The organism is Pseudomonadota bacterium (assembly GCA_022572885.1).
Classification (GTDB): Bacteria; Pseudomonadota; Gammaproteobacteria; order Steroidobacterales; family MnTg04; genus MnTg04.
Genome location: JACZVC010000003.1, coordinates 56070 through 113740 on the forward strand (window position 1 = coordinate 56070; position 57671 = coordinate 113740).

The window sequence follows — 57671 nt, forward strand, 5'->3', positions numbered from 1 at the left end:
AAAAACATTGTGACCAGAACCGCGCTCCCCATCGTCAACAGCAAACTCGGATCCCAGTCACCGGCGATATCCAGGAAGGCTTGAACCTTCACTGGATTGACCATCTGCGAGACGGCCAGCCCGGCGCCAAAGATAGCGCCGGCAACAAGACCCGCGAGTTTTCTTTTTGCCGGAAGTGTCATCAGATCGCGCCTGGCACATGCAGAAGATGGCGCATGACAAAGACCGTCAGCAAGCCGAAGCTAAAAAATATCAATGTCGCAATCAGTGAACGAGGCGATAGCTGACCAATACCACAGACGCCATGCCCACTGGTGCAACCACTCCCCATCCGGGTCCCCACGCCAACCAGAAACCCTGCAGGCAACACCAGCCACGGATTGCCCGATCGCACGCTAAAACCGGCGTCGACCAGCGAAAACCAACCGGCCGTGCCTGCCAGCAACCCCAGCAAAAAAAACCAGCGCCAGGTTCTCTCTGTGGCCGCCGGCCCGACTGCGCCGGCGACGATTCCGCTGATACCGGCAATTCTTCCGTTGGTCCACAAGAGCAGACTCGCCGAAAGGCCGATCAATACTCCACCAAGCGTCGCTGAAAGAGGGGTGAATTCAGACATGAGCGATCTTAAAACCGGTCCAGTGGAAGTTTGAGATAGCGGGTTCCGTTGTCTTCAGGTTCTGGCAGTGCGCCCGCGCGGATGTTGACCTGGATCGATGGAAGAATCAGCGCCGGCATATCGAGCTGGGCATCCCTGGCGATACGCATCTTGACAAACTTATCGACGTTGCTGGACTCGTTCACATGAATATTGTGCTTTTTCCCATTGCCAACCGTGGTCACGCAACTCTTTTCACGGCCAGTCGGTGGATAATCGTGGCAAAGAAACAAGCGTGTATCGTCGGCCAATTCATAAATCCTCTTGATGGACCGGTAGAGGAGGCGCGCATCGCCCCCGGGGAAATCGCAGCGCGCGGTGCCGAAGTCCGGCATGAACATCGTGTCGCCAACAAAAGCGGCATCGCCAAACACATAGGTTACGCTGTCGCTGGTATGTCCGGGGGTGTGCATGACCCGGCCACAGATACTCCCGATCCGAATCTCCTCGTTGTCACCGAACAGATGGTCGAACTGGCTCCCGTCTGGCCGGAAATCCTCGTCTGCAAGATTAAAAACTTTCGCAAAGGTCTCCTGTACCGCGGTGATTCCCTCGCCGATTCCTGTCTTCGCACCGAGTTTTCCGCGCAGGTACATCGCGGCGCTCAGGTGATCGGCGTGCACGTGGGTCTCTAGGATCCAGTGCGCCTGGTACCCGTTTTCGCCCAGCCAGGCGATTAACCGATCAGCAGACTCGGTGCTGGTGCGCCCGGACTTGCAATCAAAATCGAGTACCGAGTCGATAATCGCGGCCTGGCGAGAAACTGGGTCAGCCGCCACATGGCTGAATGTCGATGTCGCCTCGTGGAAAAAGCTCTCTACTTGAATCTGCATTTTGCCGCCTTTGCGTCAGTGCCCGCTGCTCAGGCAACGGCTGTCTGCCTGTATCCGTTATTGCCTGGCATATCGTAAGCGTTATTATCGGCCAGAGTATCATTGGCGTTTTTAACCGTAAATTGGAGAATGCCTGCCTGCGGCTAGAAAAACCAAAAAAATATTTCGCGGTCTTTCTGATTTCGATGGCGATTTACTTTATCCGCCGGACTCTCCCTAGCCTGGCCCGGTAATCTGTCGGACTTTGGCCGCCACGCCAACAAAAAAGCCTCCCGCAACGCGGGAGGCTTTTAATGTCGATCGCTGGTTCTGAAAGTCAGTAGGCGGTGGCACCATCGCGAAGAATCTTCGGCGTAATAAATATCAGCAACTCCGACTTGTTGGATTCATTTATCGTTGACTTGAACAGGCGACCGATGATCGGGATATCTCCAAGTATCGGCACCTGGATGATGACTTCGCGGTTTTCGGTTTCGTAAATACCGCCAAGAACCACGGTCTCGCCATCGTTTACCAGGACCTGCGTTATCACCTCGCGGGTATCGATACTCGGCACAAATCCGCCGGTAGCGCTGGCGACGCTTTCACCCACGCTGTCCTGGTTAACCTGGAGATCCATGATAATCCGGTCATCCGGCGTAATCTGCGGTGTCACCAGCAGTCTGAGTACAGCTTTCTTGAATTGGGTCGTCGTGGCGCCGCTGGACGATGATTCCTGATACGGGATCTCGACACCCTGTTCGATGCTGGCTTGTTTCTGATTGGCAGTCACCACGCGCGGCGTGGAAATAATTTCGCCGCGTCCTTCCGCCTGTAAAGCGGACAGCTCAAGATCGACAATAAAGTCGTTGTCCAGAATTGCCAGCGCTATCCTGCCAGCCGGGTTGATGACCGGCAGATTGACATTAAAGCGATCGATGATCGACGGCGCTTCGACAGGAAAGGGTTGCCCGGTGGTCTGGATATTATCCAGCGCGGAATTGACAATCGTTCCGCTACCCGAGGCGCTGCCTGTGGTCGTGATCAGACCGCCGCTGCCAAAATCGTCTACATAGGTCACCCCAAAGCGCGCGCCCAGTTCCTTGCTATAGTCGTCATTGACGGTGACGATGCGCGCCTCGATCAGAACCTGGCGAATTGGAATATCGAGTATCGCCACCATTCTGCGAATGTCGGCTAACCGTTCTTCCGTATCCTGCACCAGCAAGGTGTTGGTTCTCACATCTACCGCAACGCTGCCGCGCTCCGAGAGCAGGGAATTCGCGGCGCTGGTCCTCATCAGTTCAGCAAGATCGTTAGCCTTGGCATAGTTGACCTGTACGAATTCTGCACGCAGCGGTTCCAGCTCCTGGCGCTGCGCATAGGTTTCCAGCTCCTGACGTTCGCGCGCGGCGATCTCGTCCGCCGGTGCAATCAGGATCACGTTGCCCTGTTGGCGCATATCCAGGCCCTTGGTGCGCAATACGATATCCAGCGCCTGGTCCCACGGAACATTCTGCAAACGCAGGGTCACGCTCCCCGTCACGGTGTCGCTAACCACCATGTTCAGGCCACTGGTATCGGCGAGCAACTGCAGGACCGCACGAGTTTCGATGTCCTGGAAGTTCAGCGATATGCGTTCGCCGACATATTCTTTCTCAATCTCCGGAACAAAAGCATCATCTTTTTCGGCAGCCTTGCTGATCTCGACGGTAAAGACGTTGCCGGATTGGTAGGCGACTTCTTCGAAATCACCCATAGCGGCAATAATCAGTCTCGTGTCGTTGCCGACTCTGAGCGTATCCACCGAGGTAACCGGTGTCGCGAAATCCATTACGTCCATCCGACGGAGCAGACTGTCGGGCAGGCTGGCGCTCTTAAAATCGACCAGGATCAGGTTGCCTTGCTGGCGCAAATCAATCGATGTGCTGGGGTCGCTCAGGGTCACCATAATGCGACCCGCACCATCCGGGCTCCGCCGAAAATCGATGCTCTCGATACTGGCCGCAGTACTCGGGCGGCTGGCCCGGGTTGAACCACTGGCAAAACTTGCGATCTGGTCCGTGCTTCCCGCAACCCCTAGAAGTATGATAATGCTGTTGCCGGAAACGCGAGTTTCGTACGGCACCAGCGTATCCAGATTCAGGACAACCCGGGTCCGACCGCCAGCTTCAGCGGTTACTACGGAATTGAGCGGTCCAACCCCGACATTGGTGCGCCGGCGGTCCATATTCAGGCTGGTCCCCGGCAGATCCAGTGCGATACGCGCCGGCTCGTTGATCGTAAAGCTAAGCGGCTCGGGCGCCGCGCCGCTCAGTTGCAGCTCGAGCTGCACTTGCTGGCCGGGCAAAGTAACAACCTTGATATCTTCCAGCTGAACGGTGCTTTGTGCCGCTGCAGGCAGAGCCAACAGACAGACCAGCGCGGCAATTATCCATTTGCCAGCGTAGTGTCCCAATCCATCGCCACCGTGCAACACACGTATTGGCAGATTCATGAACTTCATTTCTGTCTCTCCCTGTAGTCTCAATCACTCAGCGCAACGGCGGCCGGCCTTTCGATATAGCCGCCGAGGCCATCTGAAATGATTTCAATCAATTCGATTTCGACATCGGTAATGGATTTGATTTGCCCGTCATTCTGACCAATGTAGGCGCCAACAACCACCCGGTGAACAAGGCCGTTGCTGGTTCGCAAAAGACCATACATCGTTCCGCCCAATTCGAGCGTGCCAACCATATTCATGGTATCCAGCGAATACTGTTCCAAAAATTCTCTGCTGCGGCTCGCATCCGGACCGATCGCAGAGCCGGACGCATTGCGGACCAGTACCACGGGCCTATCCGGCGTAAACGGCGATCGCTCGTTATCCGCCTCGTAAATAAATGTGTCATATGGCTTGATCTGCGGGAGCGGCTTGATCCGGCCGCCTGGCTGGGCCAGGGTTTTTTCAATATAAGCCTCCAGATCCGCCGTGCCCCCGGTGCAACCAGACAGCAATCCAGCGATGGCGATAACCACAAGCATTAACCCTGTATGCAGACCTGTATGCATGGTCATCAGGACTCCTCTTCCAGGTAGCGGTAGGTCTTGGCGGTCACGTCAAGCACCAGATTGTTGCCGCCCATATTTTTTTCAGGCTGAATCAATACGTCGTGCAAGGTGACAATCCGCGGTAAGGCGGCAATACCACTGACAAACTGCGCGAGGTCATGATAGCTGCCCTGCAGGCGGATTTTGATCGGCAATTCCGCGTAAAAATCCTTCTTGATTTCGCTGCTGGGCTGAAAAAGCCTCTCCTCGAGACCAGCAGCCAAGCCGGTCTGGGAAATATCGACGAGCAGGCTGGGGACCTCGGTCCGGCTCGGTAACTGGCGCAGCATTGCGCCAAAAGAAACTTCCATTTCCTTGAGTTGCGTTTTGTAGGCGTCGAGATTTGCCGCGCGGCGCTGCTTGGCCTCGAAGGTGTGCTTTAGCTCGATTTCTCTCGCCTCGGCCTGCTCGAGCACCGTCGCTTTGGTTCGGTATACAAAATAATACGAACCGCCAATACTGACCGCGAAAAAAATAACCGCGATCAATACAGCCCTGAACAATAACGGCCAACGACCTATATCGTTGGTGTCCAGGCTTTGCAGCTGTTCTATGATGTTCATAAGCTACCAGCCTTCATCAGCCCTTCGTCCTCTTCGGCAGTCGAAACCTGCTGTGCCGTCAGCCCGAATTCGGCATTTTTCTTCGGTCCGACTTCGACAGTCTCAATAACCTGCAGACCGGGATTCTCCAGCCATTCCGAAACGTCAATATTTCTCATATAAGCGGAGACCCGGGTCGTTGACTCGGCCACGCCTTTGATTTCCAGGCGCCGGTCGGTCTGCTTCATGGAAGTCAAATAAACGCCATCGGGCAAGGTGCGGACCAATTCGTCAAACAGGTGCACGACTTCCGGTCTGCTTTTTTGCAAGCGCTCGATAATTTCCGTGCGGGCGAGCAGGCGCTCTTTTTGTCTCTCCAGACCCTTGATCTCTTCGATTTTCTCGTCGAGCAGGGAGATTTCCTTGTCCAGGATGCCGTTCCTCTGGTTCTGGTAGCTGATAAAGCGGTCAAAGGTCCAGCTAACCAGCATAATCGTGACTATGCCAATCAGCACGGCGCCGGCTGCCGCAACCAAAAAATTCTGCTGGCGTTCTTTGCGCTGATCTTCGCGCCAGGGAAGGAGATTAATTCTCGGCATCTTAGTCGAAGCTCCTCAACGCCAGCCCGCAAGCAGTAAGCAACGCGGTCGAATCCTTGACCACGCCAAGCGATTTCGCCCGCGAAGACAATTTCATCTGACCGAGCGGATCGCCGATTTCGGCAGGTATGCCCACTCGCGAAGCGATCACGTCAGCTACCCCCGGGATATTGGCGCAACCACCGCAGACCAGTATCGATTCGGGCTGCTCGCGGCCGCTTCCGGAAGCGAGGAAAAACTGCAAGGAACGGCTGACCTGCAATGACATTTCGTCCATGAAAGGATCGAGCACTTCCGGCTGGAAGTTGGATGGCAGACCACCCTCCTTCTTGGCCCTTCCCGCTTCTTCCAGGCTCAGGCCGTAAGTTCTCATGATCTCTTCGGTTAGTTGCTGGCCGCCAAAAGCGAAGTCACGGGTATAAATGACCCGCAGGTCCCGCAAAATACTGAAAGTCGTACTGCTGGCGCCAAAGTCGACGACCGCGATCGTATGATCCATGCCGCCGTCCGCCATTTGGTGAGTCAGCAGCTGACATGAATTTTCCAGCGCGAATGCCTCGACATCGACGACCCTGGCAATGAGGCCTGCGGCTTCGACCGCCGCCTGGCGTTGCTCGACGTTTTCGTTGCGCGTAGCGACCAGCAATACATCCAGCATTTCAGGGTCCTTGGCCGATTCGCCCTGAACCTCGAAATCAAATGAAACCTCTTCCATCGGGAACGGTATGTACTGATCGGCCTGCAGTTCAACCTGGCCTTCCATTTCTGAGTCGTTCAGCGAACGCGGCATCTGGATCAACTTGGTGACTGCCGCGTCGCCTGAAATTGCGATTGCACATTCTTTGTTAGAGGTGCCGGAGCGCTTGACCGCCCGGCGAATGGCTTCGCCGACCGCCTGGGCGTCGACTATCGCCTTTTCGCTGACCGCATTATTGGGCGTGGGCTCGGCAGCATAGGAATCGACCTTGTAGTTGCCGGCGGAACCGGACAATTCGATCAGCTTCACCGAGGACGTAGTGATATCCAGACCCAGTAGGGGCTTGTTTTTTCTGCCAAAAAACACAGCTTTTCCTTTTCAGCTCCGTTACTTGCAGGTCGAAGATAGACCAGCACATTAAGTTATGCAACTGGCGATATCCTAGAGCATCCGCCGCCATCTGAACGTGACTTTGCTCACATTATGACAAAGACCGTATCGCCGCCCATCCGGTCCCGTCCCTGAGGCCGGATGCGGTATACTCCCGCCTCGGCCAAGGCCGGTCACCCACCGAACAAACAGCGGGTTTGTGCAAAACATTACGCTTGGTTACTGGCCGCGAACGAATGAGTCCTGGAAAATGCCGGGCGGCCTGGTAGAAGTCGGAGAAAGCCCACTGATTCCTGACCGGCAACCCCGCTGTCTTAGGCTGATTCCTTTAGACCGGTGGCTTTGCGTCCCCACCTTTCAGTGAGTTTGCCTGCATTATGCGGTCTTAATATGCATAATCAGGTCTTATAAAGCAAGGACTTAAGCCAGTTACTTAGTATGAAGCATTATCAACGAATCCTTTTCCTGGCCGCCAGTTCGGCGATCGTCGGCAGCTTCGTTTTCCTGATGGCCGGAGTCTCCGCTTACCTGTACCTGGCGCCCGGTCTTCCGGACGTCATTTCTCTGCGCGATGTGCGTCTCCAGGTGCCGCTGCGGGTATACAGCCGGGATGGCCGGCTGATATCCCAGCTTGGCGCCCAGCGGCGTATCCCGGTGGCCTTTCAAGACATTCCGCAGGACATGGTCAACGCGTTCCTGGCAGCGGAAGACGACCGTTTTTTCGAGCACCCCGGCGTCGACTACCAGGGCTTGGTGCGCGCAACGATGATGCTGTTGCTGACCGGCGAAAGACGGCAGGGCGGCGGCACGATCACGATGCAACTCGCGCGAAACTTTTTTCTCACCCGTGAAAGAACTTACATCAGGAAGTTGAAAGAGATATTTCTCGCGCTGCGTATCGAACAACAGCTCAACAAACAGGAAATCCTCACTCTCTACCTGAATAAAATTTTTCTCGGGCAACGAGCATACGGTGTCGGTGCCGCGGCAGAGGTGTATTTTGGCAAGACCTTGAAGGAGCTGCAGTTGGCTGAAATAGCGATCATCGCCGGTCTGCCAAAAGCGCCTTCATCCGATAACCCGGTCAGCAACCCGGAGCGCGCCGGCAGCAGGCGCGGCTATGTCTTGCGGCGCATGCTCGAGGTCGGTTACATCGAGCAAGCCGAAGCCGACGCGGCCGCCGCCATACCGATCGAGTCCCGCGTTCACGGTCCAGCCGTCGAAGTGGACGCGCCTTATGTCGCGGAGATGGTGCGCAGCGAATTGCTGGCCCTCAATCTGGCCGATATATATACGGCCGGCTACCAGGTTACCACCAGTATCGACAGCAGACTGCAAAGAGCGGCTGTTATCGCGCTGCGCCAGGCGCTGCTGGAATACGATGCGCGCCATGGTTATCGTGGTCCGGAGGACCGGCTTACTCTTTTCGACGACACCGACATCGAAGACCAGGTCGGGCAGCCCGAAGACGCCGCGCCCGCCAACGTTTCGCTCGGTGAAATCGAGGACAATGGCCGGTTAGCGCTGGAGCCTGATTCTGAGCATCTGGCCTGGGCTGACGCGCTTGAGGCCTATCCCGAATTCGGCAACCTGTCAGTCGCGCTGGTACTGGCTACAGAGGAACGGCAGGCGGAAGTCTATGTCAGGGATCATGGCGTACTGGTCTTGCCGTGGCAGGCTATGTCATGGGCGAGACCCTATATCGATGACGAACAGCGGGGCGAACCCCCCGAAACGGCTGCCGACATCATCGCGCCGGGCGATGTGATTCGCCTGGTCAGGGTTCGTGAAGGTTGGCGGCTGACGGGCATTCCCGTGGTCCAGGGTGCGCTGATCGCGATGGATCCGCAGGACGGCGCGATCGTCGCGCTGTCAGGCGGCTTCGATTTCTTCGCCAGCAAATACAATCGGGCGGTACAGGCGAAACGTCAGCCGGGTTCTTCGTTCAAACCGTTTATTTTTTCCGCGGCCCTGACCAAAGATTACACGCCAGCGACAATCATCAACGATGCACCGGTCGTTTTTAAGGATGTCGCGCTGGAGGGAACCTGGAGGCCAAGAAACTACAGTGGTAGATTCTTTGGGCCGACACGGATGCGTGAAGCACTGGTCAAATCACGCAACCTGGTATCGATTCGCATACTGGCCGACATTGGCATTTCCCACGCAGTGCGATACATGGCCCGTTTTGGCTTTCCGAGCAGCGTATTGTCGCGCGATCTCTCGCTGGCTCTGGGCAGCGCCACGCTGACCCCATTGCAGATGGTAAGCGCCTACTCGGTTTTTGCGAACGGGGGATTTGCAACGCAGTCTTATCTCATCCAGCGCATCGATGATGCGCGCGGGGCGACGATTTACCAGGCGGACCCGCCACTGGCGTGTATCGAGTGCGAACAAAGCTGGAATCGGCAACAGGCAGACCGCGATCGGGCCCGTGAGCGATCCGGTGCGTCTTCAGCACAGGCCGGCGAGCACATTCGCGAAGAAGCGGAGATCGACCTGGATAAGCTGCCACAGGATCCGCTGATCTACCTGGACCCGTCGCTGGCGGCCGCCAGGGTTATAGAAGCACGCAATGCCTACCTGATTGCCGACATGATGAGAGATGTGATCAGTCGCGGAACCGGTCGCCGCGCACTGGCCCTTGGCCGCCAGGACCTGTCCGGTAAAACCGGCACGACCAACGATGGAGTCGACGTCTGGTTCAGCGGTTATAACTCTCGCCTGGTCGCGACCACCTGGGTCGGCTTCGATAACCCACGACCGTTGGGAGCCGGGGAGGAAGGAAGCCGGACAGCCTTGCCGATGTGGATAGACTTTATGCAGGTCGCCCTGCAGGGGATGCCGAACAGCAAGCTACCGGTGCCGGACGGGCTGATTACCGTACGTATTTCTCCGGTCACCGGCTGCCTTGCCGGTGTCGACGACCCGTCTGCGATCTTTGAAATACTGCCTCGCGAAAAAATTCCCGATTGCGAACCCGGCATCAACGAGGACGAGGATAAGGAAAAACCCGACGAAGAGGATCTCTTCTAGGACTTGCGCTGGCCATCATGGACGATTAACAATCAGCGTATACGCGAACCCCGGAGAAGTCCCGATGGCTCGGCGACAAACCCGCAACGATAATCTCCGTCTGGTCCTGGCCCGGGAGTCGGCGCGCATCATGGCGGAGCACGGAATCGATGATTTTTTGCTGGCCAAGCGCAAAGCAGCTGAACGCCTCGGGGTAACCGAACGCGCGGCGTTGCCGGGAAATCAGGAGATAGAAATCGCGTTGAGCGAACACTTGAGACTCTTTGCCGGCCAGACCCATGAGCATCATCTGCAGACCTTGCGCGAGGTCGCGCTGGGCGCAATGTGGAATTTCAATCAGTTTCAGCCAAAGCTCGCCGGCCCCGTCCTCAATGGTACGGCGACTCCGCACTCCGACATTACCCTGCACCTGTTTGCCGATCCGGCCGAGCTGGTTGCCATGCGGTTGATGGCGCTGCATGTTTCCTATGCCATCGGCGAGCGCCAAATCCGTTTCGCCGACCGCATCGAGGAATACCCGGTTTACGGTTTTGAAGAGGACCAGGTCCAGATCGAGATGACAGTATTTCCCGGCATCATGCTGCGCCAGGCGCCAAAATCGCCGGTAGACGGAAAATCGATGCGCCGGGCGGGCATTGCTGAGCTGCAGAACCTGATCGAAGCTTGCCAGGCCTGACGGCCTGACCCTGCCCGGCCTGGCAAGATTCAGATGCGCTTGCTCAGTGGCGCCACGTCCCGTTTTTCCACGCCGACATAAAGCTGTCTTGGCCTGCCGATCTTGCCTTTGGAATCGGCGATCATTTCCTGCCAATGAGTCACCCAGCCAACCGTGCGGGCGATCGCGAACATCACGGTAAACATCGATGTGGGAATGCCGAGCGCCCGGTAGATAATGCCCGAATAGAAGTCTACGTTCGGATATAGCTTCTTCTCGACAAAATATTCGTCTTGCACCGCCACCTCTTCGAGCTTCAGCGCCAGGTCGAAAAACGGCGTGTCGATACCATCCATTCTGCCCAGCACTTTGTGCGCCATTTTCCTGATCAGGGTCGCTCTCGGATCGAAGTTCTTATAGACCCGGTGGCCGAATCCCATCATCCGGAAGGGATCGTCACGATCCTTGGCCTTGGCTATGTATTTAGGGATGTTTTCCACGCTGCCGATTTCCTCGAGCATATTCAGAACCGCCTCGTTGGCGCCGCCATGAGCGGGTCCCCAAAGCGCCGAAATACCCGCGGCAATCGCAGTATACGGGTTGGTACCGGAACTCCCCGCAAGGCGCACTGTTGAGGTACTGCAGTTCTGCTCGTGATCCGCATGCAATATGAACAGCAAATCGAGCGCTTCCGCCATGACCGGGTCAACCCGGTATGTCTCGCAAGGAACCGCAAAAAACATATTGGCCAGGTTAGTGCAATAATCCATATCGTTGCGGGGATAGATGAATGGCTGCCCTAGCGAGTGTTTATAAGCGGCGGCAGCGATAGTCGGAATCTTGGCAATTATCCGGTGGGCGAATATATCCCGGTGCCGGGGATTATCGATATCCATGCTGTCGTGATAAAAAGCGGCCATCGAACCCACGATGCCGGACACCATTGCCATCGGATGTGCGTCATAGTGGAAACCATCGATAAACCGCAGCAGGCTCTCGTGCACCATCGTGTGATGGCCTATGGAATAAACGAAGTCGTCGAGTTGCTGTTGATTGGGCAACTCGGCGTAAAGCAGCAGATAGGCAACCTCCAGGAAACTGCAATTGCCGGCAAGCTGGTCCACCGGGTAACCGCGATACAGCAAAACGCCTTTCTCGCCATCGATGAAGGTAATCTTGCTCTCGCATGAAGCGGTCGCGACAAAACCTGGGTCAAAAGTAAAAATGCCTGCCTTTTTGTAAAGCGGAGCAATACTGATGACATCCGGTCCTATGGTTCCCGTCCTGACTTCCAACTCCAGACCATCCTTGTCGATGCCGGGTCCGGTAAGCCTATAGCCGTTGTCACTCATATGGACTCCTGTTTCAATGTGGGGCTGCCGGTGCCCCCTGTATGCCTTCACAGACCGGACCGGCGAAAAAACCACATCGAAAATGCCGCCAAGACAAAACCTGCAACAGCCGCCGCGTGTGAGCGCAGACCGGCGAGCGTAGCGAGCGAACTGCTTCCACTGACTATGTTTCTATAGCAGCAGCCAGCATTTTATTATAGGGCAGTGCAGCCTGGTCTGACCAGCATGGGCCCGGCCGCGGAAAGATGAAAGCCGGGCGCACAGCCAGCCAAAAAAACGGGCGCCGTAGCGCCCGTCTTGCAACTGTCCAAACCCGAGTTTAGCCCATTCCGTACTTACGGCGGAATTTGTCGACGCGACCGCCAGTATCGATGATCTTCTGTTTGCCCGTGTAAAACGGGTGGCATTTCGAACACACTTCTATGTGCAGTTCACCAGGCATTGTTGAACGGGTCGAAAAGGTATTGCCGCAACTGCAGGTTACGTTCATTTCATTGTATTCGGGATGGATATCGGCCTTCATGGCGAAACCTCTGTCAAACGCCCCAGGTCATACCCTGGCGCCGGGAAAAACGGGCCGTGCAGTGTACTTAGCGCCGACCGCCTTGGCAAGGCTCTCAGCAACGGATTTCCGGAGCCCAATGACCCGATAGACCTTATTCCTCTGTAATTCAGCATCTTATACATTTCGGCAGACAGAAGTCTTTAACTTTTTCACTTTAACCAGCAGTTCTAAAAAGAATTCTGTCTTATCCACAAAATCTGTGCATAACTTTGTGGATGAATTGTTGCTGCAGTCGATTTAAGAGCCAAAAAAAGGCATTCCAATCAAATTGGCGAATTCTTAACCATTTATTTTTTATCTTTTATATTCAATAGCTTACAATTTTGTCTCGCGGATCCGTGTTATCTGATTGGCAACAAGCGGGCGTTGCCGAGATAAATATTCACAAGTGTGCATAAGTTACGCGGTGCAGCATGAAACCCGGTCCATTTTTCGCTCAGCCAGACCCAAAAAAACCTATAAAAAACCGTGGCTTTCACCGTTTCCGGTCCTGGCCCGCCCGCTGTCTTCCCGGCCATCGGGCAGGAAAATGGCGACCAGATTATCGCGAAAATTCAGACCAATCTCACTGGGGCGGCAGTGAGACCCGCTGATCAGCAGCAACCCCTTATCGACGGCTTCGCGCAACGACGGAGCGCAAAATGCGCGATCCAGCCCGGTCCTCTCGCAGAGCAAGTCGGTCGAAAATCCTTGCTCGAGTCGCAGTGCGTTCAGCATGAACTCAAACAGCTTTTCTTGCGCGGTCAATATTCGAGTTCCTTCGATCGGATCGGCAGCAGCCATATAGGCCGCCGGATGACGCAAGCGCCAGTCTCGTCTCACGCCGTTGCCGCCACTGAGCTTGCCGTGAGCACCCGCCCCCAGACCCAGGTAATCGGCGAAGGTCCAGTAGTTGAGGTTGTGACGGCAGCGCCGGCCTGCCTGCGCGAAGGCCGAGACCTCATAATGCTCAAAACCTGCTTCGGCCAGCGTGTTCTGGCACTGTTGCTGCATTTCCCAGCAGCGGTCGTGGCTGGGGAGTTTGGGTGGTTTGGCGGCGAACAATGTGTTTGGCTCAAGCGTTAACTGGTAGTGGGAAATATGGGCCGGCGCCAGGCCGATCGCCTGCGCCACGTCATCCACGGCCTGAGCCGACGACTGGCCCGGCAGACCATACATCAGGTCCAGGTTGAAATTATCGAGTCCCGCCTTTTCCAGTTCGCGTACAGAACTGATGGTCTCGGCCGCACGGTGAATCCGCCCCAGGGCTTGCAGTTTTTCGTCGTCAAAACTCTGCGCCCCCAGCGAAACACGGTTGATTCCAGCTGCCCGGTAGTCTGCAAACGCGCCACGTTCTATCGTTCCCGGGTTCGCCTCCAGCGTTATCTCGATATCCGGCTCCAATGGCAGCAGGCCGGCCACCTTGTCCAGGAACGCCGCAAGCCCGCTTGCCGAAAACAGGCTGGGTGTGCCGCCGCCAAAAAATATACTTTGCAGCGGCCGGCGGCCGAGTTCGCCCACGCTACGTTCCAGATCCCTGGTCAGCGCTGCCAGGTAAGCCTGCTCGGGCAGGCTGCCCTTTAATGCGTGTGAATTGAAGTCACAATATGGGCATTTGCTGATACACCAGGGCAAATGCACATACAGCGATAACGGCGGTACTTTTTCCACGATCTAGCGTTCCATCCATGCGGGAAGCTGCCTGACCAACATCGCCAATGCTCGCCCCCGGTGGCTGATCCGGTTTTTTTCCGCCGCGCTCAGTTCCGCCGACGTGCACCGCATACCGCCTACCAAAAATAACGGATCGTAACCGAAGCCGTTTTCGCCCCTCGGCTGCTCGACTATCCTGCCCTCCCAGCCGGCATGGCTAATCAACGGCACCGGATCGTCCGGGCGCCGCAAAAAAACGATGACGCACTGAAACCTGGCGGTACGTTTTTCAGCAGGAATTCCGGCCAGCCGAGACAATAACAGTCGGTTGTTGGCCTGGTCGTCTCGGTCATCCCCGGCATACCTCGCCGAATAGATGCCTGGCGCACCATGCAACGCGTCGACTTCCAGACCCGAGTCATCGGCCAGGGCAGGCAGGCCACTATGTCTGGCTGCGTTCCTGGCCTTGAGGATCGCGTTTTCGACAAAGCTGAGCCCGGATTCCTCGACCTCAGGCACCGCAAACTCGGACTGCGGAACCACCTTGATACCCAGCGGCACGACAATTTCCATGATCTCGGCGAGTTTGCCCCGATTGCCGGTCGCCAGCACCAGTTTTGACACGGCTCAGTCCGTCTGCCGCAAAGACTTCGTCTGCACTGACAGCACGGACTTGATGCCGTCTGCCGCCAGGTCAAGCAGCCTGTCCAGTTCGCCGCGACGAAAAGCGTGGCCTTCGGCGGTGCCTTGCACCTCGATGAACGCCCCGGCTTCGTTCATCACTATATTCATATCGGTTTCGGCGTCTGAATCTTCTTCATAATCCAGATCCAGTATGGGTTCGCCCCGATAAATACCCACTGAGGTCGCAGCCACCTGGCCATGCACAGGGTTGCATGAAAGATTTTCATTCTTCATCAGCCAGTCAACCGCATCTACCAGCGCCAGGTACGCTCCGGAGATTGCCGTGGTGCGAGTGCCGCCATCGGCCTGCAGCACATCGCAGTCGATCGTGATCGTCCTTTCGCCAATTGCGCCCAGATCCATGACCGCGCGCAATGATCGCCCGATCAACCGTTGAATTTCCAGTGTCCGGCCACTCTGTTTCCCGCGGACGGCTTCTCTGCCATTACGGGTATGCGTTGCCCTGGGCAGCAGACCATACTCAGCGGTCAGCCATCCCTTGCCCGATCCACGCAGCCAGGGCGGAATCCGGTTATCGATGCTGGCCGTGCAAAGAACTTTGGTAGCGCCGCATTCAGCCAGCACCGAACCCTCGGCGTAACATGTAAAGCTGCGGGTAAACCTGAGCTCACGCATTTCATTGTTGGCTCGGCCACTCGGTCGCATGGTTTTCCTCCTAGCCCGGTTTGCTCATGAATCGCCGTCCGGCCCGACTCGCAGGACCGCCACCGTGGTGTTGTCGCTCCACGGAGAACATGCATCGATAGCGGCATAGGACAAAGCTTCCAGGCAGGCCGCGAGGCTGCCTTCGTCGGGCTGGTAAAACGCCGCGATCTCTTCATCGCTGGCCCCGCTCCATAATCCATCCGAACAAGCCAGGATAATGTCGCCGCTTTCCAGCCTGGCTGGAACCGACATACCGAGCTCGGGCAGGGCAGAATCGCCACCCAGGCAACACTCGACAAAATTGCGTAAGGGATGGCTCAGAATCTCTTCCTCCGTTATCACGCCATCCTGCAGCAGCACTTCTACATGACTATGGTCGCGTGTGCGCGCCAACACCCGGTCATCCCGCAGATGATAAACACGGCTGTCGCCTACATGCGCCCACAAGGCGCTGTCTTGCTGGATCAAACAGATCGCACAGGTGGCCCTCGGCCGGTGTTCTGACTGCATGCTTTCGCCCAGATTAACGACGGCATCATGGGCCTTCAATATGCATCGACCCAGAAACTCTCTGCCATCTTCGATGGGAAATGATTCCTGCTCGAACTCACGGACAATGGTATCGACTGCGGTCTGCGCAGCCAGCTCTCCTTGCGCATGCCCACCCATGCCATCCACAACGACCAGCAAGGTAGCCTCGCCCGATTTCGCAATGGCTCCTCTGTCCTGGTTATCGTCCCGGTCTCCGGTCAGGCTTATTTCAACAGTCTCCATGGGCTCCCAACTGGATGTTCTGATCGACCGCCCGTTTGTCTCCGGACAGCCGGCGCCTTTATTCTGCTTCGCCAAGCTGGCGATTTCCTCATCTGATAAACTTGCATCGTTTGCTGCTCCCGTTCCCGATCGGGAGAAAACTGAAAAACGATCAGGCATTGTAAACGGCTGGCCTGACAAAGGTAAGATCGGGAAATACCTGATAAAAGGAAAATCAGGCAATGATACGCAGCATGACCGGCTATGCCCGGCTGGAGCGAACCACAAAATACGGAACACTGAGCTGGGAGTTGCGCTCGGTGAATCATCGTTATCTCGACCTGGGATTTCGCATGCCCGATGAGTTTCGTGGCATGGAACCGGCGTTCAGAACCCAGGTCTCGGCAGTGCTCAGGCGCGGCAAGATAGAATGCGGGCTGAGACTGACCGCCTTGGCCGGAACAACGAGCCCGTTGACCATCAATATGCAGGTACTGGACCAGTTGCTGGCCCTCACCCGCGAAATCGCGGAAAAACTGCCCGCGGCTGGCGCCCCAAATCCACTGGAGGTGTTGCGCTGGCCTGGTTTGCTCGGTGAGCCGGAAAAAAACCCTGAACCCACGCAAAAAGCGGCAACCGAACTCCTCGGCGAGACGCTCGCCCAGCTTTCGCAAAACCGGCAGTCGGAGGGCGAGCGCATTCGGAAAATGTTGCTTACGCGGTGCCACGCCATGGACGAAATCATTCAGTTCGTGCGCGAGAAAATGCCTGATGTCATGAGTAATCTGCGTCAGCGGCTGCGTGACCGCATTGCGCAGCTTGCCGAAGAAGTGGATCATGAACGCATCGAAATAGAACTGGCGATACTCGCGCAAAAGTTTGATGTGGACGAAGAAATGGATCGGCTCAGCAGCCATTTGACCGAGGTCCGCAGTACCATCGACCGTAGCGATCCTATTGGACGGCGCCTGGATTTCCTGATGCAGGAGCTAAACCGCGAAGCAAACACCCTGAGCTCCAAATCGCAGGACACAGGGGTCACGCGCGCAGCCGTCGAGCTCAAGGTCTTGATCGAGCAGATGCGCGAACAAATCCAGAACATAGAATGACTGCTGACGATATCGGCCGATTGTTCGTCGTGGCGGCTCCGTCAGGCGCCGGCAAAACAAGCCTGCTGCGCGCGATATTGAAACAGGTCCCGAACGCGGTATTTTCGATTTCCTACACGACCCGGAAAAAGCGTGAACAGGAGAAGGATGACATCGATTATCGGTTCGTTTCCCACAGTGAGTTTCAGCAGATGATCAACGACGGTTGTTTCCTGGAGCACGCCAGAGTTTTCGACCACTACTATGGAACGGCCAGCAAGGAGGTAGATTCGCTGCGCCGCCGGCAACTCGACGTGATACTCGAAATTGACTGGCAGGGCGCAAGACAGGTCAGGGAAAAAATACCTGACAGTGCGAGTATTTTTATACTCCCGCCAACTCGCCAGGCCCTGCAATCCCGCTTGCGAGGCCGCAGCACGGACAGCGATGAGGTGATCAAAAGGCGACTGGCCGATTCTGTTGCAGACATGGGCCATTGGGATGAATTCGATTACATTGTTATTAATGACGATTTCGATACCGGGGTAAACGACCTCCGGGAAATAATCACGGGAAATGGCGACCGGTATCGCCAAAACCGTCCGCAATTCAAAGCGCTGATCGACCGATTGCTGGAACCCGATGTGGCTTAAGTGTATGAATTGGCCAGCCCGCGTATTTCACCAAGGGAGTAAACGCCGGGTGAAATACGCGGGCTGGCGCAACCTTGTCGTTTTCTAGTACACTGAAAGGCCGCTTTATAGCAACCTAACGTGTTTAGAGGACCCTGATGGCAAGGATTACGGTTGAGGATTGTCTGAAAAATGTAGACAACATATTTGATCTGGTATTGATTGCATCCGCCAGAGCCAGGCGGCTGGCCAATGGCGCGGAAGCTTCCCTGGAATGGGAAAACGACAAGCCCACAGTGATGGCTCTGCGAGAAATCGCGGCTGGTCACGTAGGCCCCGAAATCCTGGATGAGTTGGATCAGCAAGATGAAGATCTGCTCGCGGAAATTACCGCCGATGAATCTGCCCCGCCCCCGACCATCATGGGGACCTGAAGCCGAGCGTTAAGTTGGCAACATGGATTACGCCGCTTCTATTCTTGGCCGACTACCCAAGGGGAAGCGTGCGACAGGGGTTAATCAACTCCTGACCAAGCTCGAGGCCTATATGAGCCCCGCGGCTATCGACAACATCATGGTGGCGTATCGCTTTGGCGCTTCTGCTCACAAAGGGCAGAAGCGCGCGTCCGGCGCTCCCTATATCAGTCACCCGGTCGCGGTTGCCACGATACTCGCAGAGCAGCGCATGGACGCGCAGACGATAATCGCTGCGATTTTGCATGACGTTATCGAAGACACTTCCACGGAAAAGGATCAGCTCGAGGAGCAGTTTGGCAAGGAGGTCGCCGACCTGGTCGATGGGGTCAGCAAACTGGACCAGCTTCAGTTCCACAACCGGCAACAAGCCCAGGCCGAAAGTTTCCGAAAAATGCTGCTGGCGATGGCCGAGGATATTCGGGTCATCATGATCAAGCTGGCGGATCGAACTCATAACATGCGTACGCTGGGCTCCATGCCGCCGTTGAAGCGGCGGCGAATTGCCCGGGAAACCCTCGATATCTACGCGCCGATCGCCAACCGCCTGGGCATCAACAGCATCAGGCTGGAACTCGAGGATCTCGGCTTTCGCAGCCTCTATCCTTATCGCTACCGCGTCATCGAGAAAACGCTCAAAAAAGCGCTGAGCAACCACAAACAACTGGTCAAGAAAATATCGCAGCGCTTATCGGATGCGCTGGACGAGCTGAAAATAACCGCCGATGTCGGCGGCCGCGAAAAACATATGTACAGCATCTATCGCAAGATGCGGCACAAGGGACGGCCGCTGAGTGAAATTGTCGACATGTTCGGATTCAGAATCATTGTGGACGATGTCGATACTTGCTACCGGGTCCTCGGGATGGTGCATCGGCTGTATAAGCCCATGCCAGGTCGTTTCAAGGACTACATCGCGATCCCTCGAATCAACGGATATCAGTCCCTGCACACGACCCTGTTCGGCCCGGACGGCATCCCGCTGGAAGTCCAGATTCGAACCATAGACATGGATCGGGTGGCTGAATCGGGGATCGCCGCTCACTGGCTATACAAATCAGACGACTCCGGCAACGAACCCGCAAATGCGAGTACCCGTGAGTGGCTGGCAAGACTGGTGGAGCTCGAACACGACGCCGATTCCGAAGAGTTTCTCGAAAACGTCAGGGTCGATCTGTTCCCCGACAAGGTTTACGTCTTTACGCCGCGTGGCGATATCATGCGCCTGCCGATGGGTTCTACGGCTGTCGATTTTGCCTACACCGTGCATACCGATGTCGGTAACCGCTGCGTGGCCGCCAAGGTCGACCGGCGTATGGTGCCGTTGCGCACGCCACTGTTGAATGGTCAGACGGTCGAAATTATCACCGCCAAGGGTGCCCGGCCAAACCCGGCCTGGGTCAACTTCGTTGCGACCGCAAAAGCGCGAAGTGCGATCCGCCAATATTTGAAAAATCTGAAACGCGGTGAAGCGATTGACCTGGGCAAGCGTCTGCTGAGCCATGCCATGGGCGAGTTCAACAAGAAAATTCGCAATGCATCTACCCGCGAAATGAAGGTGTTGCTCGGGGAATTGAACCTGCCTGACCAAAAGTCCTTGTACGAGGAAATCGGCCTCGGCAAGCACCTGGCGCCACTCATTGCCAGGCGGCTGGTCGGTCAGGCGAACGGAACCGCGAAAAAAGACCCCGCTCCGCTGGCCATTGAAGGCACCGAGGGCGTGGTGGTCAGTTACGCGCGGTGCTGCTACCCGGTTCCGGGCGATTCGATTATCGGCTTTCTCAGTTCGGGAAAGGGTATCGTCATCCATCGCGACACCTGCGGCAACCTGACCGAATACCGGAAACAGCCAGACAAGTGGATCTCGGTAAACTGGAAAGAAAATGTGCAGCGCCAGTCGATGGTCGAACTGCGCGCTGATGTGAACAACAAGACCGGTGTCCTGGCAGCGGTCGCAGCGAATATCTCGGAAACTCACAGTAATATAGACTCGGTATCGGTTGTCGAAAGGGATGAAGACACCGTTACCTTGATTTTTCATTTGCAGGTACGCGACCGCGTGCAACTGGCCCAGGTAATGCGCAGCATCCGGAGCATGCCAGATGTGCTCAGCGTCAGCCGCAGCTGCGCTTAAGACCCCATCGCCGGGTGGCCGGCTCATGCCAATACAAGGAAGACGCATGGAACGCAAATCAATCAGTACGGCCAATGCGCCGGCAGCAATAGGCACCTACTCCCAGGCCATACTCAGCGGTAACACGGTTTACCTGTCCGGGCAGGTACCCCTGGTGCCGGAAACCATGCAAATGCTGGACGGCGATATCGAGGCATCCATTCACCAGGTATTCAAGAACCTCAAAGCCGTCTGTGAGGCTGCCGGGGGCTCGCTGGACGATATCGTGAAACTGAATGTGTTTCTGACCGATCTTGGCTGCTTTGACAGCGTCAACAAGATCATGGCCATCTATTTCAGCGAACCGTACCCGGCCCGCGCCGCCATCGGCGTTGCCGCATTGCCCAAAGGTGCGGAAGTCGAAATGGACGCCATCCTGGTACTGTGAACCACAGGGAACGTGGCCAATAAACCCATCGAACTGGGATCCGTGCAACAGCTGCATGGTGTCGGCCCGCATCTCGCCGCCCGTTTGCAAAAACTGGGTATCCAAAGGGTGCAGGATTTGCTGTTCCTGCTGCCGCTGCGCTATGAGGATCGCACGAAAATTATTCCCATCGGCGGTTTGCGCCCCGGTCAGCGCGCCGTCGTGGAAGGTGAAATTCAGCTAACCGAGGTCGTCTATCGCGGCCGCAGAAACCTGCTTTGCCGAATCAGCGATGGCACCGGCGGCCTGACCCTTCGGTTTTTCCACTTTTCGAAAGCCCAGCAAGACGGCCTCGCCCGTGGCAAGCGCATTCGCTGTTTTGGCGAGACCCGGCCAGGCACCGGCGGGCTGCAGATGATACACCCCGAATATCGCCTCCTCGGAGACACCGATTTGGCGACCGATGACACGCTGACCCCGATTTATCCGACCACCGAAGGGCTGGGGCAGGGCAGGCTGAGAAAGCTGAGCAGGCAGGCGCTGGGCCTGGTTGCCGCCGCCGGACTCGAGGAATGGCTGCCCGAGAGAATCCTGGAGGCCATGAAATTTCCCGGTTTGCTGGCGGCGCTAACCGTACTCCATCAGCCACCGGCCGATACCGATTTGCAGGCGATACAGGAGGGGAGGCATCCGGCGCAGCGGAGAATGGCGTTTGAAGAATTGCTGGCTCAACACCTGAGCCTGCGAAGGTTGCGCCAGAAAATCCGCAGCGAACCGGCAGCAGCGCTGGTGGACCCGGGGACGGCAGTTGCCGATTTCATTGCCTCCTTATCCTATACACTCACCGGCGCGCAGCAACGGGTAATTGCGGAACTGCTCGAAGACCTGGCAAAAGAAAAACCGATGATGCGCCTGGTGCAGGGCGATGTCGGGTCTGGGAAAACGGTGGTTGCGGCAGTGGCGACCGTCTGTGCCGCTGCCTGTGGCAGGCAGTCCGCGGTCATGGCGCCAACCGAATTGCTCGCCGAACAGCACGCCGAAAACTTCCGCCAGTGGCTCGAACCAATGGGACTGGAAACCGCGCTCCTGACCGGCAGGATCAAGGGCAAAGCACGGCAACGATTGCTGACAAGAATAGCGGACGGCCAGGTGCGAATCGTCGTGGGCACCCACGCCCTGTTTCAGGAAAGCGTCGCCTTCGATCGCCTTGCGCTGATCGTTGTCGATGAACAGCATCGCTTCGGCGTACATCAAAGACTGGCGCTAAGGGAAAAAGGCGACCGCCAGGGCCACTGCCCGCACCAGCTGATCATGACCGCCACACCCATACCCAGAACCCTGGCGATGACAGCCTATGCAGATCTCGATGTATCGGTGATCGACGAATTACCGCCCGGGCGCAGACCGGTGACCACGGTCGCCATGCCCGAGTCGAGGCGGCATGAGTTGGTGAGCAGTATCCGTGACGCGTGCCTGGCCGGCCGCCAGGCATATTGGGTATGTCCCTTGATAGAGGAATCCGCTGTGCTGGATTACGAAGCGGCAGAGAAAACGGCGGCCATGCTGGCGGAAGCGTTGCCAGAATTGTCGCTTGGCCTGGTTCATGGGCGCATGAAATCGAAGGACAAGCATCGCGTGATGCAGGCTTTCAAAAAAGGCGAGATCCACCTGTTGGTTGCGACGACGGTCATCGAAGTCGGAGTCGATGTCCCGAACGCCAGCCTGATGATTATCGAAAATGCGGAGCGCATGGGGCTGGCGCAACTGCATCAGTTGCGCGGCAGGGTCGGTCGGGGCAGCGAGCAAAGCAGTTGCTTGCTGCTGTACAAGCCTCCGCTGACCGCGTTGGCAAAACAGCGCCTTGCGGTACTTCGGGAAACCAGTGACGGGTTCAAAGTCGCCCAGGCCGATCTCGACCTGCGCGGGCCCGGTGAATTGCTGGGCACCCGACAGACCGGGTTGATGCAGATGCGCATCGCCGACCTGATGCGCGATGCCGACCTGTTGCCCGAGGTACACAAGACCGCGACTTTCATGCTGAAGGAGCGGCCGGATGCGGTCGATGGTCTGATTCGACGCTGGGTTGGCGAAGCCGATCGCTTCGGCAAGGTCTGAAACCACAACGGCTAATGGGAAAGACGGTATGCTCGGCAAGGCCGCACGCCTTACAATGCGGAACCGGCGGGCGAAACGGATAAACAGTGGACAAGGATCTGGCAAGCAAAATCTCGGTACCGGATTACGAAGCCTCACAGTGGTTGCTGGCCGGGGAATTTCCCATGGACCAGGTGCCGGCGGGACTGCGGCGCTGGCTTGATTCCGGCGGCATGCTGACGCGGCGGCTGAAAAAATGTTGCGGGCCGGGTTTTCGCCTGCGCTTGCTCGAGCAAAGGCCGGCAACGACAAACGAGCTAAACGGCGGCGGCCTGTGCCGAGAGGTTTCGCTCGAGTGCGGACCATTGCGCACGATTTTCGCCCGCAGCCTGATTCCCTCGCTCACCTTGACGGCTCATCCCTGGCTGGCGGAACTTGCGGAGAATCCCCTGGGCGAGACGCTGGCGGAAAAACCCAACATGAAACGCAGCGGATTCAGTTTCGCGATCGTCAGTCCGGGTCAGCCGTTGTATGCGGCCGCGTTGCCACCGGGTGCGGAAACCCCACCGGTCTTGTATACGCGGCGCTCCGAATTTCGCCTGGACCACCAACCGCTATGGGTGTGTGAAGTGTTCCTGCCGACAATCTGCCTTTGCCAGGAAAGCCGCGGCTGATGGGTACCCCGCTGACGAGGCTCAAGCAGATCCAGTGGCGGTGGTGGCTGGCCCAGCTCAGGGAGTACGCATTGTTGATGCGCCTCGACAAGCCCATCGGCACCTTGCTTTTGTTGTGGCCCGCCTTGTGGGCGTTATGGCTCGCAGGTCAGGGGCGACCCGATCCAAGGATTTTCGTTATTTTCGTAGGCGGTGTTTTCCTGATGCGCTCGGCAGGTTGCGTCATCAATGATTTTGCAGACCGAAAAGTGGACCCGCATGTTGCGAGGACCAAGAACCGTCCTCTGGCGGCGGGCCGGGTCAGCCCGCAGGAAGCGCTGATGCTCGCGGGCGGCCTCGCACTGGTGGCGCTCGGCCTGGTGCTGATGCTCGACCAGCAGGCATGGATGTGGGCAGTGCCGGCCGCGGCCATTGCCGGCGCCTATCCGTTCCTGAAGCGCTATACGAATTTTCCGCAATTTTATCTCGGGATCGCTTTTTCGTGGAGCATACCGATGGCGTACGCCGCCCAGACCGGCGGGGTAACGCGGATCACCTGGTTGCTGTTTATCGCCAACCTGTCCTGGGTCGTCGCATACGATACGCAATACGCGATGGTCGACAAGAAAGACGACCTGCGCATCGGCGTCAAATCGACGGCGATTGCTTTTGGCGATCTCGACCGGCTCTGGATCGGCGTATTCCAGGGCTTGTGCCTGCTGACTTTGTACCTGGTTGGCAACAGCACAGACCTGGGAGGCTGGTTCAATCTTGGTCTCGTTGCCGCCGGGCTGATGTTCGGATGGCAACAATACCTGACCCGGCATCGCGAGCCGGACGCCTGTTTCCAGGCATTTCTACACAACCGTTATGTCGGCGCCTCGGTGTTTGGCGGTCTCATCCTGCATTACACCTTCATCCCCGTCTAGCCTGCTTTTTATAACCGGGTCCCTCGTGGATCCAGACATCGGAGTGACCTTGTTTTTATGGGTTCCTTAGCCCCGGGATTTTTTTATCGCGGCGCGGGCTTCGCTGGCCAATTCATAACAGCGCTCGTGCTTATCGGCCAGTTGCATGGCTTTTGCCGCGGTCAGCAAGCCGACCGCCTTGGCAAGGCTGATCGTGCCATCGACACCGGCCGCCTCCGCCAGGTCCAGTTCCGCCCAGCCGCGGGACAGCTCGTCGGGGCAGGTCTCGGTGAACGGCCTGGACCCGGCGCAGCCAGCCAGGAGACCGCAACACAGCAGTGCAAGACTGTTATTTTTACTCAGCATCGAAAATCTCACTTAAGGGCGGGGGAAATGGGGCGATCATTATTACTCTATTTTCGAACTCACGGCATCTCCGCCAACGCACCGGGCTTCAGCTCGCGTACCAGCCCGGTTGTGATGCGGGCCGAGTGAGCAAATATCGATAGCTGTGGGTTCGCGCCGACGCTGGTTGGAAAAACGGAACCATCGACAACCGTCAGGTTATCGAGCTGATGATGCCTGCCACTGGCAGCAATCACCGACTCGCGCGGATTCACCCCCATGCCGCACCCGCCCATCAAATGCGCGCTGAACAAAGCCACTTTGTAAGGCGCCAGCGGCAAACGGTCGATCTGCGCCATGACGCGTGCAAGGCTGGTATCGAATTCGCCATCGAGATGACCGGGCATCACCTCGCGTGCCCCGCCGGCAAACTGGATCTCGGCCATCGCGTGCCAGCCCCGGCGTACGCCATCCCAAAGATGCTCGTTGAGCGGATAATCCAGGATGCCCCGACCATCGCCCTGGAGCTGCACCTCGCCACCCGGGCTTTGTTCATCGAAGCCGTCACGTTGCAGCGCAATCAATATATTGAGCCTCGGCAACTCCTGCATGCCCGCCGCAAGCTTCCGGCCGTGCCAGCCGAGAATGCCGGCGGCGAGCCCCGGGTGTATCGGCGGCACCTCTAGCTTGAACCCGGCCGGACCCTCGGCGCCGTCAGGCCACTGATAGTGATCGCTGTAAATGCTTTGTGGCGCACCATAGTACCCATCCACCGCCGACGGCATGCGGGCGAGGCTGGTGCTGGTCGGATGTAAAAAGCTGCGCTTGCCGAGCACGCGGTAGGGATCGGGCGCGGCAGAACGCATCAGCAGCGCCGGAGTGTGGATCGCTCCACCGGCAAGCAAATACTGTTTTGCCCGGATCCGCAGGGTCACGCCGGTCGGATTGATGCTTTTCGCATCCAGTGCCTGGGCAATCAAACTTTCGACCCGGTCGCGCCGGATTTCCAGCTTCCACGCACGGGTTCGGACATAGAGACTGGCGCCGTATTCGAGCGCGCCGGGGATCGTGGTCACCAGCATCGACTGCTTCGCATCCAGCGGGCAACCCATGCCGCAATAACCGAGATTGGCGCAACCGCTGACGTTGCGGGGAGTAACAGCCCAGTGCAGGCCGAGCCTTGCACACCCCGATCTGAGTACTTCGTTATTGGCATTGGGCGCAACGTCCCACGGTTTGATATTGAATCTGTGCTCCGCCCAGTCGAACCAGGGCGACAGGTTTGCTGCCGATACTTCCGCTAACCCGAATCGATTTGCCCAATACCCGAGGGTCTGGTCGGGGGTACGCAGGCTGGTGGTCCAGTTGACGGTGGTGCCGCCGCCGACCGTCTGTCCGCGGAGGATGGCGATGCTGTGGTCCGCGGTTGTCAGGTTGGCGCCTTCGGCATAGAGGCGGTTATACGCCCGCTGTTCGTGCATATTGAAGTCGCGGCTAAGCTGCAACGGGCCGGTTTCGAGCATAATGACCCGCAGGCCGGACCTGGCCATTAACTCGGCGGCCACCCCGCCGCCCGCACCGGTGCCAACGATGACGACATCCGCCTCCAGCCGTTGATTGCTTTGCAGGCGCGTGCCATCGACCACATGATGATGTGCGGCGATCATCGATCAGACCTTCGCTATGGCGCTGGTTTCAGCCGCCCACGAAGGCGGCCCCGGATAATTCGATTGCCGGTAATTCGCCGGCAGTGCAAACCAGTTGCTTGCGAGCAGCCTGGTCAGCGTGCGGTAAGCCAGGTTGAAGCGGCCAAACGACGATTGGCTCCAGTTATTCAAAAAGGTGTCGATCTCTGCAACAGTTGCCTCGTGCAGCGGTTTCCAAAGACCCGTCAGCAACCAGCGCGTGATTCGAAAATCCAGCGCGGCCAGCAGGCGCGCCAATTGTTCGCGGCTGTCGCTGCTCAGGCTGGAAACGCTGGTTGAAACCGCTGCCAGCAGGCTGTCCAGGCTGTCTTTCCTCGCGCTCGGCTGCGTCGGCAACAACCCATGCAAGACCGCCGGCGCCAACATACGAAGCAGTTGGGTTTCGGCGGCAGCGAGCGGGACTCTCAGCACATTGGCCGAACTGCAGCCGGATACGACACCACCGGTTCCCGCCAACCACGCGGCGCCGGCCAGTCCGCCCAGAAACCGCCTTCGTTGCGGATCGAAGGAACTGCTTTCCCGTGATTCCTGTGCGCTGGTGCGACCACTCATCATCGAAAAATAACGCCGTCTGCTTGCAGCGGCAAGCCTCAGGCCCGGGCCAGGCACCAGACCAGCACCTCTAGCGTACCCTGGCTTTTGAAAGTGCGGGCAAGTTCGGCGCAGGTGCTACCGGTCGTCATGACATCGTCGATGATAATGACCTGCTCCGGAACTGTTTTGGCGCGCAGCGCAAATGCTCTTTGCATATTTTTGTGCCTCTCTTCCGCGCGTAATCCACTTTGCGCCGGGGTATCGCGAACCCGGTTGCACAGCTCGGTGCGAATGGCGAGCGGCCTCATCAGGCCAATCGTACGAGCCAGCTCGGTGGCCTGATTAAAGCCGCGTTGCCATAATCGCCGTCGATGCAAGGGAACCGGCACGATGTTCACCGGCCCGGTCGTGGTTGCGCCTGGCACCGAGGTCAACCGCCCGACGCCGGTGAGATGGTGAGCCAGCAGCCGCCCCAGGACGCGGCCCATGGCCAGGTTTCCGCTGAATTTGAATTGCTGAATCATTTTGTCGATGGGCCAGGCGTAGCGATACGGCGCAATGACCCGTTTGAATGGCGGCCGGTTTTTCTGGCAGGCTCCACAAATCATCGCATTGCAACCTGCCGGCCGGGCGCAAATTACGCAACCATCGGTCAAACGCGGTAAATCGCGATAGCATCCGGCGCACAAATCCAGCGCCGGCGCCGCCATGCCGGGGCCATCGCAAAGGACGCACTTAGGCTGCAAAAAAATGGCCTGCACGCGCAGCAGCTTGCGCGTTATCGCTGACATTCGATGTACCCGCTCAACTGTTGTCCAAAAACCCCCGTGAGTATGTGGTTCGTACGCAGACGCCGACAGTGTCGTATCCACACCGGCGCGGCAGATATTCGTCAGCCGGGACTGAAAACGCGCAGACGGACGCCGCGCCGCCGTGGATCTGCGCCGCCCGTTGCCGATGCAAACCGGGCAGGTATGGAAACACGGGCCGCGAACGGTGAATAATGGACAGACCATGCCAAGCGATGCCTACGACCAACGATGAACAGCCGCCAGGACCGGATTTTCCATCCAGACGCCGCCCGGGTCAGGCAGGCCTTCAATCGGTCTGCAAAAAGCTATGACAACTCGGCGGTTCTCGAACTCGAGGTCATGGAACGCCTGCTGCAAAGGCTGGACCTGGTGCGCCTGGAACCGGAACTGATTCTGGACGCCGGCGCGGGTACCTGCAGGGCGATCCCGAATCTCAGACGCCGCTATCCTGCGAGTCGCATCCTGGCCGTTGATTTTGCCGAGCGGATGGTGGCTGCCGCCCCACCGTCGATCGACGGCCAGCACGCGATCTGTGCCGATCTGGCGAGGCTGCCGTTGCCCGATGACAGCGTCGACCTGGTGTTTTGCAACCTGGCTTTGCCCTGGGTAACCGATATCGACCGGGTGTTCGGCGAATTCTATCGGGTGCTGAAGCCTCGCGGCCTGGTCGGCTTCAGCAGTTATGGTCCGGATACCTTGTATGAGCTGCGCCTGGCCTGGTCGGCAACAGACGCTGGCCGGCGCTTTATGGAATTTCCCGATATGCATAACATCGGTGACGCCCTGGTCCACAGCGGGCTGGCCGAGCCTGTCATGGATGCGGAACATTTTACGCTGACTTACGACAGCGTACGAAATTTGCTGGATGACCTGATCGACACCGGTGCGCAAAATGTGATCCAGGGCACAATGCCGAAGCTTGTCAGCGGGCAGAATGTCCGTGCATTGGCGGATGCCTACGAGGGTTTTCGGCACCAGGGAAAACTCCCCGCCACTTATGAAGTGGTCTACGGGCACGCCTGGGGACCGATCGAAAAAAGAGCGCGGCCGGTTGGTCCGGGTGAGTTCCGAATTCCCGCCAGTGGCATCGGCCTGCGCAGAAAGGACTGAATTCGATGAGTCGGGGACTGTTTATTACCGGAACGGATATCGGTGTCGGCAAGACTCTGATTACCAGCGCGCTGCTCCAGGCATTGGGCGCCGCAGGACATACCACGCTGGCGATGAAACCGATCGCGACCGGTTGCTGGCAGACTGCTGATGGCCTGCGGAGCGAAGACGCGGAAAACCTGATTTCGGCGATGAACCAGGACGCGAGCTACCGGGAAGTCAACCCGGTGGCGCTCGAAACGTCTGCCGAACCGATCGTCTCGGCGATGCGGAACCGGGTTAACTTCACGACCGACGAAATAGCGGCCCAGGCGGTCAGCCTGTCCAGGAGAGCCGACTGGCTGCTGATCGAAGGACCCGGGGGCGTACAAACCCCGATTACCGGCAAGTACACGACGGCGGACCTGGCTCTGGCGATCGGTTTTCCGGTCTTGCTGGTCGTTGGTCTGCGTATCGGCTGCCTCAATCACGCAACTTTGAGCGTTGATTTACTGCAACAGAAAGGGCTCCGGATCGCCGGCTGGATCGGCAATGAGCATGACGGTGCAATGGCCGAACTGGAACCCACTGTGCACACGCTGGAGAAACAAATACCGGCGGATTGCCTGGCAATCATACGCTGGCAGCCCCGCCTGGACCCTCAAAAAATGGCCAGGCAACTGCACCCGGCGGCAAGAAAAATCAGCCGTTGACATAGAGATTCTGTCGTTTCGCCGCTAACCAGCAATGTGCCCCGACCGGGTGGCGGGCCGGCAACATCGCGTACGGTTTTCTTGCACCCAAAATAGGCATCAAGTAGCATTAACGCGTCTTGGGCATGAGCCGCTCCTGACCTATAAACCAAGAAAATCCGCGGCGCGGGTACTGATAATCCAAAGCGGGAGTCAGTCCTGGTGGATTCCTAGGCATCAAAATCGGAAACATAGGGAGTTGGGATTAATGACCAACAGTTCTGGAATCCGCTTGGCCGGAAAAATTACGACGCTTCTTACTCTGATGACTATCGCGCCGGCCGCTTTTGCCGACATGGTACTCAACCTCAGGCGCGGCGTTACCGACATCAGTCAAACCGTTTATGAGCTGCATATGCTGATCCTCTGGGTGTGCGTGGTTATCGCCATCGTGGTGTTTGGCGTGATGATCGTATCCATCATCTTGCACCGGCGCTCGCGCGGAGCCGAGGCGGCTAAATTCTCGCACAGTACGAAAGCGGAACTGATCTGGACGATTATCCCCGTCATTATCCTGGTCTGGATGGCCGTGCCGTCCGCCAAAACCCTGGTGGACATGGAAGACTTTCGTGGCTCCGAAATGACCATCAAAGTCACCGGCTATCAGTGGCGATGGCATTACGAGTACCTGGGGACGGATGTCAATTTCTTCAGCTCGCTCGCCAGATCGAGCAACATAGCCCGTCGGTTCCGCTCCGGCGTGGATCCTTACTCGGTCGAAAACTATTTACTGGACGTAGACAAACCGCTGGTTGTACCAGTCGATACCAAGATTCGCCTGCTGCTCACAGCGAACGATGTGATTCATTCCTGGTGGATGCCAAGCTTCGCCGTCAAAAAAGACGCCATCCCGGGTTTCATCAACGAGATCTGGTTCAAGGCCAATGAAACCGGCACCTATCGCGGGCAGTGCGCCGAGCTTTGCGGAAGAGGCCATGGTTTCATGCCGATCGTTGTCGATGTATTGAGCAAGCAGGATTACGCAGCCTGGATCGATGCGAAAGACGGCGGCGACGCCGTTGCCATGGTTGAATCGACGATTAACGCAGCCGCGGAAGTGCCGACGGTAGCCGAGGAATTGAGCGGTGAGCAACTGTACAACATCAGTTGCAGCGCCTGTCATCAGGCCAACGGCCAGGGTCTGCCACCGGTGTTCCCGAGCTTGGTCGACAGCGCCGTGGTCAATGGCCCGGCAGCGGATCATATCGATATCGTGATGAACGGTCGCGTGGGTACCGCCATGATCGGTTTTTCCACGCAGCTCGGCGATGCGGAGCTGGCCGCCATCATTAACTATGAACGCAACGCCTGGGGGCTGAACAGCGCTGATACCGTCCAAGCCTCGGATATCGCAGCAGCAAGATAAAAATAAATGGAGAACAGTATGGGCCCTGAGTACGAAGCCACGGCTGATCAGCATCACGTCGACGATCACGATCACCACGGTGCGCCGAGCGGTATCAAACGCTGGCTATTTTCAACTAACCACAAAGACATCGGGACCATGTACCTGGTGTTTTCTCTGCTGATGTTTTTTATCGGCGGAGCAATGATCATGATCGTCCGGGCCGAGCTGTTCCAGCCTGGCCTGCAGTTTGTCGATCCGGCGTTCTTTAATCAGATGACGACCATGCATGCACTGGTCATGGTGTTCGGCGCGATAATGCCGGCTTTCGTGGGCCTGGCCAACTGGATGATACCGATGATGGTTGGCGCCCCCGACATGGCGCTACCGAGAATGAACAACTGGAGCTTCTGGTTGCTCCCGGTGGGCTTTACGTTTCTGTTAGCGACGTTGTTTATGCCCGGCGGTGCCCCTGCGGCTGGCTGGACCATGTACCCGCCGCTGGTCTTGCAGACCGGCGACGCGTTCCCGTTTCTGGTGTTTGCCGTGCACATCCTCGGTGCGTCCTCAATCATGGGCGCGATCAATATTATCGTGACCATCATGAATATGCGTGCACCGATGATGACCCTCCTGAAAATGCCTTTGTTCGTCTGGACGTGGTTTATTACCGCCTTCCTGTTGCTGGCCGCAATGCCGGTCTTCGCGGGCGCGGTAACCATGCTGCTGTTCGACCAGTTCTTCGGAACTCATTTCTTCAATGCCGCGGGTGGCGGCGACCCGGTGATGTTCCAGCATATTTTCTGGTTCTTCGGACATCCCGAGGTCTACATCATGATCTTGCCCGCGTTTGGGATCGTTTCGGAAATTATTCCGACCTTTGCCCGCAAACCACTATTTGGCTACAACTCGATGGTGTACGCGACCGCCAGCATCGCTGTCCTGTCGTTTATCGTCTGGGCGCATCACATGTTCACAGTTGGCATGCCGCTGGCCGGCCAACTGTTTTTCATGTTCTCCACGATGCTGATTTCGGTACCAACCGGCGTCAAAGTCTTTAACTGGATAGCAACGATGTGGCGGGGTTCGATGACCTTTGAAACGCCGATGCTGTTTTCCCTGGCGTTCGTGTTCCTGTTTACGATCGGCGGCTTTTCCGGCCTGATGCTGGCCATTACGCCGGTAGATTTCCAGTATCACGACACCTATTTCGTGGTAGCCCACTTCCATTACGTGCTGGTGCCGGGCTCGTTGTTCGGCATCATGGCGGGAGTCTACTACTGGCTGCCGAAGTGGACCGGTCATATCGTTGACGAAAAGCTCGCCAAGATGCATTTCTGGTTATCGGCGATATTCGTCAACATCACGTTCTTCCCGCAGCATTTCCTGGGGCTTGCCGGGATGCCGAGACGAATCCCGGACTACTCGACCCAGTTTGCCGATTTCAACATGATGTCTTCGCTCGGCGCCTTCGGTTTCGGGCTGTCGCAACTGCTGTTCGTTTACATCCTTTACCAGACCGTCAAGGGTGGTAAAAAGGCCAGTAGCGAGGTCTGGGACAACCCCATTGGCCTGGAATGGACCGTACCCTCACCGGCGCCGCATCATACCTTCGAAACCGCACCCGAGATGAGGTGAGATTGGCGCAACATGGATTCCCCTGTATCGAAAAGAAAGGTTCGCGTGGCGGCGATAATACTGGGCCTGGTAGCGGCAGGATTTTATGTCTTGATTATTGTTGCAACCGGGCTTAGATCGTCGGGATGAGTAAACAAAAACACGTCGTCCATTTCAGCCTGACCACGCAGTTGTTTGCGCTGGTCGTGGCCATGTTTGGTTTTGGTTTTGCGCTGGTTCCACTGTACGACGCTTTTTGCCAGATCCTAGGCATCGGCGGCAAAACCGCGGCACAAGCTGTCGAAGTCGTGGAAGCGCCTGAATTGAACCGCGAAATCGTGGTTGAATTTGTGACCACGGTAAACCAGGACGCTCCCTGGGAGTTCCGCGCCGGGGTTGCGGAAATGCGGGTTCATCCGGGCAAGCTATACCAGGCGACTTTCTTTGCCCGCAATCTGACTGGCCAGACGCAGGTCGGTCAGGCGGTGCCGAGCGTCGCGCCCGGCCAAGTGGCAAAGTACTTCAGAAAGACCGAGTGCTTTTGTTTCGAGCCACAAAGTTTTTCCGCCCATGAAGGCCGCGACATGCCGGTCGTATTTATCCTGGATCCGGAAATCCCACGACATATAGACCGGATCACCTTGTCATATACATTTTTTGCCCTGGAAACCCTGGCGGGTGTCGTCGCCAATAATCCATCTGAGATTTGAATCGGGGATTTGCGTTTATGGATCACACACACGATAAGTATTACATCCCTCACGGTAGCCATTGGCCGATCGTCGGCAGTTTCGCGCTGTTTGTGATGCTTGGCGGCTTCGCCGTCTACCTGAACGGCGCTGAAATCGGCGGCGTGGCGTCGCTGTTCGGCCTGGCGATACTGATTGCGATGATGGCCGGCTGGTTTGGCAACGTAATTGCCGAAAGCATGGCCGGTTATTACAACTCTCAGGTGGACAAGTCCTTCCGTATGGGAATGATGTGGTTCATTTTTTCCGAAGTCATGTTCTTCGCCGCATTTTTCGGCGCCTTGTTCTATGCCCGGCAACTGGCGATCCCCTGGCTCGGTGGCGAAGGAGCCAAGTTCATGACCAACCTGCTACTGTGGCCGGGCTTCGAGGCGATGTGGCCGAGTAACGGCCCGGCGCATGCAGGCGGTGAATTCGAAACGATGGCCGCCGCAGGCCTGCCGGCAATCAACACCGCAATACTCCTGACCAGCAGCGTAACCATCACGATCGCCCATCACGCGTTGAAGAACGGCAACCGCCTGCTGCTGAATCTCGGTGTACTGGTGACGATAATCCTGGGTTTTGGTTTTATTTCTCTACAAGCTTATGAGTACATGCACGCCTATAGTGAACTCAACCTGAAACTCAGCACCGGAATTTATGGCTCGACGTTTTTTGTACTGACCGGCTTCCACGGCCTGCATGTCACGGTAGGCGCAATATTCCTGACCGTGATCTGGTTTCGCGTACTGCGTGGCCATTTCACCCCACAGAAGCATTTTGCCTTCGAGGCGGCTGCCTGGTACTGGCATTTCGTCGATGTCGTTTGGCTGTGCCTGTACTTTTTCGTCTACTGGCTGTAGGCGAAGGACAAAAGACCGGGGCGCCGTGGCCGCACGGCGCCCCTTTTTATTTGATCGCCGTACGCTCCGGGCGCCGGTCTTATTGAGGAACAATGCCGTGTGGCTGGATCAGACCGAAATACCAGGCAACCATGAGCAAGACAAACAAGCCGATCGACATTCCGATCCGCCAGCTCAGCATCCGGACGACCCGATCTGTTTTTCCATCATCGCTGACCAGGTAACGCAGTGCTGAGCCCAGGCTGATGATGATGGCCAGCAGGATTAACAGGGCTAACAGGCGCATGATGATTTACGGCGAGCCTCCGGCCGGACAAGTGTGGAACTACAATATATCGTGATCAGGGGAAAAAGAAGGGCTGAAAATACCGTGTGGTTGATTCCTTCAGCCGCGGCAGTCGTATGCTTCGTGCTGTTTGCCAACCTCGGACTATGGCAGTTGGAACGCGCACAGGAAAAAGACGCTTTGTTTGCCAGTTTCGAGCAACAGCAGCCGACGGCGGCCCCACTTGGCCTGGCCAGCAATGAAAGCGCGGAAAAAAGCCGCTACCAGCATAGAAAAGTTTACGGCCATTACGATAGCGCCCATCAATTCCTCCTCGATAACATGGTCCATGAAGGCAAGGTGGGTTTCCAGGTGCTGACGCCTCTGATCCTGCCCGACCGGCAGCGCGCCTTGCTGATCAACCGCGGCTGGATTCCGCTCGTCGGCACGCGTCAGGATTTGCCGCCGGTGACAGTCGAAACCGGCTTGCGGCAGGTGACGGGCCGCATCGACCGGTTGCCCAGGGCCGGATTTCGCCCGGGACCGGGCGTCACAATGGCCCGGCATGACTGGCCGAAACTGGCTTTGTTCCCGACGGCAAGCGAGCTGGAGGATGTGCTCGATTACCCCTTGTTTGATTTTGTCTTGTTGCTGGATAAACGCGAGCCCGATGGGTACCTGCGGCAATGGAGGCCAACGGTAATGAGCGCCAACCAGCATCGTGGCTATGCTTTTCAGTGGTTCGCCATGGCCGCGGCAATATTGATTCTTTTCACAGTACTGTCCTGGAAATACTGGACACCGAGATCGCAAGAATGAATGCAGCAGCCCCAAGAGGTGGCGGCCGGAAAAAACGCAGTACCCTGCTGCTGGTCGGCATGCTCTTTCTCGGGCCATTGCTGGTCGCTGCGCTGGTCTATTACGGCAGTGCGGGCTGGCGGCCGGCCGGCAACGTCGCGTACGGAATGCTGTTCGACCCGGTAAAAAAACTGCCGGCCAGCGAGCTGCGGAGTGTCGATGGAAACAGACTTGGCAACGAAGCGCTGGATGGCCTCTGGATACTGGTTTACCTCAGCCAGGGCGCTTGTGAAATCGAATGCCGGAAAAGCCTGTATGACACCCGCCAGGTACGGGTGTTGCTGGGACAAAAAGACCAGCGCGTCCGACGTCTTCTGATTGCCGGTACACCGCTTCCTGACCTTGCCTATCTCAGCGAGTATCATCCCGACTTGTTGGTCATGACCGCAGCGAGCGCCGGCAGTGAATTCATAAAGGCCTTCGCCCGGGACCGGCAAGGTCTGGGTGACGAAGATATCCTGCGGCTGGACCGTGTATACATCGTCGACCCGCTGGGAAACCTGGTGATGGCCTACGAGTCAGGTTTTGACGCCGAGGGTCTGCTAAAAGATTTACAACGCCTGTTGCGCCTGTCGAGCATTGGTTAGCACGTCGGCCACCCGGAGATTCATGGAAATGGCGAAACACCCGCCAAGAAAAAAATATTACCGGCACCGCGGACCCAGCGCCGCGCTGATGCGTTTCAAAAAGCTGGCCCTGTTGGCCACATTTTTGACCCTGGTCGTCGTCGTGCTCGGCGCCTATACCCGTTTGTCGGATGCTGGCCTGGGTTGCCCGGACTGGCCCGGATGCTACGGCCAGATCAGCGTACCGGCCACCCCCGCCGAAGTCTCCGCAGCACAGCAAATGTATCCGGAACGGCCACTCGAGCCGGCCAAGGCTTGGATTGAAATGGTTCATCGGTATTTGGCCGGCATCCTGGGCCTGTTGGTCATGGCGCTCGCATTACTGGCGTTGCTCAATCGCAACGAGAAAAAACAACCCGTGCTGTTGCCGGTTCTGCTGGTGGCGCTCATTGTTTTCCAGGCTTTGCTGGGGATGTGGACGGTCAGCTTGTTGCTCAAACCGGTCATCGTCGTGGCTCACTTGCTGGGGGGCATGGCGACCCTGGCGCTGCTGTGGTGGCTTGCGATGACGCCGGCGCGCGAGCGGACCGAAGCCGGCAATTCACTACTGGCGAAAGCATCGCTGCTGGCGCTTCTGGTGGTGACCGCGCAGATCGCCCTGGGTGGCTGGACCAGCAGTAACTACGCCGCATTGGCCTGTCCCGATTTCCCGACTTGCCAGGATTCCTGGTGGCCGGAGGCGGATTTCTATAGTGGTTTCGATTTGCACCACCCGCTCGATTTGGACCTGCGCAGCGACTATGCCGGTGGTGTGCTCGAGCATCCGGCCCGCGTTGCCATACACCTGAGCCACCGCATCGGCGCATTGGTCGTCGTGGCCGTCAATCTGATCCTGGGCTTTCTGTTGCTGACCCGTAGCGAGAATAATGCTGTCGCGCAGTCAGGTATCGCATTGATGACCCTAACCGTGTTCCAGGTGGTTGTCGGTATTACCATCGTCAGCCTTGGCCTGCCGCTGCTACTCGCAACGGTGCACAACGCAATGGCTGCCTTGTTGCTGCTAAGCTTGCTAACCACCAACCGGTTGCTCCGGCTGAAACTATGACCCATCTGGCCGAGTATTTTGAGCTGACCAAACCGAAGGTCGTCGGCCTGATCGTTTTCACGGCGATCGTCGGCATGTTCCTGGCGGTACCCGGTATGCCACCCTGGCAACCCATCGTATTCGGAACGCTGGGCATCGGGCTGGCGGCGGCTTCAGCAGCGGCCGTCAACCATGTGCTCGACGCGCGCATCGATGCCAAAATGAAACGCACGCGACATCGTCCCTTGCCGACCGGTCAGCTCAGCGAAAAGCAGGCGAGCGTTTTTGCGGCGTTGCTTGGCGTGCTCTCGATGCTGATCCTGGCGCTGGCGGTGAACCCCCTGACCGCGCTAATGACCTTCCTTTCGCTAATTGGTTACGCGTTTGTCTATACCGTTTACCTGAAGCGCGCGACTCCGCAGAACATTGTCATCGGCGGCGCGGCAGGCGCGGCTCCGCCGGTGCTGGGGTGGATGGCAGTAACCAACACGATCGACCCGAATGCACTCTTGCTGTTCCTGATTATTTTCACCTGGACACCGCCGCATTTCTGGGCCCTTGCCATCGCGCGCAAGGACGACTATGCCAAAGTAAATATCCCGATGATGCCGGTGGTTTACGGCGTGAAATTTACCCGGCTGCAAATTCTTCTGTATACGATCCTGCTGTTTATCGTTGGCTTGCTGCCTTACTTGACCGGCATGTCGGGCCTGTTTTATCTGTTTGGCGCGGTCATGCTCGGCGGTGGATTCCTGTACTATGCCATCGCAATGATGATTCGGGACAAACCGGAATTGCCCATGCAGACTTTTGCCTACTCGGTCAATTACCTGGTGGCTCTGTTCGCGTTTCTCCTGGTTGATCATTACCTGTAACCGCTAGCCCGCATATTTCACCAAGGCGATGGATGTTTCTCCAATACTCGACCCCCTGAACGAAGCCCAGCGTGAGGCGGTTACCGCCGGGCAACACGCAATGCTGGTATTGGCTGGCGCCGGCAGCGGCAAGACCCGGGTGCTGGTCCACCGGATTGCGTGGTTGGTCGAAGTCGAGAAGGTCGCGCCGCGCAGTATTCTGGCGGTGACATTTACCAACAAGGCGGCCAGTGAAATGCGCGGGCGTATCGAGGCGTTGCTCGGTCGACCCGCGACGGCCATGTGGGTCGGCACTTTCCATGGCCTGGCTCACCGGATTCTCCGGCAACACTGGCGGGAGGCCGAACTCCCGCAGACTTTCCAGATACTGGATTCCGACGACCAACTTCGGCTGATCCGCCGTATGTTCAAAAACATGGGGATCGATGAGACGCGTTGGATACCCCGGGAATTGCAATGGTTTATTAACGCGCAAAAAGACCAAGGCATCCGGCCGGCCCACATGGAACACCGTGACGACAGCAACCGTCGTCAGATGATCCGGCATTATGCAGCCTACCAGGAGATTTGCGATAACGGCGGTGTCGTCGATTTCGCGGAACTTCTGTTGCGCGCCCACGAGTTGTGGCTGAAGCATAGTGAGCTGCTCGAGCACTACCGGCGCCGATTCTCGCATGTATTGGTTGATGAGTTTCAGGATACCAACACCATCCAGTATGCCTGGCTCAGGTTGCTGGCTGGCGAAACCGGGGTGCCGTTTGCGGTCGGTGACGACGATCAGTCAATTTATGGCTGGCGCGGTGCGAAGGTCGAAAACCTGTTCCAGTTTCAAAAGCATTATCCAAACACAAGGCTGGTGCGGCTGGAGCAGAATTACCGCTCGACCGGCACCATACTCAAGGCCGCCAATGCTTTGATTGGCAACAACAGGGGCCGGCTGGGCAAAAGCCTGTGGACGGAAAGCACGGATGGCGAAGCCATCAAAGTCTATGAAGGTTTTAACGAACGCGACGAAGCCGATTTCGTGCTGGGCCGCGTCAAGGAGTGGATGGACCAAGGCAATCTGCGTTCGGAGTTGGCAATACTCTACCGCTCCAATGCCCAGTCGCGAATTTTCGAAGAAGCTCTCATGAATGCCGGCATCCCGTACCGGGTTTACGGCGGCTTGCGCTTCTTCGAGCGCCAGGAGATCAAGGACGCGTTGGCTTACTTGCGGTTAATCGCGAACCGCGACGACGACGGCTCGTTCGAGCGGGTCGTGAATCTGCCGCCAAGGGGAATCGGCGCCAGGAGTATGGAAACGATCAGATTATACGCGCGCGCCAACGCCACATCGCTGTGGCAATCGGCGGCAAGCCTGGCGGGAGGCCAGTTGAGCAGCCGGGCGGCGTCCGCGGTACGGAAATTTCTTGCGCTGATCGAAGAGCAGGCTGGCAAGACTTCGGCCCTGGCACTACATGAGCAAGTCGACGCCGTGATCGAATGCAGCGGCCTGATCGAACATTACCGCAAGGAAAAGGGCGAAAGAGGCGAAGCCCGAATCGAGAACCTCGAAGAACTGGTTTCGGCGGCCCGCGGATACCAGCCGAGCGATGAAATGGACATGGCGCCGATGGACGCTTTTCTCGCTCATGCGGCGCTCGAGTCCGGAGAAAACCAGGGCAGCGCCTGGGAAGACTGTGTGCAGCTGATGACCCTGCACAGCGCCAAGGGTCTGGAGTTTCCGGTGGTTTTCATCTGTGGACTCGAAGATGGATTGTTCCCGCACCAGCGGTCGCTTGGCGATGCAAGCGGTCTCGAGGAGGAACGACGACTTTGTTATGTGGGGATGACCCGTGCGATGCGGTATTTATACCTGACCTATGCAAGCCAGCGGCGCTTGCATGGAATGGATAACTATCGCCATCCATCACGGTTTCTCAACGAGATCCCGCGCGAATACACCGAGGAGGTGCGCAGCGGTTTTTCGGTCCGGCGCCCGCTCAAGGGAACCCGGTTTTCGGCCCCAAAGGACCCTGACGGCATGCGGCTCGGCCAGCAGGTACGGCACGATCGTTTTGGTACCGGCGTGGTCATGGCTTGTGAGGGGCAAGGTGCCCACGCACGGGTTCAGGTAAACTTTGAATCTACCGGCACAAAATGGCTGGTTCTTGCTTATGCCAGCCTTGAACTGATGTAGAATGCGCCGCTGGTAAGCGCAAAAAGCAACAAAAGGCGCTGACATGAAAATCATTATTCTCGGCGCGGGACAAGTAGGGCGCACAGCGGCCTACCACCTGGCAAAGGAAGAGGCGAACGAAGTCACGGTCGTGGATCTTCGTGAGGATATCCTGCGCGATCTGCGCGATCGCCTCGATATCCGGACCGTGATCGGGCACGGTTCTCATCCCGAGGTACTGGAGCGGGCCGGCATCAAGGATGCCGACATGATTATCGCACTGACCGATAGCGACGAGACCAACATGGTGGCCTGCCAGGTCGCCAGCACCCTTTTTCGAACGCAGACCAAGATCGCAAGAATCCGCGATGCAGAATACCTGAGCCACGAGCAACTTTTTGGCGATGATGCGCTGCCGGTTGACGTACGTATCAGCCCGGAAGAACTGGTCACCGATTACATCGAGAAACTGATTCATTATCCGGGTGCTCTGCAGGTCCTGGAATTCGCCAACGGTGAAATCCTCCTGGTCGGCACGCGCGTAGGCAAAGACGGCCCTCTGGTGGGCCAGCAGTTATCCGCTTTGCGCGATCATATTCCCAATGTGGATGCCCGGGTCGCGGCTATATACCGCGATGGCAAAGCGATCAAACCGACCGGGGATACTGTCATTCGCGAGAATGACGAGGTGTTTTTTATCGCCGCGCGCGCGGACATACGCGCGGTGATGAGCGAGATGCGCAAACTCGATGAACCGGTCAGGCGAATTATTATCGCTGGTGGCGGCCACATCGGCTTCCGGCTTGCGAAACGCATGGAGCAAACCAACCAGGTCAAGCTGATCGAGCGCAACCAGGAACGCGCGAAGATAATCTCCGAAAAACTCGAACGTACGATCGTATTACACGGCGATGCGACCGATGAGCAGCTGCTGATGGAGGAAAACGTCGACAACGCAGACGTTTTCTGCGCGCTGACCAACTCCGAGGAAGCAAACATCATGGCGGCAATGCTGGCGAAAAGATGCGGCGCCCGCAAGGTCATGGCGTTGATCAACCGCCAGTCCTTCGCTGAGCTTGCTGAAGACGCGGGCACCATAGACATCGCGATTTCCCCGCAGCAGATTACCATCGGTACTTTGCTTGCCAACGTACGCCGCGGTGATGTTACCCGGGTTCACTCGCTGCGCAGGGGCGCCGCGGAAGCCCTGGAGGCAGTCGCCCACGGCAACCGAGAGAATTCGGCCGTGGTTGGCCGCTCGATACAAGAAATTGCATTGCCCGACAGCGTCACAATCGGCGCCATCGTGCGTGATGATCAGGTCCTGATGGCTCATCACGACACCATTATCGAAGAGAACGACCACGTCATTTTATTCCTGACCGACCGAAAACAAATCGATACGGTCGAGAAACTCTTCCAGGTCGACGCAACCTTCGTATGAACCTGCCTGTCGTTTCCCGAATTCTTGGCATGCTGTTGGGCATGTTCAGCCTGACCATGATTCCGCCCATGCTCGTGTCCTGGCATTTCAACGACGGCAGCTGGCTGGCCTTCCTCAACGGCATGGGTATCATCCTGATCGCTGCCGCGGTTTTCTGGCTGTTTGGCAAACCTGCGAATAGTGGTCTGGATTTGCGCCTGCGAGACGGCTTCCTGATCGTCGCGCTTTTCTGGGTTGTGCTCGGCGTCGCCGGTTCGGCGCCGCTGATCATGTCGGCAAGTCTCGACATTTCCATCACCGACGCAATCTTCGAATCGATTTCCGGCCTGACGACAACGGGCGCGACCATCCTGACTGGGCTGGACGAGCTGCCGCGCAGTATTCTTTTTTACCGCCAGATGCTGCAGTGGCTGGGAGGTATGGGGATCATCGTGCTGGCGGTCGCCGTGCTGCCAATGCTGGGTGTCGGCGGCATGCAATTGTACCGCGCCGAGACCCCCGGCCCGGTCAAGGACAACAAACTCACGCCGCGTATTACGCAAACGGCCAAGGCGCTTTATTTCATTTATGCGGGCATCACGGTCGCCTGTTTCGCCGCCTACTGGATTGCCGGAATGGACTGGTTTGATGCGCTGGGTCACGCCTTCAGCACCGTAGCCATCGGTGGCTTCTCGACCCACGATGCCAGTATCGGGCATTACGCGCAGATCGGGCACCCAAACGCGCTGGCGATCGAAATGATCGCTGTGGTTTTTATGCTGATCGGCGCTGCGAATTTCTCGCTGCATTTCCTGGCCTGGAAAAACCGCAGTATCAAGAGCTACCTGCAGGATCCGGAATTCAGGGCGATGATTACCATCTTGTTGACGGTTACCGCAATCACCGTTTTTTACCTTTTCGCCAGCGGTTATTACGGGGGTTTTGCAGAATCGATGAGGAAGGGGCTGTTTCAGGCGGTGTCGATTGGCACGACCACCGGCTTTACCACCGCAAAGTACTCGATGTGGCCTGGCTCGCTTCCGGTCATGCTGCTGCTGGTCAGTTTCATCGGCGGTTGCGCCGGCTCAACCGGCGGCGGCATGAAGGTGATTCGGTGGCTGCTGATTTACAAGCAGGGCGCGCGCGAAGTCTTGCGCCTGATCCATCCGAACGCGGAGATCCCGGTCAAACTGGGCAACACCGCGGTACCGACCCGGGTTATCGAAGCAGTCTGGGGTTTCTTCTCGATTTATATCGTCATGTTCGCTGTCATGATGCTGGTGTTGATGATGACCGGCCTGGATCAGAATACCGCGTTCTCCGCGATTGCCGCGACCTTGAACAACCTCGGCCCGGGGCTGGGCGATGTCGCCGACAATTTCATTTCTATCCCGGACCCGGCCAAATGGGTATCGATTTTTGCCATGTTGCTTGGACGCCTCGAAATTTTTACGCTGCTGGTACTGTTCACACCATCTTTCTGGGATCGCTAGCCCGTGGGGTTGATCGCCAGTCTTGAAGCGATGCTCGACGGCGGCCGCGACGACGCGCTGTTGAGATTTTCCCTGGGTAGCGCCTTTCTGTCGCAACAACGGGCGAACGATGCACTGGTTCATTTGCAAGCGGCGGTCGCCCACGATCCGGGATATTCCGCCGCATGGAAACTCCTGGGCAAGGCGCAATCGGCAGCCGGCAATTGCGACGCGGCGGGCAACGCCTACCGGGCGGGAATTGCCGCAGCGGAGAAAAAAGGCGACCAGCAGGCAATGAAGGAAATGCAGGTCTTCCTGCGCCGACTGGAAAAAAACCTGGAAAAATGAGACCGCTTAGCGAACGCATCGATTCCGCCAATCGGATACTGGGCGAAACCCTGTCCTGGCTAACCGCTTTGATGGTCCTGGTGACCTTTGTGATCGTGGTGCTCCGTTATGCGTTCGACACCGGCTGGATCTGGCTGCAGGAAAGCGTCACCTGGATGCACGCGCTGGTGTTCATGCTGGCCGCCGCGTACACGCTGGGGTGCGACGAGCATGTCAGGGTCGATATTTTCTACCGCCGCATGGATGCGCGAAAAAAGGCACTGGTCAATTTACTGGGTGCGCTGTTTCTGCTGGCGCCAACCTGGCTGTTGCTGATCATCGTCAGCTGGGATTATGTGGCCGCTTCCTGGTCCGTTTATGAAAGCTCCCGGGAAGCCGGCGGGCTGCCTGGATTGTTTTTGTTGAAAAGCGTGATCCCGCTTACCGCGGTGTTGCTGCTGTTGCAGGGCCTGTCCCAGGCATTGAGTGGATTCCTCGCGACGAGAAAGCGATCGCAGCAGGCAACGCCGGGCAAAGACCAGGTCGACCGGGGCACAGGACTGTAAGCATGGGCTGGATCGCCGGTCTGATGTTTATTTCTGTTGTGCTGGTGCTGCTGGCCGGCTACCCGGTTGCCTTTACCCTGTCCGGGGTGGCCCTGCTGTTCGCCCTGGGCGGCGCCGTGCTAGGCGTCTTCGATCCTGCGTTTCTGAATGCCATGCCGAGCCGTATTTTCGGCATCATGGGCAACCAGACCTTAATCGCGGTTCCCTTGTTTGTTTTTATGGGCGTGATGCTGGAGCGATCACGGATTGCGGAAAGCCTGCTGGACACGCTGAGCCTGCTTTTCGGGCCGCTGCGCGGCGGCCTGGGATTCTCTGTCACCCTGGTCGGGATGTTGCTCGCGGCCAGTACCGGTATCGTCGGCGCCACGGTCGTTACCATGGGGCTACTGTCATTGCCGACGATGCTTCGGCGAGGCTATGACCCCGCGGTCGCCGCCGGCACGATCTGCGCATCGGGAACCCTGGGTCAGATCATCCCGCCCTCGATCATCCTGGTCATGCTGGGCGACGTATTGTCATCGTCGTACCAACAAGCCCAACTGGCGCAGGGGATATTTTCGCCAAAAACCGTATCCGTGGGTGACCTTTTTGCCGGGGCCCTGATCCCCGGTCTGCTGCTGGTCGGCTTGTACCTGCTCTGGCTGATGGTGGTCGCTTTTTTCCGGCCGCAGGCGATGCCCGCAATTTCCGCCAGCGAGCGCAAGGCCATGCGCGGGAAAAGCCTCTTGCGCCAGGTCGTCCTGGTGCTGTTGCCGCCGTTGCTGCTGATCCTGGCGGTGCTGGGATCGATCCTCGCCGGACTCGCAACGCCGACCGAAGCCGCGGCCGTCGGCGCCGCTGGCGCGACGCTGATGGCGTTGCAGCGCAAGCAACTGGATCCGGGCCGCCTGCGCGAGGTCATGCGAACCACCACCCGGATCAGCAGCATGGTATTTATGATCCTGCTGGGCGCTTCATTTTTCTCATTGGTATTCAGAGGCTTTGGCGGCGACGAAGCAGTCCACGCGGTGCTGGAAAACCTGCCCGGTGGTGTAATCGGCTCCATGCTGGTGGTCATGGCGCTGATGTTCCTGCTCGGTTTTGTCCTCGACTTTATCGAGATTACTTTTGTCGTCGTGCCGATTGTCGCCCCGATCTTGCTGGTCATGGGTCTGGATCCGGTCTGGCTGGGGGTGATGTTTGCGATCAATCTGCAGACTTCATTCCTGACGCCGCCTTTTGGCTTTTCGCTGTTTTACCTGCGCGGGGTGGCTCCCGACACGGTTAGCACCTCCGCAATCTACCGTGGCGTCATTCCGTTCGTCTGCATCCAGCTATTCGCATTGCTGCTGCTGGCTTTGTGGCCCGAACTGGCAACCTGGCTTCCGGCGCGAATTTATGGCGAATAGTGGTCTGCGCCGCCCAACAGGCGCGCCTCGAAATAGGCTTTTTCGGATATCTCCAGCCACGGCGAGGTATTGCGCTGGAATTCCCGGTAGGAGGCATACACGCGCGCCACCATATCGTCATCGGCCGCCAACTCCTCCAGTACTTCCAGCGACAACTGTTTGAGCCGCCGCAGGACGCTTTCCGGCAGGGGCTTTGGGATAATGCCGTGTTCGCTTGCCAGCACACGCAATGCGCGCTGATTCTGCGCCGTGTAATCGGCCAGCATGTCGTCGTTCGCCGCCTGACACGATAGCAGCACGATCTCCTGCAAATCCTCGGGCAGCGAGTCGAACTCCTGCTTGTTGAAAATTGCTTCCAGCGTGGCGCATGGCTCGTGCCACCCGGGGTAGTAATAATGTTTAGCCGCTTTGTGCAAGCCAAACGCCAGGTCGTTATAGGGTCCAATCCATTCCGCTGCATCGATGGTGCCGGTCTGCAAGGCGGTAAAGACTTCCGCACCGGGGACGTTGACCGGCGTACCTCCCGCACGTCTGAGTACCTCGGCTCCCAGGCCCGGTATTCTCATCTTCAGCCCCTTAAGGTCTTCGACGCTGTTGATCTCTTTGTTGAACCAGCCCGCCATCTGGGTGCCGGTATTGCCGGCTGGCGCCGGCATCAGGTTGAATGGCGCGTAAAGTTCCTTCCACAGATCCCAGCCGCCGCCATAATAAAGCCAGGCGTTCATTTCCTGTGCGTTCATACCAAACGGAACGGCCGCGAAGAATTGCGCGGCCGGTGCCTTGCCCTTCCAGTAATAGGCCGCCCCATGCGCCATCTGCACCGTGCCGGAGGAAACCGCATCGAAGGCCTCGTAGGCGGGCACCAGTTCGCCACCGCCATATACCTTGATTTGCATCCGGCCGTTACTGGCCTTTTCTATACGTTTTGCCAGGCGATTGGCGCCGACCCCCGCGCCCGGAAAATTCGGCGGCCAGGTGGTCACCATTTTCCATCGATGAACCTTGCGGTTTTCGCTGACCGCCGTGGTTGCCTGCTGTTGCCCGCAAGCGGCTAGCCCGGCCACCAGCGCGCCAGCGCCCAGCCCCTTGATCAGATGCCTTCGTTTCATGCCTCATCCCGTTTGTCCGCAAAAACGAATAATGCATCAAGCAACTGACCGGTACCATATTGGATCCGGTCCAGGAAGGAAACACCGATAAGCCCGATTCTATATAGTCTGCGCCCCACTAATGGTTGTGTTTACGCTAAAAACGGTATGCTTTCCCCACTTTATTTGTTTTCTCCATTTAGTGTCTTTATTTGCTGTTTTTCGCTACTAATAACCACTTTAGTGGAAATTATTGCCAATGTTTTACATATCAAGCGGAAGTATGTACTTATTGAAAACGGATTTTAGCCCAAAATAGGAAGAAAACGGGCTGAAAATCGTGGGAAAGTGGGAAATTGCTATAGATGAGTGGAAAATAGTATAATCGGCCCACGCTTTTTGCAACATTAAAGAGTATATTATCTGTGCCGATTCATGTAGTTACGCACAGTACTTAATCTAGAGGGAACAGGCCATGCCTAACGACCAAGACTGTTTTTATATCGAGCTTACGGTGGACCCAGATAAAGACGGTATTTACGTTAGTAGTAAACAAGTTCCGGGATTGCATTTGATGGGATCTAGCATGAATGACATGAGGCCGACGCTTGAAAAGGCCATTAAGCGCCTCTATCTCGACAACAAAGGAACAGATGTCAATGTAATCTGGTTGTCTAATGCTGAGGACTTTCCGGTAGCTCACGATGTGCCGGTACGGCTCGCTGTTTACGAAAAAGCAGCCTAGAAGTACCATAAGGATTGCAGGGACGGTTGAATATGATTGCTGTTCGGCTGCTCTCGCGTAAGGTAGTAAAAGAAAGGCTTGATGCGTTTGGTTGCCAGCTTGTCGAGGAATATGACAACCCCTCTGATTCTTATTATCAATCGTCCTATTGGCGAACTTCCTGGGGGTTCCACTTTTTTGTTCCAGAGTTAGGCGAGAACCGATTGTGTCCAGAGCATCGGTTGTACCAAATCCTCGCGGAGCTTTCTGAATTGGCTCCGAGGAAGGACTAGAAATCTGGATTTAGTTGTTTCGGGCGAAAATTTGTCCTTGTGTCAACTGGTTCTCGATAACGCAGCCGTTTTCCATCTGCTGCCTGAATCGCTGCCACGGTTCGGTCCCCATCGCTTAGCTTGCGCCCGTTATACCGAAATTCGTATTCGGCCAGATATCGGTGCAGATGTTTCTTGCTTACCGAGTGGTAAATACCGCTTAGGCCACGTTTCACAATGGCGAAATAGCTTTCTACGGTGTTGGTAGTTACGTCGCCTCGAACATACTCGCCAGCGGAGTGCTTTACGGTATGGTGTCCACCTTCGTATTCCCGCCCGATGCCACGATATTGTTTGGCTTCGTCCGTCATAATCTTAGCTCGGCGATCAACATTGTCACGGATGGCGATTTTCAGGGTCTTGGCTGAGACATCCGGTAGAACCATTGCCCGGACTCGGCCACCGCGCTCGACCATGGCCATCACCGGCGTTTTATTACTCCAGGCTTCGCGCTTGTCCCGCGGGTGCCGGGGCTTGCCGCCTACATGGGTTTCGTCAATTTCGACGGTTCCGGTTAGTGGGTTGCCATCAGTTGGGGCCATGGCGAAGCGGATACGGTGCAGCAGGAACAGGGCTGATTTATAACTGAGGCCAGTCTGACGCTTGATTTCCAATGCGCTAACCCCTTTTTTGGAGGTGGCGGCACGCCAGAACCCAAAGCACCAGTGGCGCAGAGGGATGCGAGAATCCTCGAAAACAGTGCCAGTACGGACGCTATATAACGAATTACAATCCCGACAGCGCCAGCGATAATGCTTCTCCCGACCACCTTTCCGAGACTGCATTTGGTATACGTCCATGCCGCCGCATTTGGGGCAGGCCGGATAATCGCCCCAGCGGTTCTTTTCCATGAATTCAACAGCCACAGCCTCATTCGCGCAGGCTGTTGGAAGGTCCTGAATTGGCGTGTCGCCCTTAGTCGATTGGTTCTGTATCTTGCTCATTGGTATTATTATACTTGATGAAATTATATTGTCAATGCTTGCAGAAAACTATTTGCAAGCATTGCTTGCATCCACTATCATGCAAGCATGACCAGTTCAGATAGCCCGAAAGCAAGGGGCGGCTACGCAAGGGCCGCGTCGTTAACGTCCAAGCAACGGCGTGAAATAGCTATAAAGGCCGCTGCAAGCCGTTGGAGAGCTGATCTCCCTCAGGCTACCCACGCCGGAGAACTTAAGATAGGCGATATGACTATCCCCTGCGCGAATCTTGAAGACGGGACTCGTGTGCTTACAGAGTCCGACTTCATGAAGAACATGGGGATGTATCGCAGCGGTGCGTTGTCGGTAAGACGTAAGGTCGATGATGAAACCGGTGCACTAGCGCCGCTTTATCTCGCTTTCAAGAACATAAAACCTTTTGTAGAGAAGCACTTAGGGAATGTGCACCAATCCTTCATCAAGTATCGGACTGGTAAGGGGATGGTAGCCCACGGAATAAGCGCCGAGTCAATACCGAAGATTTGCGAAATCTGGCTTGATGCTAAAAAGGCCGGGGTGCTTGGTAGGCGGCAAGAAAAAATCGCCGAGAAAGCCGAATTGGTAATACGTGCTTTGGCCCACATCGGCATCATCGCTCTGGTTGATGAAGCAACTGGCTATCAGGAAATCAGGGACCGAAAAGCCCTGCAATCCATTCTGGACAAGTACCTGCGTAAGGAACTTGCAGCATGGGCCAAGAAATTCCCGGACGAGTTCTACAAAGAAATGTTTAGACTTCGCGGCTGGGAGTGGAAAGGAATGAAAGTCAATCGCCCCAGCGTAGTAGGAAAGTACACCAAGGACCTTGTCTACGAGCGCATCGCGCCAGGGCTACTCAACGAATTAGAGCGAAAAAATCCCAAGCACACAGTTGGCCGAAGAAAGGCAAAACACCATCAATGGTTAACTGAGGATGTAGGTGATCCGGCACTAGCTCAGCATTTGTACGCTGTCATCGGACTAATGCGCGCCTCATCTGACTGGAGCCAGTTAAAGCGCCTGATGAATCGCGCATTCCCTCGTAAAGGGGATACGCTGGACCTGCCCTTAGAGGATTTTCCGGATTGATTTATAAAAAAATGCCGGGGTGGCGAAATTGGTAAACGCTGACGACTTGGAATCGTCTGGCTTTCCGCCTTGCGGGTTCGATCCCCGTCCCCGGCACTCTAATTATATCAAATATGACTGACAAAAGAGAGAAACGAGGCCCAAAACCAGAAACCGTCAAGATCGACGAAGACTGGGAGGACGCTGTCAAAAAGGCGCTAGAGAAGAAACGCCCGAAAAGTGGGTGGCCTGGAACCAGCGAGGATAAAGGGTCAGAGACCGATCCAGAGCCGACAAGCGATAAATAATCCCACCGATCTTTTTCGCTTTTCGTAACTTATTGATTATTATACTTTTCAATAAGTACATACTTCCGATACCAAGGCAATAACGGGGCGTCCCTGCCCCGGCGGCTCTCTTCCCTGACAGAGCTTTTCAACTCGCCGCAGTGCCAGTGTGAGCCGTCGCCAGACATCTGTCTGTCAGGATTCTTTGACACTGTGCGTAGGTGCATGCCCACAATATCGGCACGGAGGAACCGCCGATGATCGGATTGTTGCAAAGGGTCAGCAAGGCCGACGTAATCGTCGATGGTCGAACGATCGCGAAAATCGACCGCGGCCTGCTGGTGCTGGTCGGCGTCGAAAAAGACGACACCCAGCGAACGGCGGAACGACTGGCGGAACGGCTGCTCGATTACCGGGTGTTTGCCGACGCGCAGCAGCGCATGAACCTGGGGCTCAGGGAGGCCGGTGGCGGGCTGTTGCTGGTACCGCAGTTCACGCTGGCGGCTGATACTCGTAAAGGGCTGCGCGCGAGTTTTACCGCGGCGGCAAACCCGGAGCTTGGCCGGCGCCTGTTCGACGAACTGGTGCGCCATGCCAGCCACCTGCACCAACCGGTCGAGACCGGCGAATTTGGCGCAGATATGCAAGTGTCGCTGGTTAACGACGGGCCGGTCACGTTCTGGCTGCAGATCAGCCCTTGAAATACACACCCGCAACTGAGTATTTTTTGGCCTAGTGGCGTATGATTTCGACTCCAAACCATAACGGGAGAGGCGTATGGGTCTCGGTGGCATCAGTGTCTGGCAACTTCTGATTATCCTGCTGATTGTCATCGTGCTGTTTGGCACGAAAAGGCTAAGTACGATCGGCAAGGATCTCGGTGGCGCCGTGAAAGGCTTCCGCAAAGCCGTCGATGACGGTGAAAAAGAACAGGCGGCTCACCAGATCAGCGTGCATCCGGAGTCAGGCGATGACCAGAAATCCGGCAACAACCGGCAAGCGGAAGGCGCAGACAAGACCCAACAAGACTGATGTTTGATATCGGCTTTTGGGAGCTGGTCATTCTGTTTGCCCTGGCGCTGGTTGTGCTGGGGCCGAAAAGATTACCGGAACTGGCGGCGACCCTGGGTCGCTGGCTTGGCCGCGCCCGCTTCATGGCACGATCCCTGAAGACCCAGATCGATACCGAACTGGCGATCGAACGGGCGAATGAGGCCGCGGCAAAGAAAGACCAGGAAAAGAAGGACAAGGCAGCGGAGCCGACCGACCGTGACCCAGGTTGACGAGCAGCCGGCCGGCGAGGCCAGCCTGATTTCGCATTTGCTGGAACTGCGGACCCGGCTGATGTACTCCGGTATCGCCGTTATTGTCCTGTTTTTCTGTTTATGGCCGTTTAGCGACCAGCTGTTTGCGCTCGCCGCGGCGCCGCTGATCGCGCAAATGCCCGAGGATTCGACAATGATTGCCACGCAGGTGGCATCGCCGTTCCTGACCCCGTTCAAACTCAGCATAGTGGCCGCTGTTTTCCTCGCCATGCCGGTAATCCTTTACCAGATCTGGGCCTTTGTCTCTCCCGGGCTGTATCAGCGGGAAAAACGCTTTACCGTGCCGTTGCTGATATCGAGCATCTTGCTTTTTTACCTGGGCGTCGCCTTTGCCTATGCGGTGGTTTTCCCGCTGATGTTCGCTTTCTTTAACGCGGTAGCGCCGGAAGGTGTCGCCGTGATGACCGACATCTCACATTACCTGGATTTCATCCTGGTCCTGTTTTTTGCCTTTGGGATGGCATTCGAGGTGCCGGTCGCCACCGTCTTGCTAGTCTGGAGCGGTTTCGTGACGCCCGCCAATCTGCGCGGCAAGCGCACCTATGTTTTTCTGTCGTGTTTTGTGCTCGGCATGTTTCTGACCCCGCCCGATATCGTCTCGCAGACCCTGCTGGCCGTCCCGATGTACCTGCTTTTTGAAGTGGGCATCGTCATGTCGCGAATCCTGGTACCGGGTTACAAGGAAGTCGAGGCGCAACAGGCGGAAACTCCCGATGACTGACCGTCATTGGCCGCTTTGACCGGCCATTGCGATCGCTGCCCCGAATGGACAGCCGTTGACGGTTTCGCGATAATTATGGGAAATCACCGGATATGATGGCTTTGGTTGATATCGCCGAGCCTGTAAAATCAACGCCTGACCCAGGGGAGCGCAGCTCATGAATCGCAGGTTTCCAATGTTCAAGGTTTTTGCCGGTTTTCTTATTGTAGCGGTACTGACCACAACCACGGCATCTTCGGCAAACCTTATCGCTACCGCAGATCTGTTCAAACCCAGCGAGTTCAGCAATGTCCGCATGTCGCCGGACGGGATGTTCATCGCCGCCATCGCCCGAACACCCGCGCAGCCTGACGGGCAAAATCTGATCGTCATGGATCTCAGCGATCGTTCCGTCAAGGTGCTGACCGGTTACCCGGAGGATGAGGTCACCCGGTTCTTGTGGGTCACTGACGAACGGTTGGTATTCAGGATTAACCGGGACTACGAATCGCGCAGCAAGAGCGCGGAATATCTCGGTACCTATGCGATCAATCGTGATGGGTCTCGTGGCAGGCAGATTCATGAACCGTTTGAAGGCGACCGACGTGGCGGTCGCAGCATCGGCGGCGCCGGCACGGGCCGTATCGGCGGTATCCGGGAGGATTTTCGAATCCTGGATATCTGGTGGTCAAACCCGGAATATATTTTGGTCCAGAAAATCAACCAGCGCTTTCGTTTTCCCGACGTATACAAAGTCAATATGAATACCGGTCACATGAGGAAGCTGACGATCAACGACAACGACATCATAAGCTGGCATGTCGATTACCAAGGACGGCCGCGAGTCGGTTACAGCACCGGGTCCGATCGCGATGACCAGGTTTACGACATTCTATACAGGTCGGAAAACAGCAAAGAATGGAAAAGTATCGTAAGCGGCACTGTAGGCGACTTTAGCATCCATGGTTTCGATCAGGACAACCGGCATATTTTCCTGTCGTCGAGAAATGGCGGGGACCGGATGAAGTTATACCGTGTCGATGGTGAAACCGGTGAGCTGGGTAAACCCCTGATCAGCGATCCCGTTTATGACGTGAATGGCGTGTTGGCCCAGACCCGTGCCGGCAAGCCGCTGTTCTTCCGCTACCATACCGACAAACCCAGGACCTTGTTTTTCGAGCAGGACTGGGCGGATCGGCAGTCGGTTATCGATGGGGCCTTGCCGGATGCGGTCAATTATATTTATGACTGGGACGATGACGAGACCCGTTTCCTGATCTACTCCTGGAGCGACCGGCAGGTCGGCGATTATTACCTGCTCGATGAGAAAGCGGGCAAGCTCAGTTTTATTTTGTCGCGCGCTGCCTGGCTGGACAAAGACGATATGGCGCCGATGCTGCCCATTTCCTTTGCCGCGCGCGACGGACTGAACATTCACGGTTACCTGACCTTGCCGATCAATTCCGGGGAGGGCCCTTTCCCGCTGATCCTGAATCCGCATGGCGGGCCATACGGAATTCGCGACCGCTGGGGCTTTAACCGGGAAATCCAATACCTGGCCAATCGTGGCTATGCCGTGCTGCAGGTGAATTATCGAGGATCAGGCGGCTATGGCGCCAGTTTCCAACGCGACGCCCACAAACGCTGGGGGCTGGAGATGCAGGACGACCTGACAGATGCCGTGCTGTGGGCGATCGACCAAGGTTACACAAAACACGGCAAAGTCTGCATTTATGGCGCCAGTTACGGCGGTTACGCGACACTGATGGGTCTGGTCAAGACGCCGGAGCTTTTTAGTTGTGGGATCAACTACGTCGGTGTATCGGATCTGGGCAGACTGTACGTGGCCATAAAAAAGAAATTTTCGGTCACCGGTCAGGATAGCCGGGTGGACTGGTTCCACTGGGCGATTGGAGACCCGAACAAGGACAAGGAGCGATTCTACGAAACGTCCCCGATCAACCACGTGGACAAAATCCAGGCTCCATTGCTGATCGTACATGGCGTGTTCGATCCGATCGTACCGGTAGAGCACGCCCGACGCCTGGCCGGCAAGTTGAAGTCAGCGGGCAAGGAATTCGAGTATCAGGAAAAACGCTACGAAGCGCATGGCTTTCACACGCCCGCTAACCAGGTTGATTTGTATGAAATGATCAATAAATTTCTGGAAAAAAATCTAAAATAGCCTGGCTGCAACTACGTCGCAAATTAAAACGGGGGCCAGTGGCCCCCGTTTTTTTACCCACATCTGTAGCTCAGAGATGGTCTTCGCTAATCCCTTCATGGGTTCCGGTGACAGCGATTTCCTCCTCGATAATGGTTTCCTTGACATGCCCTTCGGCGCCGTGCATCCAGTGCACCAGCTTGTCGGCAATCAGGAACAACAGCCCACCGAAGACAGCGGCCGTGATGGCGATTCCGCCAAAAATAGAAATGGCGTTGTTGACCATTTCCGACTCGTCGCCATGGCCGATAAACGAGCCAATAAAGCCGGCAACGTAGTTGGCCAGACCGGTAAAGCCGAACCAGACCCCCATCATCAGCGACAACAACCGTAGCGGGGCCAGCTTGGTCACCATCGAAAGGCCGATCGGTGACAGGCAAAGTTCGCCCATGGTGTGGAAGAAATAAGCGCCAACCAGCCAGATCATGCTGGTCTTGGCGTTGACATCGCCACCGAGCTGAAGCGTGGCGCCGACCATGAACAGGAACCCGATCGCCAGCAGCACCAGCCCCATCGCAAACTTGGTTGGCGATGTGGGTTCGGCAGCCCCCATTTTCAGCCACATCAGCGCGAACAGCGGTGCAAACACCACGATAAAGAGCGGGTTCAAGGACTGGAACCAGGTTGTCGGCACCGTGAATGAACCGATGACCCGGTCGGTAAACTGGTTCGCGTAGATATTCATCAGACCGCCGGCCTGTTCAAATCCCGCCCAGAAAATGATCGTGAACACGCCCAGGATCATGATGACCTTGATCCGGTCAAACTCCACCTTGGTCAGTGGCTGTTTGACCTTCGGACCAACCTGGTCCGCCATGGCCTGTTTGGCGGATGGCACCACCCCGACCTCGCCCAGCAGTTTGCGCGCAAAAACCAACTGGACCACCAGCGACATCACCATGCCGATGCCGGCGCAGACGAAACCCACCTGCCAGTTGCCGCCATATAGCGCAACAACCGAGCCAACCACGATACCGGACAGGAATGCACCGATATTGATGCCCATATAAAAAATAGTGAAGGCGCCGTCACGGCGATGATCGCCTTGCTCGTAGAGGTCGCCAACCATGGTCGAGATATTGGGCTTGAATAGTCCGTTACCGCACATCAGCAATGCCAGGCCCAGGTAAAAGGCCTGGGTTTCCATGCCCGGAATCCAGGCATGCGGTGTGCCCAGCATGAATTGCCCAGCCGCCATCAGTGTGCCGCCGATGATGATGGCCTTGCGCTGGCCCAGAACATTGTCGGCCAGCCAGCCGCCCAGCAACGGCGTGATATAAACCAGGCCGGTAAACCAGCCATACAGTTTCAATGCATCCGCATTGGTCCACCCAAGACCAAAACCACCGTAGTCGCTGGTCTTGTCCACGAGGTACAAGACCAGGATGGCTCGCATCGCGTAATAACTGAATCTCTCCCAGAGTTCGGTGCCGAAAAGCAGGTACAGTCCTTTCGGGTGCCCGAATATAGTGCCCGTATCAGGTGCTTTTACCATGCCCTGTTATCCTTTATGTTATTGATAAAACGATGCCGGTAGCCTGTTGCCTGAACGGACACTGTCTACCGGCCACAAAGCGGTCATTATAGCCACCGGAAACGCGTTTTCGGCAGCAGACCACCATATTTTTCGGTTTCTGCCGGCAAATCCGGGTTCCAGCCCAACTCCATGGGGTATGGATAGAAAAAAAGGCCTTTCGTTCCGCCTTTATGCCGGATTCACATACCTGTTTCAACGTTTTCTGCGACGCAACAACCGCCGGTGGCAAGCCCGAGCTGTTTCGCCTAAACTTGGCGGCCGCTGAAATCGGATAAAACACCAAGAGGATTTTCATGACAAACCCCATCAAGCGAATTTCAATCTTTTTTGCAGCCGTGGCGCTGGCCGCCTGTTCCGGCGGGCAGTCGAACCAGAGTGCCAACGAAATCGCGGCAACGACACTGACGGCGGCAGAATTCATCGACAAGGTCAACCGGGAAACGGCCGAGCTGAACAAGGAAAGCGGCGCTGCATATTGGGTGAACGCGACCTACATAACTTACGATACCAGTCTGCTGGCCGCAAAGGCTACGGAGAAAAGGCTGGATTATCAGAGCCGAATTGTCGAGGAATCCAAAAAATACGCTGGCGCCGATATGGATGCCGGCACTGCTCGCCAGATGAAGCTGATCACGGCAGGAACGACGTTGCCCGCGCCTTCGAACAAGCAAGATCAGGCCGAACTGGCAAAAATAACCACCGAGATGGGCGATCTGTATGGCTCCGCCAAGTACTGTCGCGAAGATGGCGAATGCCTGGCTGAAACCGATCTGATCAGGATCATGGCGGAGAGCCGCGATCCCGCTGAATTACTGGAAGTCTGGACCGGCTGGCGGACCATTTCTCCACCCTTGCGCGGCATGTATCAGCGCTTTGCCGAACTCGGCAACGATGGCGCCCGCGAAATGGGTTACGAAAACCTCGGCGACCTTTGGCGCGGCGGTTATGACATGGAATCCGAAGCGTTTGCTGCGGAAATCGAGCGTCTGTGGAGCCAGGTGGAACCTTTATATAACGAGTTGCATTGTTACACCCGCGGCAAATTGTCGGAAAAATACGGCAGCGACGTCGTTTCGGCCGATGGCCCAATTCCGGCCCACCTCCTCGGTAATATGTGGGCGCAACAGTGGGGCAATATTTACGACCTGGTCGAGCCGTTTCCCGGTGTAGGCCAATTCGATGTCGATGCCGCACTGGTTGAGCAGGACTGGAGCCCGGAGAAAATGACCAAGACGGCGGAAAACTTTTTCGTCTCGATGGGCATGCCGGAGCTACCGGACACATTCTGGGAGCGTTCGCTGCTGACCAAGCCGAGAGACCGGGACGTTGTCTGCCATGCCAGCGCATGGCCGCTGGATAATGGCAACGATGTGCGCATCAAACAGTGTGTAGAGCAGACCGAAGACTCGCTGGTCACGCTACATCACGAGCTGGGCCACATTTACTATTTCATGATGTACAAGGGCCAGCCCATCCTTTTTCAGGCCGGCGCCAACGATGGTTTTCACGAGGGCATAGGCGACACGCTGCAACTGTCGATGACGCCTGGATATCTCAGGAAGCTGGGCCTGGTCGGTGAAACCGAGAACGGCGACGAAGCGATGATCAATCAGTTGATGAAGCTGGCGCTGGACAAGATCGCATTCCTGCCATTCGGCAAACTGATCGACCAGTGGCGCTGGAAAGTGTTTTCCGGCGAAATCACTCCGGATAATTACAACCAGGCCTGGTGGGATTTGCGCACGCAATACCAGGGTATCGTGCCGCCGGTCGAGCGCAGCGAGGCGGACTTTGATCCGGGCGCCAAGTACCACATTCCGGGAAACACCCCGTACACGCGCTATTTCCTGGCGCACATCCTGCAGTTTCAGTTTCACCGCGCGTTGTGCGATGCCGCCAGCATCGAAGGCCCGCTTTACAACTGCTCGATTTACAACAGCAAGGCGGCGGGTGAACGCCTGATGACGATGCTGGAGATGGGCGCCAGCAAACCATGGCCGGATGCGCTTGAGAAAATCACCGGCACGCGGCAATTGGATGCCAGTGCAATTATCGATTATTTCGCGCCATTGATGGATTGGTTAAAGGTGCGAAACGAGGGACAGACCTGCGGCTGGTAGCTCAGCTCA

The 57671-nt window shown here is 56.8% G+C and carries 57 protein-coding genes, 1 tRNA gene and 1 riboswitch (1 of these 59 only partly in view); of the genes, 35 read left to right on the forward strand and 23 right to left on the reverse strand.

All coding sequences use genetic code 11. The features are described from left to right. The 8 genes from IIA05_01855 to IIA05_01890 form a co-directional block, all read right to left on the reverse strand. Positions 1–182, reverse strand: partial view of a YeeE/YedE family protein gene (locus IIA05_01855; GenBank protein MCH9025842.1) — the 5' end (the start) only. The gene continues 253 nt to the left of window position 1, outside the view; only the first 182 of its 435 coding nucleotides appear in the window; it begins with the start codon at positions 180–182; its stop codon lies off the left edge, out of view. Then, positions 182–616, reverse strand: a complete 435-nt coding sequence (locus tag IIA05_01860; GenBank protein ID MCH9025843.1) for a YeeE/YedE family protein — start codon at positions 614–616, stop codon at positions 182–184. The genes IIA05_01855 and IIA05_01860 overlap by 1 nt, the downstream gene beginning before the upstream one ends. A gap of 8 nt (positions 617–624) precedes the next feature. Continuing rightward, positions 625–1488 (reverse strand): MBL fold metallo-hydrolase, encoded by an 864-nt coding sequence (locus tag IIA05_01865; protein ID MCH9025844.1) that lies wholly within the window; start codon positions 1486–1488, stop codon positions 625–627. 316 nt (positions 1489–1804) lie between these two features. Then, a complete protein-coding gene (locus IIA05_01870) occupies positions 1805–3964 on the reverse strand; it encodes a type IV pilus secretin PilQ (protein ID MCH9025845.1) in 2160 nt (719 codons plus the stop codon). Between the two features lie 29 nt (positions 3965–3993). Further along, positions 3994–4527 carry a pilus assembly protein PilP gene (locus IIA05_01875; GenBank protein MCH9025846.1) on the reverse strand — a complete coding sequence of 178 codons (534 nt, stop codon included), beginning with the start codon at positions 4525–4527 and terminating at the stop codon, positions 3994–3996. After that, positions 4527–5123: a type 4a pilus biogenesis protein PilO gene (locus tag IIA05_01880; GenBank protein MCH9025847.1), complete on the reverse strand. Its 597-nt coding sequence runs from the start codon at positions 5121–5123 to the stop codon at positions 4527–4529. The genes IIA05_01875 and IIA05_01880 overlap by 1 nt, the downstream gene beginning before the upstream one ends. Beyond that, positions 5120–5701: a PilN domain-containing protein gene (locus tag IIA05_01885; GenBank protein ID MCH9025848.1), complete on the reverse strand. Its 582-nt coding sequence runs from the start codon at positions 5699–5701 to the stop codon at positions 5120–5122. The genes IIA05_01880 and IIA05_01885 overlap by 4 nt, the downstream gene beginning before the upstream one ends. Position 5702: 1 nt before the next feature. Then, positions 5703–6764 carry a pilus assembly protein PilM gene (locus tag IIA05_01890; GenBank protein MCH9025849.1) on the reverse strand — a complete coding sequence of 354 codons (1062 nt, stop codon included), beginning with the start codon at positions 6762–6764 and terminating at the stop codon, positions 5703–5705. A gap of 320 nt (positions 6765–7084) precedes the next feature. After that, a riboswitch (cyclic di-GMP riboswitch) is annotated at positions 7085–7169 on the reverse strand. 57 nt (positions 7170–7226) lie between these two features. Between IIA05_01890 and IIA05_01895 the strand changes: the two genes are divergently transcribed. Beyond that, positions 7227–9824, forward strand: coding sequence for a penicillin-binding protein 1A (locus tag IIA05_01895; GenBank protein ID MCH9025850.1), 2598 nt, complete (start codon positions 7227–7229; stop codon positions 9822–9824). 64 nt (positions 9825–9888) lie between these two features. Continuing rightward, entirely contained in the window at positions 9889–10500 is a 612-nt protein-coding gene (locus IIA05_01900) for a hypothetical protein (protein MCH9025851.1), read from the forward strand. Between the two features lie 29 nt (positions 10501–10529). On the opposite strand, the gene IIA05_01905 is transcribed toward IIA05_01900, so the two are convergent. The 6 genes from IIA05_01905 to IIA05_01930 form a co-directional block, all read right to left on the reverse strand. Further along, positions 10530–11831 (reverse strand): citrate synthase, encoded by a 1302-nt coding sequence (locus IIA05_01905; GenBank protein ID MCH9025852.1) that lies wholly within the window; start codon positions 11829–11831, stop codon positions 10530–10532. Between the two features lie 319 nt (positions 11832–12150). Then, the gene (rpmE, locus tag IIA05_01910; protein ID MCH9025853.1) at positions 12151–12354 is read right to left on the reverse strand and encodes a 50S ribosomal protein L31; all 204 of its coding nucleotides are present in this window, start codon (positions 12352–12354) and stop codon (positions 12151–12153) included. Positions 12355–12852: 498 nt separating this feature from the next. Then, complete coding sequence (hemW, locus tag IIA05_01915; GenBank protein MCH9025854.1) at positions 12853–14049, reverse strand: radical SAM family heme chaperone HemW; 1197 nt, start codon at positions 14047–14049, stop codon at positions 12853–12855. After that, positions 14050–14601: an RdgB/HAM1 family non-canonical purine NTP pyrophosphatase gene (gene rdgB / locus IIA05_01920; GenBank protein MCH9025855.1), complete on the reverse strand. Its 552-nt coding sequence runs from the start codon at positions 14599–14601 to the stop codon at positions 14050–14052. Positions 14602–14655: 54 nt separating this feature from the next. Then, the gene (gene rph / locus IIA05_01925; protein ID MCH9025856.1) at positions 14656–15378 is read right to left on the reverse strand and encodes a ribonuclease PH; all 723 of its coding nucleotides are present in this window, start codon (positions 15376–15378) and stop codon (positions 14656–14658) included. Positions 15379–15402: 24 nt separating this feature from the next. Further along, a complete protein-coding gene (locus IIA05_01930; GenBank protein ID MCH9025857.1) occupies positions 15403–16152 on the reverse strand; it encodes a serine/threonine-protein phosphatase in 750 nt (249 codons plus the stop codon). A 221-nt stretch (positions 16153–16373) separates the two neighbouring features. On the opposite strand from IIA05_01930, the gene IIA05_01935 reads away from it, so the two are divergent. The 8 genes from IIA05_01935 (at position 16374) to ubiA (ending at position 24540) form a co-directional block, all read left to right on the forward strand. Next, positions 16374–17240: a YicC family protein gene (locus IIA05_01935; protein ID MCH9025858.1), complete on the forward strand. Its 867-nt coding sequence runs from the start codon at positions 16374–16376 to the stop codon at positions 17238–17240. Then, positions 17237–17872 carry a guanylate kinase gene (gmk, locus tag IIA05_01940; GenBank protein ID MCH9025859.1) on the forward strand — a complete coding sequence of 212 codons (636 nt, stop codon included), beginning with the start codon at positions 17237–17239 and terminating at the stop codon, positions 17870–17872. Before IIA05_01935 ends, gmk begins: the two co-directional genes overlap by 4 nt. Positions 17873–18009: 137 nt before the next feature. Further along, positions 18010–18285: a DNA-directed RNA polymerase subunit omega gene (rpoZ, locus tag IIA05_01945; protein MCH9025860.1), complete on the forward strand. Its 276-nt coding sequence runs from the start codon at positions 18010–18012 to the stop codon at positions 18283–18285. Positions 18286–18307: 22 nt separating this feature from the next. Beyond that, the gene (locus tag IIA05_01950; GenBank protein MCH9025861.1) at positions 18308–20458 is read left to right on the forward strand and encodes a bifunctional (p)ppGpp synthetase/guanosine-3',5'-bis(diphosphate) 3'-pyrophosphohydrolase; all 2151 of its coding nucleotides are present in this window, start codon (positions 18308–18310) and stop codon (positions 20456–20458) included. Positions 20459–20504: 46 nt separating this feature from the next. Further along, positions 20505–20885 carry a RidA family protein gene (locus IIA05_01955; protein MCH9025862.1) on the forward strand — a complete coding sequence of 127 codons (381 nt, stop codon included), beginning with the start codon at positions 20505–20507 and terminating at the stop codon, positions 20883–20885. A gap of 27 nt (positions 20886–20912) precedes the next feature. Beyond that, positions 20913–22979, forward strand: a complete 2067-nt coding sequence (recG, locus tag IIA05_01960; GenBank protein ID MCH9025863.1) for an ATP-dependent DNA helicase RecG — start codon at positions 20913–20915, stop codon at positions 22977–22979. An 86-nt stretch (positions 22980–23065) separates the two neighbouring features. Continuing rightward, a complete protein-coding gene (locus IIA05_01965; GenBank protein MCH9025864.1) occupies positions 23066–23632 on the forward strand; it encodes a chorismate lyase in 567 nt (188 codons plus the stop codon). After that, positions 23632–24540 (forward strand): 4-hydroxybenzoate octaprenyltransferase, encoded by a 909-nt coding sequence (gene ubiA, locus IIA05_01970; protein MCH9025865.1) that lies wholly within the window; start codon positions 23632–23634, stop codon positions 24538–24540. The genes IIA05_01965 and ubiA overlap by 1 nt, the downstream gene beginning before the upstream one ends. 66 nt (positions 24541–24606) lie before the next feature. Here the strand turns inward: ubiA and IIA05_01975 are convergent, their stop codons facing one another. The 4 genes from IIA05_01975 to IIA05_01990 are packed head-to-tail and all read right to left on the reverse strand — an operon-like array spanning position 24607 to position 27895. Next, entirely contained in the window at positions 24607–24885 is a 279-nt protein-coding gene (locus IIA05_01975; protein MCH9025866.1) for a hypothetical protein, read from the reverse strand. Positions 24886–24944: 59 nt separating this feature from the next. After that, positions 24945–26531: a GMC family oxidoreductase gene (locus IIA05_01980; protein ID MCH9025867.1), complete on the reverse strand. Its 1587-nt coding sequence runs from the start codon at positions 26529–26531 to the stop codon at positions 24945–24947. Positions 26532–26534: 3 nt separating this feature from the next. Next, positions 26535–27125, reverse strand: a complete 591-nt coding sequence (locus IIA05_01985) for a hypothetical protein (protein MCH9025868.1) — start codon at positions 27123–27125, stop codon at positions 26535–26537. A 35-nt stretch (positions 27126–27160) separates the two neighbouring features. Next, positions 27161–27895 (reverse strand): ComF family protein, encoded by a 735-nt coding sequence (locus IIA05_01990; protein ID MCH9025869.1) that lies wholly within the window; start codon positions 27893–27895, stop codon positions 27161–27163. A 249-nt stretch (positions 27896–28144) separates the two neighbouring features. Here IIA05_01990 and bioC point away from each other — a divergent pair, with 249 nt between their 5' ends. The 6 genes from bioC (at position 28145) to IIA05_02020 (ending at position 34313) form a co-directional block, all read left to right on the forward strand. Continuing rightward, on the forward strand, positions 28145–29026 hold the full coding sequence (gene bioC, locus IIA05_01995; protein ID MCH9025870.1) for a malonyl-ACP O-methyltransferase BioC: 882 nt from the start codon (positions 28145–28147) through the stop codon (positions 29024–29026). A gap of 5 nt (positions 29027–29031) precedes the next feature. Continuing rightward, positions 29032–29718, forward strand: coding sequence for a dethiobiotin synthase (gene bioD, locus IIA05_02000; GenBank protein ID MCH9025871.1), 687 nt, complete (start codon positions 29032–29034; stop codon positions 29716–29718). A 247-nt stretch (positions 29719–29965) separates the two neighbouring features. Next, complete coding sequence (coxB, locus tag IIA05_02005) at positions 29966–31123, forward strand: cytochrome c oxidase subunit II (GenBank protein MCH9025872.1); 1158 nt, start codon at positions 29966–29968, stop codon at positions 31121–31123. 18 nt (positions 31124–31141) lie between these two features. Beyond that, the gene (ctaD, locus tag IIA05_02010) at positions 31142–32740 is read left to right on the forward strand and encodes a cytochrome c oxidase subunit I (GenBank protein MCH9025873.1); all 1599 of its coding nucleotides are present in this window, start codon (positions 31142–31144) and stop codon (positions 32738–32740) included. A 125-nt stretch (positions 32741–32865) separates the two neighbouring features. Then, positions 32866–33429, forward strand: coding sequence for a cytochrome c oxidase assembly protein (locus IIA05_02015; protein ID MCH9025874.1), 564 nt, complete (start codon positions 32866–32868; stop codon positions 33427–33429). Between the two features lie 17 nt (positions 33430–33446). Continuing rightward, positions 33447–34313 carry a cytochrome c oxidase subunit 3 gene (locus IIA05_02020; GenBank protein MCH9025875.1) on the forward strand — a complete coding sequence of 289 codons (867 nt, stop codon included), beginning with the start codon at positions 33447–33449 and terminating at the stop codon, positions 34311–34313. Between the two features lie 79 nt (positions 34314–34392). Here IIA05_02020 and IIA05_02025 read toward each other — a convergent pair whose 3' ends face one another. Next, positions 34393–34599: a twin transmembrane helix small protein gene (locus tag IIA05_02025; GenBank protein MCH9025876.1), complete on the reverse strand. Its 207-nt coding sequence runs from the start codon at positions 34597–34599 to the stop codon at positions 34393–34395. A gap of 33 nt (positions 34600–34632) precedes the next feature. Between IIA05_02025 and IIA05_02030 the strand changes: the two genes are divergently transcribed. The 10 genes from IIA05_02030 (at position 34633) to IIA05_02075 (ending at position 45295) form a co-directional block, all read left to right on the forward strand. Then, positions 34633–35397 carry an SURF1 family protein gene (locus tag IIA05_02030; protein ID MCH9025877.1) on the forward strand — a complete coding sequence of 255 codons (765 nt, stop codon included), beginning with the start codon at positions 34633–34635 and terminating at the stop codon, positions 35395–35397. Next, positions 35394–36023, forward strand: coding sequence for a hypothetical protein (locus IIA05_02035; protein MCH9025878.1), 630 nt, complete (start codon positions 35394–35396; stop codon positions 36021–36023). The genes IIA05_02030 and IIA05_02035 overlap by 4 nt, the downstream gene beginning before the upstream one ends. A gap of 88 nt (positions 36024–36111) precedes the next feature. Further along, complete coding sequence (locus IIA05_02040) at positions 36112–37107, forward strand: COX15/CtaA family protein (GenBank protein ID MCH9025879.1); 996 nt, start codon at positions 36112–36114, stop codon at positions 37105–37107. Beyond that, entirely contained in the window at positions 37104–37961 is an 858-nt protein-coding gene (locus tag IIA05_02045; protein MCH9025880.1) for a protoheme IX farnesyltransferase, read from the forward strand. The genes IIA05_02040 and IIA05_02045 overlap by 4 nt, the downstream gene beginning before the upstream one ends. A gap of 28 nt (positions 37962–37989) precedes the next feature. Continuing rightward, positions 37990–40140: a DNA helicase II gene (uvrD, locus tag IIA05_02050; GenBank protein MCH9025881.1), complete on the forward strand. Its 2151-nt coding sequence runs from the start codon at positions 37990–37992 to the stop codon at positions 40138–40140. Between the two features lie 43 nt (positions 40141–40183). Continuing rightward, on the forward strand, positions 40184–41563 hold the full coding sequence (gene trkA, locus IIA05_02055; GenBank protein MCH9025882.1) for a Trk system potassium transporter TrkA: 1380 nt from the start codon (positions 40184–40186) through the stop codon (positions 41561–41563). Next, on the forward strand, positions 41560–43035 hold the full coding sequence (locus IIA05_02060; GenBank protein MCH9025883.1) for a potassium transporter: 1476 nt from the start codon (positions 41560–41562) through the stop codon (positions 43033–43035). Before trkA ends, IIA05_02060 begins: the two co-directional genes overlap by 4 nt. 30 nt (positions 43036–43065) lie before the next feature. Beyond that, positions 43066–43362, forward strand: a complete 297-nt coding sequence (locus IIA05_02065) for a hypothetical protein (GenBank protein MCH9025884.1) — start codon at positions 43066–43068, stop codon at positions 43360–43362. Further along, positions 43359–43907, forward strand: coding sequence for a TRAP transporter small permease subunit (locus IIA05_02070; GenBank protein MCH9025885.1), 549 nt, complete (start codon positions 43359–43361; stop codon positions 43905–43907). Before IIA05_02065 ends, IIA05_02070 begins: the two co-directional genes overlap by 4 nt. Before the next feature lie 2 nt (positions 43908–43909). Continuing rightward, a complete protein-coding gene (locus IIA05_02075; GenBank protein ID MCH9025886.1) occupies positions 43910–45295 on the forward strand; it encodes a TRAP transporter large permease subunit in 1386 nt (461 codons plus the stop codon). Here IIA05_02075 and IIA05_02080 read toward each other — a convergent pair. Further along, a complete protein-coding gene (locus IIA05_02080; protein MCH9025887.1) occupies positions 45283–46404 on the reverse strand; it encodes a TRAP transporter substrate-binding protein in 1122 nt (373 codons plus the stop codon). The two genes, IIA05_02075 and IIA05_02080, sit on opposite strands and share 13 nt — an antisense overlap. A 454-nt stretch (positions 46405–46858) precedes the next feature. Between IIA05_02080 and IIA05_02085 the strand changes: the two genes are divergently transcribed. Beyond that, entirely contained in the window at positions 46859–47128 is a 270-nt protein-coding gene (locus tag IIA05_02085; GenBank protein MCH9025888.1) for a hypothetical protein, read from the forward strand. 268 nt (positions 47129–47396) lie between these two features. On the opposite strand, the gene IIA05_02090 is transcribed toward IIA05_02085, so the two are convergent. After that, the gene (locus IIA05_02090) at positions 47397–48383 is read right to left on the reverse strand and encodes an IS1595 family transposase (GenBank protein MCH9025889.1); all 987 of its coding nucleotides are present in this window, start codon (positions 48381–48383) and stop codon (positions 47397–47399) included. A gap of 87 nt (positions 48384–48470) precedes the next feature. On the opposite strand from IIA05_02090, the gene IIA05_02095 reads away from it, so the two are divergent. The 7 genes from IIA05_02095 to IIA05_02125 all read left to right on the forward strand — a co-directional run bounded on the left by IIA05_02095 (position 48471) and on the right by IIA05_02125 (position 53966). Further along, positions 48471–49490 (forward strand): P63C domain-containing protein, encoded by a 1020-nt coding sequence (locus IIA05_02095; protein MCH9025890.1) that lies wholly within the window; start codon positions 48471–48473, stop codon positions 49488–49490. Positions 49491–49503: 13 nt separating this feature from the next. Continuing rightward, positions 49504–49586 (forward strand) — tRNA-Pro (locus IIA05_02100). 427 nt (positions 49587–50013) lie between these two features. Continuing rightward, complete coding sequence (locus IIA05_02105) at positions 50014–50457, forward strand: D-tyrosyl-tRNA(Tyr) deacylase (GenBank protein ID MCH9025891.1); 444 nt, start codon at positions 50014–50016, stop codon at positions 50455–50457. A 76-nt stretch (positions 50458–50533) separates the two neighbouring features. Next, complete coding sequence (gene tatA, locus IIA05_02110; GenBank protein MCH9025892.1) at positions 50534–50788, forward strand: twin-arginine translocase TatA/TatE family subunit; 255 nt, start codon at positions 50534–50536, stop codon at positions 50786–50788. Beyond that, positions 50788–51039, forward strand: coding sequence for a twin-arginine translocase subunit TatB (tatB, locus tag IIA05_02115; GenBank protein MCH9025893.1), 252 nt, complete (start codon positions 50788–50790; stop codon positions 51037–51039). The genes tatA and tatB overlap by 1 nt, the downstream gene beginning before the upstream one ends. Continuing rightward, the gene (gene tatC, locus IIA05_02120; protein ID MCH9025894.1) at positions 50966–51802 is read left to right on the forward strand and encodes a twin-arginine translocase subunit TatC; all 837 of its coding nucleotides are present in this window, start codon (positions 50966–50968) and stop codon (positions 51800–51802) included. The genes tatB and tatC overlap by 74 nt, the downstream gene beginning before the upstream one ends. A 157-nt stretch (positions 51803–51959) precedes the next feature. Further along, positions 51960–53966, forward strand: coding sequence for a S9 family peptidase (locus IIA05_02125; protein MCH9025895.1), 2007 nt, complete (start codon positions 51960–51962; stop codon positions 53964–53966). 70 nt (positions 53967–54036) lie between these two features. Here the strand turns inward: IIA05_02125 and IIA05_02130 are convergent, their stop codons facing one another. Further along, a complete protein-coding gene (locus tag IIA05_02130; GenBank protein ID MCH9025896.1) occupies positions 54037–55500 on the reverse strand; it encodes a peptide MFS transporter in 1464 nt (487 codons plus the stop codon). A gap of 13 nt (positions 55501–55513) precedes the next feature. Further along, positions 55514–55837: a hypothetical protein gene (locus IIA05_02135; protein MCH9025897.1), complete on the reverse strand. Its 324-nt coding sequence runs from the start codon at positions 55835–55837 to the stop codon at positions 55514–55516. On the opposite strand from IIA05_02135, the gene IIA05_02140 reads away from it, so the two are divergent. Then, complete coding sequence (locus tag IIA05_02140; protein MCH9025898.1) at positions 55836–57662, forward strand: M2 family metallopeptidase; 1827 nt, start codon at positions 55836–55838, stop codon at positions 57660–57662. The genes IIA05_02135 and IIA05_02140 overlap by 2 nt on opposite strands. Positions 57663–57671: the final 9 nt, after the last annotated feature.

Bases quoted from the DNA above. Each gene is read 5' to 3' on its own strand.
- IIA05_01885 (MCH9025848.1), bottom strand. From the start codon at position 5,701: ATGCCGAGAATTAATCTCCTTCCCTGGCGCGAAGATCAGCGCAAAGAA.
- trkA (MCH9025882.1), top strand. From the start codon at position 40,184: ATGAAAATCATTATTCTCGGCGCGGGACAAGTAGGGCGCACAGCGGCC.
- ubiA (MCH9025865.1), top strand. From the start codon at position 23,632: ATGGGTACCCCGCTGACGAGGCTCAAGCAGATCCAGTGGCGGTGGTGG.
- bioC (MCH9025870.1), top strand. From the start codon at position 28,145: ATGAACAGCCGCCAGGACCGGATTTTCCATCCAGACGCCGCCCGGGTC.
- tatC (MCH9025894.1), top strand. From the start codon at position 50,966: ATGAGGCCGCGGCAAAGAAAGACCAGGAAAAGAAGGACAAGGCAGCGG.
- IIA05_02135 (MCH9025897.1), bottom strand. From the start codon at position 55,837: ATGAAAATCCTCTTGGTGTTTTATCCGATTTCAGCGGCCGCCAAGTTT.
- IIA05_02040 (MCH9025879.1), top strand. From the start codon at position 36,112: ATGCGTTTCAAAAAGCTGGCCCTGTTGGCCACATTTTTGACCCTGGTC.
- IIA05_01875 (MCH9025846.1), bottom strand. From the start codon at position 4,527: ATGACCATGCATACAGGTCTGCATACAGGGTTAATGCTTGTGGTTATC.
- tatA (MCH9025892.1), top strand. From the start codon at position 50,534: ATGGGTCTCGGTGGCATCAGTGTCTGGCAACTTCTGATTATCCTGCTG.
- IIA05_01865 (MCH9025844.1), bottom strand. From the start codon at position 1,488: ATGCAGATTCAAGTAGAGAGCTTTTTCCACGAGGCGACATCGACATTC.
- IIA05_01980 (MCH9025867.1), bottom strand. From the start codon at position 26,531: ATGATCGCCGCACATCATCATGTGGTCGATGGCACGCGCCTGCAAAGC.
- rpoZ (MCH9025860.1), top strand. From the start codon at position 18,010: ATGGCAAGGATTACGGTTGAGGATTGTCTGAAAAATGTAGACAACATA.
- IIA05_01880 (MCH9025847.1), bottom strand. From the start codon at position 5,123: ATGAACATCATAGAACAGCTGCAAAGCCTGGACACCAACGATATAGGT.
- IIA05_01900 (MCH9025851.1), top strand. From the start codon at position 9,889: ATGGCTCGGCGACAAACCCGCAACGATAATCTCCGTCTGGTCCTGGCC.
- IIA05_02085 (MCH9025888.1), top strand. From the start codon at position 46,859: ATGCCTAACGACCAAGACTGTTTTTATATCGAGCTTACGGTGGACCCA.
- IIA05_02060 (MCH9025883.1), top strand. From the start codon at position 41,560: ATGAACCTGCCTGTCGTTTCCCGAATTCTTGGCATGCTGTTGGGCATG.
- gmk (MCH9025859.1), top strand. From the start codon at position 17,237: ATGACTGCTGACGATATCGGCCGATTGTTCGTCGTGGCGGCTCCGTCA.
- IIA05_02140 (MCH9025898.1), top strand. From the start codon at position 55,836: ATGACAAACCCCATCAAGCGAATTTCAATCTTTTTTGCAGCCGTGGCG.
- IIA05_02095 (MCH9025890.1), top strand. From the start codon at position 48,471: ATGACCAGTTCAGATAGCCCGAAAGCAAGGGGCGGCTACGCAAGGGCC.
- IIA05_01905 (MCH9025852.1), bottom strand. From the start codon at position 11,831: ATGAGTGACAACGGCTATAGGCTTACCGGACCCGGCATCGACAAGGAT.
- IIA05_01930 (MCH9025857.1), bottom strand. From the start codon at position 16,152: ATGGAGACTGTTGAAATAAGCCTGACCGGAGACCGGGACGATAACCAG.
- IIA05_01975 (MCH9025866.1), bottom strand. From the start codon at position 24,885: ATGCTGAGTAAAAATAACAGTCTTGCACTGCTGTGTTGCGGTCTCCTG.
- IIA05_02125 (MCH9025895.1), top strand. From the start codon at position 51,960: ATGAATCGCAGGTTTCCAATGTTCAAGGTTTTTGCCGGTTTTCTTATT.
- coxB (MCH9025872.1), top strand. From the start codon at position 29,966: ATGACCAACAGTTCTGGAATCCGCTTGGCCGGAAAAATTACGACGCTT.
- IIA05_02090 (MCH9025889.1), bottom strand. From the start codon at position 48,383: ATGAGCAAGATACAGAACCAATCGACTAAGGGCGACACGCCAATTCAG.
- uvrD (MCH9025881.1), top strand. From the start codon at position 37,990: ATGGATGTTTCTCCAATACTCGACCCCCTGAACGAAGCCCAGCGTGAG.
- rph (MCH9025856.1), bottom strand. From the start codon at position 15,378: ATGCGACCGAGTGGCCGAGCCAACAATGAAATGCGTGAGCTCAGGTTT.
- IIA05_02075 (MCH9025886.1), top strand. From the start codon at position 43,910: ATGGGCTGGATCGCCGGTCTGATGTTTATTTCTGTTGTGCTGGTGCTG.
- IIA05_02105 (MCH9025891.1), top strand. From the start codon at position 50,014: ATGATCGGATTGTTGCAAAGGGTCAGCAAGGCCGACGTAATCGTCGAT.
- IIA05_01895 (MCH9025850.1), top strand. From the start codon at position 7,227: ATGAAGCATTATCAACGAATCCTTTTCCTGGCCGCCAGTTCGGCGATC.
- IIA05_02130 (MCH9025896.1), bottom strand. From the start codon at position 55,500: ATGGTAAAAGCACCTGATACGGGCACTATATTCGGGCACCCGAAAGGA.
- IIA05_01870 (MCH9025845.1), bottom strand. From the start codon at position 3,964: ATGAATCTGCCAATACGTGTGTTGCACGGTGGCGATGGATTGGGACAC.
- IIA05_01985 (MCH9025868.1), bottom strand. From the start codon at position 27,125: ATGATGAGTGGTCGCACCAGCGCACAGGAATCACGGGAAAGCAGTTCC.
- IIA05_01860 (MCH9025843.1), bottom strand. From the start codon at position 616: ATGTCTGAATTCACCCCTCTTTCAGCGACGCTTGGTGGAGTATTGATC.
- IIA05_02070 (MCH9025885.1), top strand. From the start codon at position 43,359: ATGAGACCGCTTAGCGAACGCATCGATTCCGCCAATCGGATACTGGGC.
- IIA05_01990 (MCH9025869.1), bottom strand. From the start codon at position 27,895: ATGTCAGCGATAACGCGCAAGCTGCTGCGCGTGCAGGCCATTTTTTTG.
- IIA05_02080 (MCH9025887.1), bottom strand. From the start codon at position 46,404: ATGAAACGAAGGCATCTGATCAAGGGGCTGGGCGCTGGCGCGCTGGTG.
- IIA05_02065 (MCH9025884.1), top strand. From the start codon at position 43,066: ATGCTCGACGGCGGCCGCGACGACGCGCTGTTGAGATTTTCCCTGGGT.
- IIA05_02045 (MCH9025880.1), top strand. From the start codon at position 37,104: ATGACCCATCTGGCCGAGTATTTTGAGCTGACCAAACCGAAGGTCGTC.
- tatB (MCH9025893.1), top strand. From the start codon at position 50,788: ATGTTTGATATCGGCTTTTGGGAGCTGGTCATTCTGTTTGCCCTGGCG.
- IIA05_02020 (MCH9025875.1), top strand. From the start codon at position 33,447: ATGGATCACACACACGATAAGTATTACATCCCTCACGGTAGCCATTGG.
- IIA05_02035 (MCH9025878.1), top strand. From the start codon at position 35,394: ATGAATGCAGCAGCCCCAAGAGGTGGCGGCCGGAAAAAACGCAGTACC.
- IIA05_02025 (MCH9025876.1), bottom strand. From the start codon at position 34,599: ATGCGCCTGTTAGCCCTGTTAATCCTGCTGGCCATCATCATCAGCCTG.
- ctaD (MCH9025873.1), top strand. From the start codon at position 31,142: ATGGGCCCTGAGTACGAAGCCACGGCTGATCAGCATCACGTCGACGAT.
- IIA05_01950 (MCH9025861.1), top strand. From the start codon at position 18,308: ATGGATTACGCCGCTTCTATTCTTGGCCGACTACCCAAGGGGAAGCGT.
- IIA05_01955 (MCH9025862.1), top strand. From the start codon at position 20,505: ATGGAACGCAAATCAATCAGTACGGCCAATGCGCCGGCAGCAATAGGC.
- rdgB (MCH9025855.1), bottom strand. From the start codon at position 14,601: ATGGAAATTGTCGTGCCGCTGGGTATCAAGGTGGTTCCGCAGTCCGAG.
- IIA05_01935 (MCH9025858.1), top strand. From the start codon at position 16,374: ATGATACGCAGCATGACCGGCTATGCCCGGCTGGAGCGAACCACAAAA.
- rpmE (MCH9025853.1), bottom strand. From the start codon at position 12,354: ATGAAGGCCGATATCCATCCCGAATACAATGAAATGAACGTAACCTGC.
- IIA05_02015 (MCH9025874.1), top strand. From the start codon at position 32,866: ATGAGTAAACAAAAACACGTCGTCCATTTCAGCCTGACCACGCAGTTG.
- bioD (MCH9025871.1), top strand. From the start codon at position 29,032: ATGAGTCGGGGACTGTTTATTACCGGAACGGATATCGGTGTCGGCAAG.